Consider the following 57671-nt stretch of genomic DNA (forward strand, 5'->3'; position numbering starts at 1 on the left):
TCAAGGGCGGGGTGGACTTCCTGGCCGGCTTCAGTCCCGAGCGCATCGCTCCGGGGAACCCGCGGTGGTCGTTCGAGGGGACCCCGAAATTGGTGTCTGGAATCGACACCAGTTCACTCGAAGTGATCAAAGCCTTCTACGACGGCATCTTTCACACCACGGTTCCGGTGTCCGGAACCAAGGTCGCCGAGATGGCCAAGCTGATCGAGAACACCTTCCGGTTCGTCAACATCTCCCTGGTCAACGAGCTGGCGATGCTGGCCAAGCCGCTCGGCGTGCATATCTGGGAGGCGATCGACGCCGCCGCGACTAAGCCGTTCGGCTTCACACGGTTCACCCCGGGGCCGGGAGTCGGCGGGCACTGCCTGCCCGTCGACCCCCTCTTCCTCTCCTGGAAGGTCCAGCAGGATCTCGGCATCCCTTCCCGGTTCGTGGAACTCGCCGCCGACGTGAACCGCCACATGCCCAGCTACGTCGTCCAGCGGCTCGTCGAAGCACTCCAAGAGCGCGGCATGCCCGTCCACGGCTCCCGGATCCTGCTGCTCGGCATGACCTACAAGATCAACGCCACCGACCTCCGCGAGTCACCCTCGGCACGTGTCGCCGAACTCCTCATGAACCTCGGCGCCGACGTCCGCGGCGCAGAACCCAACCTTCCGGACGGCGACGCCACCAAGCTGAATGTGCCCTTGGCGGACGCGACCGCGGAGGAAGTTGCTGCGTCCGATGCGGTGGTGCTCCTCATGGACCACGCACGATTCGACCTCGCGATGATCCAGGAGAACGCGCCCTACGTTCTCGACTGCCGCAACCGCCTGTCTGGACCGAACGTAGAAACCCTCTAGTTTCCCGCTATCCTCCGACCCGCTTTCAACCCTCCGGGAGTTCTCCTTGCGCGACGAATGGGAACAGGCTCACACGGACTACACCAGGCCCGCGCAGCGTCGGACTCCTGCCTCACTGGCCGAGAGCGAGAGCGACTGGCGCCAGTACCTGGAATCCTCGACCCCCAACGGCTCGCTGTTGCGGCGAAACGCGATGACCGCAGCACTCGTCAGCGGAAAGCCGATCCACCTGCTGCACGTCACCAGGGACATCGACGCCATCCGCACCAGCCGGCAGCTGCACGTCTCCACCGGATGCCTGGTCGGGGCCCTGTACTGCGCGCCCCTCACCAGCCAGCGCGAGGGGCTGCGCCCCCACAACCTCGGCGCCTACCTGTTGCAGACGAAGCCCTCCACCAAGGCCATGGTCTTCGAAGTCACCCCGGATGCCCCGATCCAGCCCAAGGGAATCGACTACCTGCATCTCGGCGCCATCCACCTGCGTACTTACCAGCGTTACCAGAGTTTCCTCGCCCCTGCCGAGAACAACCAGCTCGACCGGGCCGTACTGGCCGGGCTGCGGACCGGCGCCCCGTTCCTCGATCTCGCCCTGCGCAACGCCGTCGGTCAGCACAGCCCATCATCCGAGTTCATCGACCAGTTGTCCGATGCCGTGGCCCACGTACCGTTCCTCGGCTACCTGTACTTCGAGGTTCTGTCCGAGTACCTGATGCTCCACTCCGCCACTCCGGAGACCAAGACCTGCGCCCAGGTGGGAGAGCTGAACAACTGGCTCTACAAGAGGCTGGCCTTCGCCGCTGTGGACGGCATGGAGCGGTTGTTCGACCTGGCCCGTTTCAATCCGCGCCATCACCGACTCATCCAACTCATCGACGGCATAGAGCCGGCTCTCGGCCCGGGAGTCGCGGAGTACGTCCGGCGACGGCTCTCCCACCTGTTCGCCCAGACCGCGCTGCACCCATCCCAGGACGCCGCAGCGGTCACCTTCCAGGGCACCGATCTCAACACCCTCCAGAAGGCCGCGCCCGGACTGATCGGCCAGATGCTGTTCCGAGAGATCCGGTACATGCCCCGATACCAGCACCTGTACCACTGCTTCGAGAAATCCAAGGCGTTGGAGGCCTGGGACTACTGGAACAACGAAGGAATCCCCACCCCTTTCAACGGAGTCATCCCCAAGGGGGAAATAGGGATCAACCCCGCCTACCCTCGATCGGCAGTCCGAGTATGGACGGCACGACGAGACGGCAAGGGCTACCTGCATCCGGACGAGGAGATCACCGCCGTCCTCACCCCGCACCTCGCATCTTGGTGGGCACCACCCCGCCAGCGCGAGACGCACAGCGCCACCGACGGATCACGAGTCGAGCTGGCCCCTGCAGCCCGATCACCGACTGCCACCCGACGGTCGCCCATGAAGGGGGTACCCGCATGACCAACAGGCTCCTGAACATCCTGACCGGCATCAACCGCACCTCCGAACCTTCGTCCGGGAGCATGATCCTCGTCAACGATCTCTACGGCGCAATGCCTGAAATCCACACGACCTTCCTGGGCAGGGCCCCGGTCGATGAGGCCTGGAAGACTGCGTTCGATCAGCTGGTCACCCTCTCCACGACCAAACGACCCCATGGCCCACTCTTCGACCCCTACATTGACGAGTTGACGCGTGAGGTCGGTGCGCTCATCGAGGAGACCCGGCCGGATGCCATCCACGCTCAGTACGTCGGGTTCGCTCTCAGCCTGGCCTTCGCTCGAACTGCCGGGAGCATCCCGGTCATCGCCATCGCTCACGGTCCTGACGTGATGATGGCCGAGCGCAACGCGTGGGCACGCGAGGGCTTGAACGAAGTTGCCGCCGCAAGCGCCGCGATCGTCGCTCCAACCTCCGCCCTCGCCGACCGCATCGACCGTCTCACCGGAGGTCAATTCACCGATCGGCTCGCTGTCATCCCGTGGGGTATCCCTTTGAGCGATGCCCAGGTGCGCGATCAACCGGCTACTGGCACCGGACCCCTGTCTCTGGTGCACGCCGGCCGTCTGGACGACAACAAATCCACGATCACCGCCATCGAAGCTCTTGCGCTAACCGACCACCCGCACCGCTTGACGGTGATCGGCCAAGGAGTCCTACGGGACCATCTGGAACAGCGGGCTATCGAACTCGGGCTGCGAGACCGACTTCAGTTCGTGCCGTTCCTGCCCCGCGCCGAACTGTGGACCCGGCTGCCGAACTTCGACGCATTCGTCTTCACGACCAGAGACCTGGAGGCTTTCGGTCTCGTCCTCATCGAGGCCCAAGCCCACGGACTTCCGGTCACCTACTCGGACCTTCCCGGTGCGAGGGAGATCCTCGGAAGTTCCGGCGTTCCCTACGCCCCTGGCGACCCGCGCTCGCTGGCTGAAGTCTTGGATGAGATGAGTCAGGATCCCCAGCGGCGCAAGGCCTTGAGCAAAGCAGCTTTCAACAACGCGCGCCGATACGACATCGCCACCACCGCCCAGCAGCTTCGCGAACTGACGCTGCGCGTTGGCTCCTAACCCGCTCCGAGCGCAGCGCCCATCCCTCATCGCCGCGTCGGTCGCCGCCAGAGAAAACGTCGTACGCGTCATCGAGGCGGCCATCCCATCAGCCATCGGCCGTATCGGGTGTGCGCTGGACGTAGGCGAGACCAGCGCCCTAGCGTGGTCCGTACGACGTGGGTCGACCGAGACTCTGGAAGAGGCGGGTCTCATGTTCGCCGGCGATCCGAAGCCCCTGGCCGTGCACTTCCCTCCCCCGCTCGGCGACTGGACCGTCAAACAAGATCGGGTTCGTCTTCGACCGCGGGCGCCTCCCTGATGAGCAGGGCAGCAGTATCGTCCTCGGAGCTCGGGAGCCCAGAGGGTTGAAAGTGGTTCTGTCTCTGTCGATTGGGAGCGCCTGCTTTGCCCGGGCCGGCTACCTAGAGCACGAAGTGTCGTAGCGGGTGGCTACCGGTCGATGCAAACGGGCAGAAGAGGATACGTCCAGTACCTGGACATCCCGGTCGCGAGGATGGTGGTGCTGGATACGGAAGCAGGCGCCAAGTTCCCCCGGTGCGTCACGATCCAGCAACTCACCGAAGATCTCGCTGCACAGCCGACCCTCATGCCGAGGACGCGCTGCGCGCGGAGCGGGCCCGCGCCGTGCTCGCCTCAGCCGGGGACTCCCGCTGCTCCATCTCGCCACGTCACCTGGCTCCGGGCGGCATTCTGCGGAGCTCGGCTGATCACCGGGTCGCTTGTGGTGGGAGCCGGGGTTCATCCGGGACGTGATCATGGTTGCACGGAAAGCTTCGGGTGGAGGTTCGAAAGCGATCGTTTTTTGCCTGCACGTTCGCGGGTCTCCCAACCGGTATATGAGTGGAGGCGATGACGCCTCCGGCGCTGCGACAGGCGGGGTGCGGCGCCCTTCGACGACATCCCTGGGAGGGGCACGTGCAGCGAGACGCTGCTCCGTCGTTGGTTGCCCTGGAGATCACGCTGGCGATCCGGGTCTTCGGTCCCGACGCAGTGCGCTGCTGCCGCCGGCTGCTCGCCGCAGGCGTACGGATCGGGATCACCAACATGACGGGTGCCGCCCGGCGCCCCAGTGCCGAGCCAGATGAGTGTCTCAAGGTCGAGCAGTGACCCACGGGGGGGCCGGAGACTTCCGGAGGATCTTCCCACCTGGCCATGAGCGACTGCACCGTCGACAACAAGGTGACGTTTCTGGGCCTTCCAAGAGCGCCGCACTATCCGGTAGTTGGACTACACCTACACACAGCTGGGCGCCCGCCACTTCCCGGAGCCGTCGATGTGGCCCGTCTGGACCACGTTACGAACCCCGAAGGGCGACCGCCACCAGCCGCCTCCCAGTATGTCGAGCTGTACCTCAATCAGTTGCGATCCTCGATCGTCCCGAAGGGCGACCGCGACTCGCGGTCGAGAGCGTCTGTGTCGAGCCAGCACCCGTGTTGCGATCCTCGGCCGTCCCGAAGGACGACCGCCACACGTCATGGCCAGCCCCCACGGTCCTGGTGACCGGCGACCTGATGACCGTCAAGGAGTTGCGGCCCTCGGGGCGTCCGCCACCACTCCCCCGTCCCGAGTTCAATCACGCGAGTGTCGAACCTCGATCGCCCCGAAGGGCGACCGCCACCCGACGGCACGTCGATCAGGTACTAGCCGCCCGCCTTGTTGCGATCCTCAGTCGTCCCGAAGGCGACCGCCACGTGTCCTCGAAGGCCCACTCGTAGCCGACTATCCCGTTGCGATCCTGGGCCGCCCCAAAGGACAACCGTCACGTCCAGCTCCCCGCGCTGGGTGTACCAGGCGGTGATGTTGCGATCCTCGGTCCTCCCCGAAGGCGACCGCCACGCTTGTGGACCTGGCGCCGGGGTCCCGCGTGCGGTCGTTGCGATTCTCGGTCGCCCCGAAGAGCAACCGCCACACGACTTCGGCCGCGATGTCGATGACGTGGTACTCGTTGCGATCCTGGGCCGTCCCGAAAAGCGACCGCTACAGGTTGAGCAGGGGCCAAATATCCCGGTCGCCGTCCTTGCGATCCTCGGTCGTCCCGAAGGGCGACCGCCACCTCTCCACCGAGCTCGGCGAGATGACCCGCCGAGGTGTTGCGATCCTCGACCCTTCGGAAGGACGACCGCCACCCACGCGGTCAAGCCGCACACGACGACCACACAGACGTTGCGATCCTCGGCCTTCCGGAAGGACGACCGCCACCCCGGTGGTCGCTGGCACCGAGCCGCACCCAGAGGGGGATACGGTCCTCGATCGTCCCAAACAGCGACCGCCACCCCTGCCGAGAGGCGGCGTTCTCTCTGACTCCTCACGGTTGCGATCCTCAGCCGTCCCGAAGGAGCAACCATCGGCACTTGTAGATCAGTTGGACGTGCGCCGCGCGGAACACGGTGCTGCGATCCATGGCCGTCTCGAAAGACGACCGCCCACGGTGACCACGCCGGCGACAGTACGGGTGTCGTCGTTACGATCCTCGATCAACCCGTAGGGCAACCGCCATGCTCGTGGCACTGTCGGCACGGCGCGTCCTCACGCAGCTGCGACCCTCGGCCGTCCCGAAGGGCGCCCGACACCGCCACCGTACAAGTTCACGGCACCGTAGGTCAGGCCGTTGCGATCCTCAGCCGCCCAGAAGGCCAACCGCCATATCAACGCGGATCATCGCGTTGACGCTGAAGCGGACGTTGCGATCCTCGGTCGTCCCGCAGGGCGACCGCCACTCAACGAGTAGATCCCGCTGCCACCGCAGGAGTTTGTTGCGATCCTCGGTCGTCCTGAAGGGGCAACCGCCGACACTCGTAAATCAGCTGGACCCTCCACGCGGAACACGCTACTGCGATCCGCCAGCCGTCCGACGACCACCACCCCGCGCTGAGAAGGTCAGAGCCCAGCTTCTCCGAGAAGTTGCGATCCGCAGCCATCCCGATAGACGGCTGCCACCCGCTGCGGTGGCGGGGTCTCGTTCTTCTCGTCGCTGCAATCCTCGGTCGTCCCGAAGGACCAGCGCAACGTGCATGACGTCGATGAACCCGCGGTACATGGGGACGTTGCGATCCTCGGCCGTTCAGAAGGGCGACCGCCACCCGTCTGTACTGGATCATGCGGGCGCTGGTGATCGAGTTACGACCCTCGGCCGTCCCGAAGGACGACCGCCAACCCGTACGGGCTCGATCTCGCCTCCCAGGTACTCGGCGTTGCGATCCTTAGTAGCCCCAAAGAACGACCACCACCGGCCTGGCCCTGGCGAGTGCCCCCTCGACCTCGGCATTGCAATACTCAGTCATCCCGGAGTACGACCACGGCCCGAAGCCGACGGCGAGCGCGAGGGCGGCCTGGGCGTTCCGGTCCTCGGTCGTCCAGAATCATCACCGTCATTGGGTCCTTGAGCTATTCCTAGACCTCGCGGTCCTCGTTGCGATTCTCGGCCGTCCCGAAGGACCACCGCCACGCACCGAGCGTCCCATCGCCACCGCAGTCCCCGTGGACTTGCGACCCTCGATTGACCCAAAGGACGACCGCCACGATGGCGCCGACCGTCGGCGCGCTTAACACCCCAGGTTGATCCTCGATCGTCCTGAAGGCCGACCGCCACCGAGGTTGCACCGGCGAGCATCGTTTTGGACAGGCCGTTGCGATCCTCGGTCGTCCGGAAGAACGACCGCCACCTCGTCCAACCGCGCCAACCCTTCGGCCGCTTCCTCTTTACGATCCTCGGTCGGTCCGAAAGGCGACCGCCACCGGCCCGCGCGACGACCTCAGTCGCCCGCTTCGCGGCGTTGCGATCCTCGGTCGCCCCGAGGGGAGACCGCCACTGCGCGGCCGGTGCCAGCTTGGCGATCTCCTTTTCGTTGCGATCCTCGGTCATCTCGAAGGACAACCACCACAGGCGAGGCTCTGGACCTCTGCAATGGGGGGCCTTGCGGCCCTCGGTCGTCCCAAAAGGCGACCGCCACACGCCCTAGTCACCCTGCGGCGTCTGCCCAACCTTGTTACGATCCTCAGCCACACCGAAGGGTAACCGCCATGCGCGCGGTAGGTCACGCGTCCGTGAATGTGCGATCTTCGTTCGTCCCTAGAGGCGACCGCCACGCCGAGCCCAAGCCCGGCCAGGGCTCTTCGCAGCCCTGCTGCGACCCTCGGCCGTCCTGGAGGACGACCGCCACGCTCGGCCAGGACCAGCGTGCGCGCACCATCCCGCAGTTGCGATCCTCGGTCGTTACGAAAACGACCGCCACCCCCCGGCCTGCTCAGTCGCCGACATGTCCAGGCCGTTCCGATCCTCGATCATCCCGAAGAAGGACGACCGCCACAACATCGAAGTCGACCCGGTCGACGGTCTTCGTGTCATTTGCGATTCTCGGGTGTCTCGAAGGCGACCGCCACCCCCATCGTGGGGCCGGGCGGTTTATCGTGGGCATCGAGTTGCGATCCTCGGCCATCCGGAAGGACGACCGCCACGCCGAGCGACCTTTCGTTGCCGTCCGACTCGGGGTTGTTGCGATCCTCGGCCTTCCCGAGGGGAGACCGTCACTGCGAGGTTCCGCCTTCGGCTGCGCGTGTCCACCGTTTTGCGATCCTCGGCCGCTCCGCAGGGCGACCGCAAGCTGCATCAGCCGGAGCGGCAATCAACAAGCATCAGTTCCCGATCCCTGTTGCCGCGCTCCTCGGCCGTCCCGAAGTACGACCGCCATCCCGATCTGGCGGGCGGCCATCCCCATGCCCTTGCCCTTGCGATTCTCGGCCGTCAAAAGAAAGACGACCGCCACCAGACCCGGACCGCGGTTGCGTGGGCCCTTAAGCAGTTCCGAACCTCGGCCGTCCGGAAGGACTACCGCCACCTGCGCGACGGACAGGCCCTTCGCAAGGGCTAGTCGGTTGCGATCCTCGGCCGTCCGGAAGGGCGACCGCCACTCATCCCGCGGTATCTCGTCCGGGGCGAACCACTCGTTGCGATCCTCGGCAGCCCCGAAGAGCGACCGCCACATCTCCGCCCCTACTGCGACTTCCGCCACCGCCTGATGCGATCCTCGAACGCCCCAAGGGGCAACCGCCACCAGACCTCATGGCTATGTTCCCTCGGCCGTGTGCGGGTTGCGATCCTCGGCCGTCCCAAAGGACAACCGCCACCGGGACCGGTAGACCGACTTCGCGGAGTGGTGCAGGCCGTTGCGATCCTCGGTCGTCCCGAAGGACAACCGCCACCACCGCCGGGGCCGGCACGGTCATCAACGCCGCGGTGCAGTGGCCGTCGCGAAGGACGACCGCCACTGCAACTCGCCGTTGTTGGACGGCTTCAGCCCGTCGTTGCGATCCTCGGCCGCCCCGAAGGGTGACGGCCCCCAGCAGCCGAGCAATATGTCGAGCTGTACCTCAACCAGCTGCGATCCTCGGTCGTCCCGAAGGGCGACCGCCGCACCTGCACCAGTGCACCGGACGCGTGGTGCGGCAGAAGTTGCGATCCTCGGTTGTCCCGAAGGGCGACCGCCACACCCGGCGAGCACCCGCGCCGCGTTCGTCGAGCTGTGGTTGCGATCCTCGGTCGCCTCAACAGGCGACCGCCACGATGCGGGGTTCTGGCATCGGGATGCCGATCCGGGTGTTGCGATCCTCGATCGTCCAAAGGACGACCGCCACCATAGGAAGTGTCCTCGTGGCGCGGCTGTCCGCGCCGTTGCGATCCTCGGCCGTCCCTAAGAACCACCGCCACCCGACAGTAGCCCCGTCCACGCCGCTCGCTACACCGTTGCGATCCTCGGCCGTCCCTTAAGGACGACCGCCACCAGACCGACGTGGTTCAGGTTCGGCTGCGAGATCAGGTTGCGATCCTCGGTCACCCCGAAAGGCGACCGCCACCACCGGCCTGACCGGGCAGTACAGCGACACCCCTATATTGCGCTCCTCGGCCCCGAAGGGCTACCGCGGCTCGGTCAGGTTGCCGGCCATGGTGACGCAGCCCCGGCGGTTTCGATCCTCGATCGTCCCGAAGGGCGACCACCACGCTGCTCCCGGAGCCCCTCATACCGCCGGTCGACCTGGTTGCGATCCTCGGTCGTCCCGAAGGACGACCGCCACGTTGGCGCCTTTCTGGAAGCCCTTCGTGAGGATGTCGTTGCGATCCTCGGCCGTCCGGAAGGACGACCGCCACCCCCAGCCGCATTCCCGTGTAGGCCTTGGTCATCATGTTGCGAGCCTCGGTCATCCCAAAAGGCGACCGCCGCTGCCGTACTGCTGCCGCACCGTCGGTCTCGCCTCGGTTGCGATCCTCGATCGTCCCGAAGGGCAGCCGCCAGATGACAACCACCACTCGTGACGCGCTGCTGAACCAGTTGCGATCCTCGGCCGTCCCGAAGCACGACCGCCATACTCCCCCGACTCGCGCTCACCGGCTTGCTGCTCGCCGTTGCCATTCTCGGCCGTCCGGAAGGACGACCGCCACCGCCCGACACCTGCTCGGCGGGCATCTGGACGACATGTTGCGATCCTCGGCCGTCCGGAAGGACGACCGCCACTCTGACTCACGTGCGGGATTCAGCCTAGCCGGACCGGCCAAGGGGCTGACTTCACACCGCAAATGGCACCAAATTAGATGTTCTTGCTTCGGTGCGGACCGCGTGTCGCGTGTGTGCATGAGGTTCCGAAGCTCCCTCCTCAGGCTCACGAAGAGGATTGTCAGTGGCCCCTCGTAGGCTGCTCGACCATGTCGAGATTACTGGTTGAGTCCCGCGACAACAGCGACCGTCCTGGCGAGGCACTGTGGGCTCATAGTCGCAGTACGGTGACTGGCCTACGACATACCTTGCAGGATCATCTGCGGGGGTCGGCTTCGCTCGCGCGTGTCTTTGGAGACGCGTTCGGGATGGGGCGCTCTGCTGAGTATCTCGCCCTCGTGCACGACGTGGGGAAGGGGAGCTGTGCATGGCAGGTGGCGCTGGTCGAGCGGGCTGAGCGCCTCGGGGGCAGAGTCGGCGTTCCCCACAAGGGTGCCGGTGCCCACTTGGCCGCGCAGGTGTTGGGCCGACCTTTCGCTTCACCGGTGCTTGGACATCATGGCGGGATGCCCTCCTTGCAGGAGGTAGGGGTTGTGCTGGCTGAGCTTGCCGGCAAGGGCCCGGAGGCGGAGACGGCCAGGGAAGCAACCGCGCGGGTTGCTCAGTTCGTTCCTGAGATTCTCCGTGAGGGAAGGATCGCGCCTCCGTCCTGGCTGTCCGACCCGAAGCTCTCGGCGTCTGAGCTGCGGCTACGGATGGATCTGCTGGTCAGGATGCTGTTCAGTTGCCTGGTCGACGCCGATTTCCTGGACACGGAGGCGCACTTCGCCAGCGAGTCCGTGCGCCTGGGGCCGCCGGTCGATATGGATGGGCTTGCCACACGGTTTGAGGTGCGTCGGGGCGAGATGCTTGCCAGGCGTGAGAAGTCGCCTGTGGACGAGGTGCGTGGCGCCGTGTATGAGCAGGCTCTCGCTGCGGCTTCAGGGCCGCCTGGGATGTACGTGCTGCATGTGCCTACTGGTGGTGCGAAGACACTGGCCTCCGCGGGGTTTGCTCTTCGGCATGCTGCCGCTCATGGTCGGCGCAGGGTAGTGGTGGCGGTGCCTTTCATCAGCATCACGGAGCAGAACGCCCAGGTGTACCGGGACATGCTGGATCCGCGTTCGGAGGCGGAGGGTGGACCGGTGGTGCTGGAGCACCACAGTTCGGTCGATCTGGACGACGAAACAGCCAGTGGCAGGTGGTCACGGCTCGCGGCAGAGAATTGGGACGCCCCCTTCGTGGTCACGACGACCGTACAGCTGTTTCAGTCGCTGTTCGCCCGTAAGCCGTCGGCTATGCGCAAGCTTCACCGCCTGGCGGGGAGTGTGATCGTTTTGGATGAGGTCCAGGCGCTCCCCGACCGGCTCCTGGTGCCAATCCTGAGTGTTCTGCGTGGGCTGGTGGAGCACTTCGGGGTAACCGTCGTGCTGGCTTCGGCGACGCAGCCGGAGTTTTGGTCTTTGCCAAGGCTCGAGGGTCTCGATCGCCGCGCGGTGGTAGACGACGTGACGGACCTGTTCCGAAAGCTGCGCAGGGTCAGCTACGAGTGGCGTGTCGGCGGGGGCGTCACATGGGAGAGCGTTGCGCAGGAGATCACGGAGTCAGGCCAGCAGGCTTTGGCCATTGTGAACACCACCAAGGATGCCGCCCACCTTCACCGGCTGCTCGCGGACAGGTGCCAGGAGCATGTGCGGCATTTGTCGACGCGTATGACGGCCAGCCACCGGCGGGAAGGGATCTCGTCCATCCGACAAGACCTCAAAAAGGGGCTGCCTGTTCGGGTTGTGTCGACGCCGTTGATCGAAGCGGGCGTGGATGTTGACTTCCCTCGCGTATACCGGGCGTGGGCGCCGGCCGAGTCTTTGCAGCAGGCGGCCGGACGCTGCAACCGTGACGGGCGCCTACCGCACGACGGTGTGGTTGTGGTGTTCCGGGCTGAGGGCGCGGGCCAGCCGAAGGATCCCTCCTACACAGCTGCGCTGGAGGCGACATCCAGGTTCTTCGGCCCGGGTCTGGCCCACCCGGATGATCTCGATGCCCTGGCCGCCTACTACCCGCAGCGGTACGCCTACCAGGTGGCGGGAGGGGAGGGCATGGGTAGCCACATCGAGGTGGCCCGGCAGGCGCTGGACTTCCCGCAGGTCGCCGAGGACTTCCAGATGATCAATGACGAGTACTCGCAGGCCGTGGTGGTGATCAGGGACGAGGAGGACCGCGCCGGGATCGAGAGTGATGTTGCGGCGCTGCGGGGTCCGTATCCGTGCGGGCCTGAGGTGTTGCGCCGATTGCAGCCACACATGGCTGCGCTGCCTCGCCATGAGGTCCGGGTGGCCCTGTCGTGCGGGCTCGCTGAGCCGGTGGTCGGTGATCTCGTCTTGTGGTGCGGTCAATACGACGAGGAGAGGGGCTTGGACCCCTTCGCGCCGGAAGATCGTGCGGGATATCTGGTCTGACAGCGCGGGTCGGTGGCTACCCTGTCGCGAGGTGCCCTGGTGGGGTGCCGGACGGCAGTTCACCCGCTGGGTGAGCTGAGGGTAGAAACAGTGTGATCGACGCGAATTCGCTCGATCCTCCATCGATCAGGCGCGGCCACGCATGAGCAGTATGTGGGCGCGTCTGACGCATTTTTAGTCACCCAGACGTCTCCGCGGCATGGCGCTGCCATGTTGATTTCAAGACCTAGCAAGACGCTTCGATATCACTCAACTCTGCTTCACCGCACGGACGTTGATGTCCCGGGGCGTTGTCAGTGGCGGCTCGTAGGGTGCGGGGGCACCGCAGTCGGCGACAGGCGCCGCACGAGGCGGGTTCGTCGGCTTGACTGTCATGAAGGGGTGGAGGCGCAGTTGCGTACGTCAACTTCGAAGGAGAGCAGGGCCGCGGGGCGCGGAAACGGGGGCTGGATGTTCCCCGATCTGGTGGTCGAGACGTGGGGAGAACTTGCCTGCTACACCCGTCCGGAGCTGAAGGCTGAACGCGTCAGCTATCCGGTCATGACCCCTTCGGCGGCCCGCGGGCTTCTGGAGGCGATCTTCTGGAAGCCTGAGTTCAGCTACGTGATCACCCGGATCGAGGTGCTCGCACCGATTCAGTGGGTGCAGGTACGTCGCAACGAGGTGAAATCCACGATCAACGCCGGCACGGTGCGAGATCTGCGCGCGAACCGCACCCGGCGCTACGACGTCGAGGCCGACCGGGACCAGCGCAGCACCATGGCCCTGCGAGATGTCCGGTACCGCATCGGTGCCCAGATCGTCACGTCCGCCCGGGCCAACGCTCCCGAGGAAAAGTACCGCGAGCAGCTGCGCCGCCGGGTAGAGCGTGGTGCTAGTTTCTCCCAACCATTCTTCGGATGCCGGGAGTTCACAGCCCACTTCGGGCCGGCCACGGACTCGGCCGAGAGTGCCTGCCCCATTGCGCGTACCGAGGAGCTGGGCGTGATGCTCCACTCCATCGCCTACACGCCGCAGGGCGAACGGTACCGGTGGTTCAGGGCCAGCCTCGTCGACGGGGTGCTCCACGTTCCCCTGCAGCCGCTTCCCGACGAGGCGGTGGCCATGCCCCAGGCGCCGTGGCGTGCGACCGGAACGGAGGACTGAGGCCGTGCTGCTGAAGCGCCTGACCGAATACTCCGAGCAGCTCGGGAGCTCGTTGCCCCCGGAGTTCTACCGGCCGAAACAGATCCACTGGATCCTGCACATCGAAGAAGACGGCGGCGGCGCCCGGCTCGTATCGCGCCGCCCTCCGCCCAAGGCGCGGGACCAGGCGCTGATCACGCCAGTCCCCTACGTGCAGCGGTCCGGGACGAAGGTACCGCCCTACCTCCTGGTGGACACTGCCGAGTTCGTTCTCGGGCGGCCGAAGAACACCGGCCGGCCGGACGGCCCCTCCCCCAAGGACGAGGAAGAAGCGCGGCGCCGCCATGCCGCCTACCGGGAGCTCGCCCTGCGCTGGGCCCATGGCGATCCTGACAATCCCTCCGCCGTCGCTCTTCGCGCCTTCTTCACTGCCGGAGGGCTCCCGGCACAGGGGCTGCCGGAGGACCTGGACGCGAAGGACACCGTGGCCGTCATGGTCGGGACACGCTGGGTCCACGAAGACACCTCGGTTCAACGCGTGTGGTCCGAGGTGGCGCGGGAACGCAAGGGCGGCGACGGCCAGCGCGGGCTATGTCTGATCTGCGGCACCGTGGGAGACCTGCTGGCCACCATCCCCGAACCGGTGAAGAAGGGTGCGATCCCCACTACCGGCGGGAGCAACGAGGGCCAGCTCATCAGCATCAACACCACTGCCCAGGGTCGCGACGGCACCACCCAACTGGCCAATACCCCGGTCTGTGACCGATGCGGGCAGCAGGTGATGGCCACCCTCAACTACCTCCTGGCAAGCGACACCAACCGCCGCCGCTTTCCGGACAGCGTGATGGTGTGGTGGACCCGCTCCCCCGCCGATGACTCACTCATGGCGCTGCTGTACGAGGACCAGCCCGACCCGGCAGCCATCGGCCATCTCCTCACCGCCCTCCACAACCAGCACACCGCGGCGGCCGCCGACCGTGTGAATCCCAACGACTTCTACGCCTTGACCCTGGGCTTGAACAACGCCCGCATCGTCGTGCGCGAATGGCTCGAGGTTCCCCTCGAGGAACTGAAGGCGAACGTGGGCGCCTGGTACCTGGACCACGGCGTCCACGACGGATGGACGGGCCAGACCCGCTACGTGCCGCTGTGGCTCCTGGCTATTTCAGCGGGACGCCACGACGGCAACCGCTACGTCAAGGACAGTGCGGCTCACGGCCTCGAAGCCGACCTTGCCCGCTGCGCACTGCGGCGTACTCCGCCGCCGGCCAGGCTGCTGCCCGCGCTCCTGCAGCGCATCCGCGCAGACCACCACGTCGACGTCGCCCGTATCGCCCTGCTCCGGCTCGTCCTCAACCGCTCCACCGACCCCAGGGACCATCTGATGCCCACCTTGGACCTCTCCAGCGCCGACCCCGCCTACCTGTGCGGGCGGGCGTTCGCCGTCCTCGAAGCCGTGCAGCGCGCCGCCATGCGGAATGTGAACACCACAATCCGCGACAAGCACTTCAGCGCCGCGGTCACCGCCCCCGGAGTAGTCCTGACGCAGCTCCGCATCGGAGCAAACGCGCATCTCAAGCGCCTTCGCCGCGACCGACCTTCCGCGGGAGCAGCCCTCGAAGCCCGCCTCAGCGAGGTCTTCAGCGCCTTCAGCGACGACCTCCCCCTGCACCTGACACCCCGAGAGCAGGGCCGCTTCGTCATCGGCTACGAACAGCAGCGCGCTGCCGACCGTGCCGCGGCCAAGGCTCACAGCACCGACAGCAAGGACCCCGAGCCCGCATCGTGATCTGCTCAAGGGCAGCTACACGCCGGCATGTCACCCACAGCTGACAGCTCACCCAGAGAACGGACCGTCATGACCCAGGCGCACCTTGACCCGACCCGCAAGCACGACTTCGTGTTCCTCATCGACGCCACCGACAGCAACCCCAACGGAGACCCCGACAACGGCGGTATCCCCCGCACCGACCCGGTCACCGGACAGGGCCTGATCACCGACGTCGCCATCAAGCGCAAGATCCGTAACACGGTCGCTCTGATCAACCACGAAGAGAACAAGCCCGGTTACGAGATCTACGTCGAAGCCGGCGTCGCTCTCAACGCTCAGCACGAGCGCGCCTACACACCCGAGAACGGGGCCACGAACCAGAGCGAAGCCCGTACCTGGATGTGCCGCAACTTCTTCGACGTCCGCATGTTCGGCGCCGTGATGTCCACCGGCAAGAGGGACAAGACAGCCGGCCGTGTCCAAGGGCCTATGCAAATCTCCTTCTCCCGCTCCATCGACCCCATCACCCCCTTCGATATCGGCGTCACGCGAGTCACTCCCACCAAGCAGGAAGACATCGACGCCTGGCACAACCCCGAGGAGGGCAAGAAGGGCAAGGAGACCGAGATGGGCTCCAAACACATCGTCCCCTACGGCCTCTACCGCGGCGCCGGACACTTCAGCGCCCCCCTCGCTGCCAAGACCGGCGTCACCAGCGAGGACCTCGCAGCCTTCTGGCGCGCCTTCACCCTCATGCTCGACCACGACCGCGCAGCAGCCCGAGGGGCCCTCGCTCTGCGTGGCCTGTACGTCTTCACCCACGACGACGCCTTCGGCCGCGCCCCCGCCCACACCCTCCTCGACCGGATCCACGTCAAACCCCTCGGTGACGTCAGCGCCCGCAACTTCACCGACTACGGCACCGTCGAGATCCGGGACGCCGACCTCCCCGCCGGCATCACGCTGACCCGCCTCATCGGGTGAAAAGCCAGCCCACAACTCGCCACCCGGCGCGATCCGTCCATGCCAGGTTGCAGGCCCCCTACCCGGCAGCCACCGAATGACAACCCATGCCTGACCATCTCCAGGCGCTTCAGTCTGGCCGCAGCCGCTGCCCTCCGGGGCGCCCGAGGGCCGCAACCTTCGAGCTGGCCAAGGCCCTCAGCACCGTGCGCGGCGGCCGCGCATGAATGGCCAGGTCCCTTCCGAGGCGACCGAGGATCACAACACGACGACCACGGACCCCCTCTCCAAGATCTGGAGTGGCGGTCGCCTTCCGAGGCGACCGAGGATCGCGACTGGTAGGCGCCCCATCCGCTGGTATCCGTCTCGATGTGGCGGTCGCCTTTCGAGGCGACCGAGGATCACAACCTCGTTGCGGACCTGGTCCTCGTCAAGCGCGGGATCGTGGCGGTCGCCTTCCAGACCGAGGATCGCAACGCCGCCGCGATCCTCGCCGCGGCCTCATCGTGGGTGTGGCGGTCGCCATCCGAGACGACCGAGGATCGCAACATGCTCGCTGCCAAGGTCGCGGTGGCGGCGGAAATGTGGCGTTCACCTTCCGAGACGACCGAGGATCGCAACGGATACGCCGTCTGCGTCTGCTGGACGTTCTGCGTCGTGGCGGTCGCCTTCCGACGCGACCGAGGATCGCAACCACCACGCGGCCGTCCTCCAAGCTCACGGTCCGAAGTGCCGGTCGGCCTTCCGGGGCGACTGAGGATCTCAACCACCGGTCCGACTCTCAGGTCGTGCGGCCCACCGTGGTGGCGGTCGCCGTGCGAGGCGACCGAGGATCGCAACATCGCCGCCGTCGTGAAGCTCGTCCGTTACCAGCTCGTGGCGGTCACCTTCCGAGGCGACCGAGGATCGCAACGACTACTACCGAATGGACGCATACCGCCGAGTCGGGTGGCGGTCGCCTTCCGAGGGGACCGAAGGGCGCGACGGCCTTCGGCGCCACAGCTCCTGACATGCCTACGTCTACGCACGGAACCTGTTGAACCACCCAAGAATGGGCAGAGAAGGAAACGTTCAGGGGCATCTCCTGAAGGTGCAGCCGTGCCGCCCTCAGATACTGCGAAACCCCCGAGCATCGGCCGATGGGCGGGGGGTCGCGTACACCTCTTGGAAAGTGTGGTCTCAGTCTAACGGGGTGCCGGGCACGCTTGCGGTGCCCACGTGCGACAACCCCACCCCTTTACCCGTATTCTGCTATGGCAGATTCGGGAGAGAGGTGGGGTTGTCGTGGCGAAGCCGCTGGTACTGGGCCGCAAGGAGATCGCCAAGGTGTACGGCATCGCACCCACGGCCGTGAGTGACCGGTGGGTTCCTGGCGGGGTGCTCTCGTACGAGGACGCGGTGATCGTCTCGGGCAAGCCCTACTGGCCGGGCGGCCTGGTGATCGACCTGGCGCTTCCACCGGGGAGCCGTGGCCGGCAGCTGGATCAGGGCCTGCTGCAGAAGCTCATCGAGGAGCAGGGTGCGACGTCGAAGCCGATGAAGGCTGCGGAGTTGCCGCCTCTGGTCGGCGCGCAGGAGTACGCGGAGCTGTTCGGCGTGAGCCAGGTGAAGGTGAGTCAGGCGGCGCGGACGAGTGCGCGCGGCCAGCTGCCGGCGGCGGACTACTCGCTGTCGGGGTCGTCGCTGTGGCTGCTGGATACGGTGCTCGCCGGCGCGGAGCACACGGTGAGGGTTTCAGCGGAGGCCCGCCGTAGCCCTGGGGAGTGGAAGTTGAACGAGTCGGTTGCGGAGCAGCTGAGGACCGGCACGTACGAGGGTCCGGGGTCGTCGTTCAAGGCGCGCGGAAAGAAGGCCGTGGCGGAGGACTCCGAGGCCTAGGCTCCGCGCCTTCGTTGCAGCCGGCCGCCCTCGCGGGTCCTTCGGGACCGGCGAGGGCGGATCTCGTGCTCTTACGCCTGCGGCGGGCGGCCTTCGGGCTTGTCCGTGCCGAGCTGCTCGTTGAGTTTCTGCTGAACCATGTCGGTCTGGCCCTGGTACTTGTTCTGGGTCTTCGCGTCGAAGGCGTCTCCGGCCTTCTCTACGCCCTGCCGGGCTGTGTCCTCGTGGCCCTTGAGCAGGCCCTTGAGCTTGTCGAGCATCGACATGACGGCTCTCCTTACGGATATCGGCGGATCCAGCATTGCGGCATTTGTTCGGGCTCGCATCCGCAGACTGCCGCTCAACCCGCGCTGGCGGCCAGGCGTCTCGGCTCTCCGGATGCTGATTGACACCCCCCTCGCAGGTAGTAGAATTGCGATACAGGCAGGGCGGTGCGGTTGATCCATCACGCCGGAGTGACGTAGAAATAGGCCACTACTTACAAGAGGGGGAAAGTTCATGACTTCCATGCAGCTCGAATTGCCGATGGCGCCGCTGCGCCACCCGGACCGGGCCGGCGAACCGCTGAGCATCCAGGACCGCTTCGAGGCGTTCCACCAGCTCAACCCCTGGATCCTCGGGAAGCTGGAAGCCATGACCGCCGACTGCGTCGACCGAGGCCTGAGGCGGGTCGGTATCGGGATGCTCTTCGAGGTCCTGCGCTACGAGTACGGCAGGGCCACCAGGGGTGACGTCTGGAAGCTGAACAACGACTACCGGTCCCGCTACGCCCGCCTGCTGCTTGAGCGGCACCCTGAATGGTCCTCGGTCTTCGAGACCCGAGGCCTGCGCAGCGCCTGAAATAGGCCACTACACATCACACCTCTTGGAGTAGTTCATGCCCACCCAGCCCGTCCCCAAGCTCCGCACCCGAAAGCCGACCGGTGTCATCCCCTGGCCGGTGATCCTCCTCGAAGGCGAGGAGAAGGCAGGCAAGAGCCACACGGCCGCCACGTTCACCGGATCCAAGAAGACCGGACAGGCGTACTGGCTGGAGCTCGGCGAGGACACCGCCGACGAGTACGTGAACGTGCCCGGCGCGGACTACCTGCTCATCGACCACAACGGCAGCTACCGCGACATCCTCGGCCAGATCGAGGCCGTGCACGCCGAAGCGAAGCGGGCGGCCGCCGCGAAGGAGAAGCCGGTGGTCCTCGTCATCGACTCGGTGTCGATGCTGTGGCGGATGCTCGTGAACTGGACCAACGAGCGGGCCAGGCGCTCGATCTCGGGCCAGAACAAGCTGCGGAAGGACCCGGACGCCGAGGTCAAGCCGTCCATGAACCTGTGGAACGACGCCGCCGAGCGGTGGAACAAGGTGATGTACCTCGTCCGCACCATGCCGGGCATCGTGATCCTCCTCGCACGCGGCAAGGAGGTCACCGCCGTCGACGGCAACGGCGACCCGATCCCCCGCACCAAGGACTGGCGCGTCGAGGGCCACAAGTCCCTCGCCTTCGACTCGACGGTCTGGGTTCGACTGCGCCGCAACGAGGACCCCCAGATCATCGGCGCCCGCTCCCTAAAGTTCGAGGTGCCGCGCGGCGGGGAGCCGAAGAACGCGCCGGACCTGACCATCGAGCAGCTGGTGTTCGGGTGGATGGGCTGCGCGATCCACAACCAGCCGAGGGCGACACCCGAACTGACGGGTGACCTCGCGCAGGCGTGGCTGCCGAAGGTCAACGAGGCGGCCGCTGCCGGTGTGGGCGAGCTGAAGAAGCTGTGGAAGCAGATCGAGGGGAACGAAAACCTCAGCCGCGAGGAGGTCTTGGTGATCCGGGCCTCCATCGAGCAGAAGGCCGTCGCGTTGCAGAACCCGAAGCCCCTCGTGGACCCGACGAGCGATGCCGCGCGCCTGCGGGCTGCCGCAGCCGAGGACGGCGAGGAGCCACCGCCGGGAACGGCCTTCGACGAACACGAAGCCGCCTGATCCCCTCCCCACCTCGCTTCGCCGGGCCCGCCTCGATGGGCGGGCCCGGCGCACCTCTTGGAGCTCTTTCATGACCACAACGGCCATAAGGCCCCGCGCCCGCTCGCAGGTCTCCATCTGGGAGGCCGCGCACGCCGCCGATGCACGCCGGCCCCGGTCGGTACAGACCCAGCTGGGGGCGTCGGACACGATCTGCATGCGCCGGGCCGGGTACATCCTGGCGGGCACTGCCCGGACCAACACCCCCGACAAGAAGACCGCGATCCTCGGCACGTACATCCACACGGGCCTGCTGGAGGACGCGCGGCGTGAGTACGGGTGGCTGGTGGAGCGGACGGTCCAGGACGACACGATCCGCGGGCACATCGACATCGTGCAGCTGGACGCGGCGACCGCCGGGCGCCTCCCGAAGCGGCACCGGCCGAAGGTTGCCGCCGCAGAACTGACGGTCGAGGACGTGAAGACGAAGTCGGGCCGGATCTGGGACCGGGTCGTGCGCTTCGGGCCCACGGCCGCCGAGATGCGGCAGGTCCTGCTGTACGCGAGCCTGCTGTGCACGGTGGGCTTCGCGGACATCCCCGGTCAGCGGTACCTGCACCGGCTCGGGCCGGTACAGGTCGAGCGGATCCGGTTCCGGTTCGTCAACCGGGACACGGGCGAGGAGCACGTCGAGGAGTTCCCGTTCGACCAGTGGCTGGCGGCGGAGGCGCGCTGGTGGGTGGACCGGGTGATCGAGGCCCCGGCTCCGGAGGAGCTGCGCCGCGACCATGACGGGCCGCAGCTGTCCGCGATCTGTGACAACTGCGCCTTCCTGTCCGCGTGCTGGCCCGACGCGGCCCCGGGCACTCCAGCACAGACCCTGCTCATTCACGACGACGAGGACCGGGCGAAGGCCCTGGACCGCTACGTCCGTGCCCGCGAGCGCGGCAGGGAGGCGGAGAAGGTGAAGAAGCTCGTCCGCGCCATGGTCGATGACTCGCCGGAGGGCAACTACGGCCCCAACCATCTCGGGTGGGAGGGCGGCAAGGACAAGGAAGAGGCCGACGTCGAGGCGATGGCCGGCGCGTTCGAGGATGCCGACCTTGCCGTGCCGATGGTTCCCGACCAGGAGGCGATGGTCCGGATCATGCGCCGCGCCGGCATGACGGTGCCGATGCGCAAGGCGCCGGGCAAGAAGTCGCCCCGGTCGATCAAGGTCTCGAAGGCCCGTCCGGCCGCCTGATGGCACCCCTGGCCGCCTCGCGTGTGCGGGGCGGCCGGATGGACCCCAACGCACCCAGCTACACCGCTCATATGCCCTTGGAGGCTCCCCGTGACCATTCTTCGCCGCCACCTCAGCACCGGGTACACCGTGCTGCCGACGGCCACGCTCGAGGATGCGCGGTTGAGTTTCCGGGCGCGGGGCATCTTGGCATACCTGCTGGCCAAGCCGGACTCGTGGAAGGTCGCCGCCGATCGGATCTCGAAGGCGGGCAAGGAGGGCATCGAGGCGGTCAGGACGGCGCTGCGGGAGTTGCGGGATGCCGGGTACTACCGGGTGGTGACCGAGCGCCTGGCGGACGGCACGTTCCATCGGGTCACCGAGGTCTACGACCAGGCGCAGGAGTGGGCCGCGGAGGAGTTCCGGGAGGCGGAGCAGCGGCGGGCGGCACGCCGGCGGAAGGCCGGGGGCCCGGCTCCGGCGGGGCCGAGTCCGGCCGGGCCGAACCTTGAGGGCGAGGTCGGCACCGAAACCGGGTTTTCGGGGTTCGGTTCCCCGGGGTCTGGTTCTCCGGCCGCCGGTTCGCCCGGGGTTATAGGTAGTAACCAGAGCAAGTACTCAAAGAAGAACCCCCCAACCCCCGCAGCTGGCGCTGCTGGGGAGCCCGCTGCCGCAGCAGAAGAGACCCCGGCAGCGCCGCAGGAGCCGGGGCGGTGCTCGGCGCATCCGGAGGGCGGTGGGCGGTCCTGCCGTGGCTGCGGGACGAGTCCTCGTCAGCAGCGGGCGGATGAGGAGCGGGTGAAGAAGGAGGCGGCTCGTGCGCGGGAGCGGGCCCGGGACGAGAAGGTGCTGAACGAAGTCCGTTCCGACGGGGCGCCGTTGTCGTCGGTGGCCAGGGATGCGATCGCGGAGATCCGTGTGCGGTCGCGGGCGGCGAAGGAGGCCTCGGCTTCGGTGAACCCCCGAAACAAGAAATAGGCCACGATCTTTCTGTATCCTGACGCCGTCGCTTGATTGACACCCCTACCCCGCGTAGTAGAATTTAGATAACGCGGGAGAGGCCCGCGATACCTCTTGGAGAGAACGCATGAACCAGCCTCAGATCAGCCAGGGCCGCGCCACCGTGGCGCCGGAGTACCTGATGGACGCACCGACCCGCACCTGGGAGATCCACGTCAAGAGCTCCACCCCGCGACCTACGGTCCACCTCTACGTTGACCATTTCCAGGTCACGGCACAGAAGGAGCAGGGAGCGCAGGACTGGACACTGGTCTCCGTACGGGAGTTCACCGACCGCCGGCCCCGCCTCGGGCTGTCGATGACCGCGATGCCCTGGCAGGTCAGCTTCGCGCTGACGGCCGTGCTTGAGCAGGTGCAGGAGCAGGAGTCCACGGACTCCCGCCTGCTCCAGTACACCTGACCCTTCAACCGCGTGCAGTGGCCTAGAAATAGGCCACTGCACATTCTTGGAGTAGCCTCATGAAGCCTCCTGCCGCCCCGGCCCTCACCGGTGACGACATCCAGATGGCAGTCCGGGACTTCTTCACTCCGGCGCAGCTCGCCGCGTTCGTGGACCTGCCGTACAACTACCAGCGCGCCCGATGGGGCGAGCAGCAGCTCCTGGACCCAGGCCGGCGGCTACAGATGCGCCGTGTGCCCGGCGAGCCGGAGGCGGGAGCTCTGTGCACCTAGACCCGGGCGCCGCGCGGCTTCACCTACGAGGTCGAGGCACCCGCGGGGATCAGGTCGGGTCTCGTGGCCTGGGTCGACGCCTCCGAGCTGATCGACCAGCGCCTGACTCCCGTGCGCTACGGAGCACTCCGCAAGGCCGTGGACGACGAGGCGGCGCACGAGCAGGCCTACCACCGCGGGCCGGCCCCCTTCCGCGACCCGGAGACATGGCGGGCCCTCGCCTACCAGCCGTGGTCGCGCACCGCCGCGCGCCTGGCCTTGAGGGCGGCGGCGGCCAAGGAGGCCATCACGCCCGCGCCGCACCCCCAGCCCGCCCTGTTCTGACCCACCCGCCCGCCCGCCGAGAAGGTGCCAGCCGTGATCAATTCGACCGCCACGACGTCCTGGATGGAGCTGGCGCCGTGCGTCGGCGTCGAGGAGTTCGTCTTCGACCCTCCCGTCACCCGCAAGTCCACCAAGGAGCTGGGCGAGCTCACCGAGCCCCTGCTGCGCACCTGCCTGGGCTGCCCGGTGGTGGCCGAGTGCTACGACCGCGTCCGTCCGCAGGGTTCTCAGTTCGATGGCGTGTGCTCGGCGCGGGTGTGGGTCAACGGAAGGGTCGTCGCCTCGGCGGCCTCGGCGCCGGCACTCCCGAAGGGACTGCCCTCGCGGGCGGGGGTGTGCGGGGAGAGCAGTGGCGTGAAGGGACACCGGCGCAACGGTGAGCCGCTCTGCGGGCAGTGCCGCGTCACGGCGCAGCGCGCGCAGTCCCGCGCGGCGGGGGCCGCCACGATCCGCAAGCGGGGTGCGCTCAGCGCCCGCAAGGCCGCGCCGGCCGCAGCCTGAGTATCGACCTACCGAGCCTGTGACCTGCGGGTTTACATTGACACCCCCTCTAGAGGTAGTAGAATTCAGATATAAGGAAGGGGGAAACCCCCGTCCGAAGACCAGCCGGAAGGAATCCCATGAACAGCATCCCGATCCCCGACCCGCTCACCGTTCTGCACGTCGCCCGCAACTACGCCATCACCGAGCAGCAGGCGGAGGTCGCCCTCACCTGGGCCTCGGTCAACATGGCGGTCCAGTGGGCAGAGTTCGCCGTAGCCGCCGGGCTGGACGAAGCCGACGGCGAGGCGATGAGCCGCTGGAGTCAGCAGTTCCCGACCATCCACATCGAGGCACTGGACGAGGCGATCGCAAGCGTCGCGGCGGCCCCGGTGCCCGTCCTGAATCCGGTCGAGCAGCTGCTGGCCGAGGTCCGCCGCGCTCCCGCCCCGGCCCTGTACCGCCCGGCGAGCCCGATGCGCACCAACCGCAGCCGCGTCCGCATCCGCTGAGCGCACCTCTCCCCGGCCCGCCCCGCCATCGGGGCGGGCCGCGCCATGCCGCCACCCGACACACCGCCTGGAGGGCCTGATGGGCGCCATCACCTTTTACGACATCGCCGCCGGAGACGCGCCGGACAAGGCCTTCGAAGCGATCCGCAGCGAAGCCCTGTACGAGCACGGGCACCGGGAGGGCACCGGCAGCATCGCGGAGAAGGACACCTTCATCGTCTTCGACGAACCCCGCCGATCCAAGGCCGCCGCATATCGCCGGGCGTCCGAGCTGATCGACGCCAACGACCCCCGCATCGAGAACAAGTGGGGCCCGGCTGGCGCTCTGCCGGTCACCACGTCCAGCGCCGAGAACGGCTGGCTGTTCTTCGGCTGGGCCAACGACTGAACCCCTCGGCGCGCCCGCATGGGCGCGCCGCCCACACCTCTTGGACTCGGAAGAACCACATGTCCTTCAAGCACCTGCCGCTCCTCGGAACGGCGGAGATCATCGCAACGCTGAACCTGAGCAACGCGCAGACCCAGAGCGCCGCCTCCCTGGCGCACGCCGTCGCCCGCCGCGCCTGGTCGCGTCGGCCGGGCCACAAGCACGGCCAGGGATATGAGGAGTTCGCCGCCGCGATACCGGCCTGCAGCTGGCTGACGATGTTCGAGGTCGGTGCGCTCCTCCAGCTCGGCCGTCGGTGCGAGGCCGACAACCTGATGGCCGCGGCCCGCCTCGTGCACCAGTCCCGCGCGCACGGCGGAGCCCGCCGGTGAGCCACACCCCTCGCGTCACCGCCTCCCCCGGCCCCGACCAGTGACCGTCGCGACGCCTGACTGCACCCACAACCCCGGATGGAGCCAGAGGTGTTCGACCTCTACATGACCCGCACCGCCTTGATCACGACCGCCGCGCTCCTGCGCGTACCCGCCGAACGTCGTACGCCTCTTGAGCTCGCGAAGGACGGCGGGCTGCTGGAGCTGTGGCAGCACACCGGGCCGGAGACGCGCCGGACGCTGCTCCTCCAGGCAGCGTGGGAGGCCCGCGGTGCGTTCCTCGGTGAGGCCGAGGACGATGCCCTGCGCTACGCCTCATACCTGTCGGAGGCCGCGGACGCCGCAGCTCGGGCCGGCATGACCGAGCGGGCCGACTTCGCGCACCTCAACAGCCCGCACTTCCTGGTCGCCCAGTCACTCGCCTTCGACCGGGACGACTTGGAGATATCCCTCGTCGCGACGCTGACCCTCGCGGTCCACATGCCTTCCGGGTGGCCGGAGTGAACGCCGGAGCCCGCGTGTGGCTGCGCCAGGAGGACGGAGAGAACGTCCGCGACCAGGCCGGGGGCACCGTGGCCTTCTTCGTGACCGAGGTCCAGACCCACCACTGGGGAACGCTGTGCGAGCTCGCCACAGACGACCCCGTCATCCACATCCTCTACGCAGGCTGGCACCCCGTCGGCCGACTCACCCAGGTCTGACCGCAAGGGCCATCACTGTGACCATCACGATCATCCATACCCGCCTAAAAGCGCCCTGACCCGGGGCACGGTCTGCGTGGAGGCGGCCCACCGCAGCGGGTCCCTGGTCACTGCCCGGCGGGCCCAGGCGCTGGGGAGGATCACCATGGGCATCCCCGCACCCATTCCCTGTGGTGCCGCTCTGGCTCCCATCCGGTTCCGGCTGGATCATGTCGCCAGACGGCAGCACCGAGGCCACCCACCGGCGCTACCCTGATTGGTGCTCAGGTCAGTGCCTGTGCGGTCAGACGGGGGGCAGGGCAAGTGGAGCATTTAGATCTTGAAGGTGAGTCGTCCGAGGAGCAGGAACCCACGGATACTCCGCAGACGGTCAACGTCAGCATCAAGGGGCGTCTTCGCAATAGCACGGTCCACGTCCACTCTGGAGTATCAGTCGACTCTCCTATGGGGATTGGCTCGGCGGGGACTGGGGGAAGCCTCGCTGCGCAGCGGCAGAGGTTTCATTTCGATTTCCTGAACCACACGCTCAAGCAGGCCGAGTGGACGTTCCGCTTGAGCGTGTGGTTCATGACGGGCGGAGCGGTAGTAATCCTCGCCGGGGCTGTCTTGGCACTGGTGCACGCCGGGAACCCTGACCTTAGCTACCTTCCGCTCGTGACGAGCCTGACGGGTGCACTGATCACCGTCGGCGGGGGCGCGCTGGCGCTCCACTCGAAGCGGACCATGGCCACCCTCACCAAGGCCGCCGAGGATAACGAAAGCAAGATCGACGTTGATCACAAGCTGGAAGTGGCGACGACCTTCATCGACCGTGTCGGAGACTCCGAGACAAAGGATCGCCTGAACTCAGCAGCCGCCATGAAAGCTTTGGGTATGGAGGCGGCACCGGACGTGATGGTCAATCGGTTGCTTCCTGAGCAGGCCAAGGAGATCGAGCCGCCCGGCTCATCCCGTTGAAGCACCGAGGCCCGGGGCGGTATCGTCCCGGTCCTCCCGTGCGCCCACCAAGCCAGGGGGCTGGGCGGGTCCTATGCGCTCCGTGAGCTACTTCTCGGCCTTCTTGAACTCGGCTTCACGCTTGATCGCGTCAGCCAGTTTCGTGTCGGCCCTCGCGGCCACCCCAGCCTGTCGCTCGACCTCCGCCCATTTGGCATCTGCCTCGGCCTCGCCGTTAGGAACCACCGACGCGATCTGGGTCTGACGGTGCCAGTCGATCAACGCGAGCGTCCAGGCCTTGATGGTCGCGAACGACTCCTCACTCAGCTTCTTGATCTCGGCCGAGCCGAACATCTCCAACTTGGCCTCGGTGAGGCCCCACACCTTCATGTCGTGGTTGGGGTCGAGCGTTTCCTCGAAGACCTTCTTGTCACGCAGCACGTCCCGCCGGGTTCGGGCTATCGCCTCGCGGGACCTGAGCACCTCGGCGTAGGTGTCCATGCGTCGGTCCCACAGGCGGTGGCGTCGCTCGCGCCGTTGAGCAAGGACGTGGGTGCCCAGGACAGCGGCGGTGGACACGACAGCAGTGACAGACCCGACGATCAGAGTCGCGTCTACGGGTTGGAGTGGCATGGGCTCATGTTGCCAACCTGACGGTTCCGCCGGCTGTGACTTCCGGTGATCGGCAATCACGACTCGTGAGCTTGCTCCGCAAGATTGTGCGCGGCTGAACCTGTGCGCTCAACTTGGATCAGACAGGCTCATAGCCGTCCGGCCTCCGCATTGCGGGTGATTGATACCGGGTAGCGGGGGGACAGCCGAGAGGGACCGCGTGGAACGCGGGACCGACCGCCGGGCGCAACACCCGACCCGACAAGGTGGGTGGCACGCCACTCGGAGACCTCCAATGTCAGCACGCACGTTCACCCCTGACGCGCTCCGCCACATCCGGGCGGAACACGGTCTGAGCCAGCGGGCCCTTGTGGACGAGATCGACCGCGTTCACAACACCGTCTCCCTGATGCGGATCTCGATTTTCCCCAGAGCCGCTCTTCGTTCTCCAGCCAGTAGTTGCTGGCAAGGGGAATCTGGGCGCCCGATCGTGGAGCGTGCGGGTGCTACCTGGGGAGGGCTCCGTCGGGAGTCCACGTGGGGCGTACCCCGAAGCGGCCCACGGCCCCGGCGGCGCCTACTCCAGGAGCTCGTGCAAGCTATCCACGTTCGACTGCCGGACGGATAGGCTTCCAGGTTCGACTGCTGCCGCGAGCATGGAGGAACCCCCGTGCGGTTCATCGTCCAATCCGATCGGAGCGGGCCCAATACCACGGGCCCTCGAACCGCCATCCTTGTCCCCGACAGTTGGGACGACCGCGGATACAGAACCAGCTACGACCTGTGGTTCCGTCGACTCGACTACGTCGAGCCGATCCAAATCGGCCGCGTCAAGCTCGCGCTGGTTGATCAAGAACCGGGTCCGAGTCCCCTGGCACCCGGCGACTTTCCCAACGGGCTGCCGGGCGACTTGGGCGAATGGATTTCGCTCGGCCAAGAGGACCGGTACTACGAAACAATCACCGAGCTCGGTGACCAGGTGGCACACGAGATCCTCAGCGGCCTAGGCGACATCGTCTACGGGGCGGTTGACCCCACCCAGCGGGAGGACCGCCTGCATGAGCTGTCAAGGTCGAGTCCGGTCGTCGCGATCTCCCTCATGCGGAGCGTCTCTGCGCAAACGACCGCCCATCAGTTCTGGCGGATCGCTACTGGCGGACCGAGGCTCGCCCGCTACAAATTCGAATACCACCCACCGGAACCGGTCCTCTCGAGCACGGCCCGCCCCCCGCTGGAGTTCGAGGTCCAACCCTATTCCGTCCCACCCAGCAACATCCACGTCCTCATCGGACGCAACGGGGTCGGAAAGACCACCCTCCTGCGCTCTCTGGCCACAGCCGCCGTTCGCCCCTTCGACCTGCCCGAAAATGTCGGCAAGATCGTGTACATCACGAAGGTCGGCTTCGCCAACGTCCTACTCGTCACCTTCAGCGCGTTCGACCCCTTCGCCGGCATCAGCCCCTCGCACACCACGACCAGATACACGCACGTCGGCCTGACCACGCACGTACCCGGCGGCGAAACGGAAGACAGCCAAGCGGCCCGCCTGAAAGAGCGGGAGGATCTGGCAGACGAATTCTGTGACAGCCTCGGCTCGCTCACGACCTCCGGACGCTTCGATCGTTGGATCGAGGCCGTGGACACCCTGGCCAGCGATCCCCAATTCGACGCCGCAGTCATCGGTGCTACCGGCGGGCTGCTCCCCGAAACCCCTGGCAAGAGAGCGATCGAGGTCCTCCTGGAACCTGTAATCGACGAAAAGGGCGACGTCCTCCGCGAACTGGCGACAGGCGCAGGACGTCCGTGGCGTGACATCTTCATGAGTCTCAGCTCCGGACACGCCATCGTCCTGCTGACCCTTACCAGGCTCGTGGACCTGGTCGCAGAGCAGACGCTCGTGCTGCTCGACGAGCCCGAGGCGCATCTCCATCCCCCACTGCTTTCTTCATTCGTCCGCGCGCTGTCTGACCTTCTGACGGAGCGCAACGGTGTCGCCATCACTGCGACGCACTCGCCCGTCGTGCTTCAAGAGGTACCCAAGTCCTGCGTTTACAAGATCAGCCGCAACAGCTCACGCGGGCGGGCGCGGCGCCCCAGGATCGAAACCTATGGGGAAAACGTCGGGGTGTTGACTCACGAAATCTTCGGCCTTGAAGTGATGAAGTCCGGCTTCTACGCCGAGATCGGGAAGGCTGTCGACGTGTTCGACACCTACGAGGAGGTCCTCGATTACTTCACGGGGCAGCTGGGTGACGAGGCAAAGGGTCTTGTCCGCATCCTGCTTGCGGACAAGAGGGCGGGAGACCGCTGATGTGGGCTGCTAACCCGCTGACACTCAGCGCCAGAGACAGCTGGGTGACCTGCACCAGCCGGTCCCGTGATACGCAGAAGAATGGCGACCGCGGAACCAAGCTACGCGGGGCCGTGGACAGCGTGGAGAAGGCGGCTCAGACCTTCCGGGCTGCCGCGCTGTCGTGCACCCTGCACGACCTCAGGTCGGAAGACTTCCAGGTCGCCGGCATACCTGGGGCAGAGGTCTCCGACACTGTCTATGGCACAGGCATGACAGATGGCCCCGGGCGCGAAATCTACGACGAGATCATGGACGGCCGCGACGAAGACCTCTGCCCGATGTGCCGGCACACCGAGGTGACTGAGCTCGATCACGTCCTGCCGAAGAAGGCCTTCCCGGCGCTGTGTGTCACACCTGACAACCTCGTGGGGGTCTGCGAGTTCTGCAACGGTAAGAAGGGTGACATCACCGCGACAGATGACAGAAAGGTACTGCTGCACCCACTTTTCGAGAGCGCCGCCAGAGAACCCTGGCTGAAGGCCGAGGCCGTCCCCGGCGGAGCGGGGGTGCTCAGGTACTTCGTGACTGCACCGCCCCGCTGGGAGGCGGTGTTCGCCGACCGAGTCCGCTACCAGTTCGACTTCCTGAAACTGGGCATGCGCTACAGCAGCAAGGCTAACCACACCCTGGCGGGAATGCGGCAGCATTTCGCAGATCAGCTCGAAGCCAGTCATGCCCCGGGACTCCGACTGCACTTGGAAAGCCTCGCCTTCAGCCACCGCGCCGACGACCCCAACGGATGGGCAGGCGTGGCGTACAGCGCGTGGGCGGCCGACGACGCCTTCTGCCAAGGAGCCTTCATCCGCCCGTAGTGCGCCAGCATCGCGCGACCGTCCCACGCGCGCGGAGTGGGGTCTCACCGGATGCCAGCTCGCGCAGATCCCACTCAGCGTGAACCCCATCTGGGCTCGTCCGCGAATACGCGACACCTGAACCTGCGAGCTAACCAGTCCCAAGGCTGGTGCCGAGCAGTCAAAGGCGCCCGCGGTGGCGCTACGCGCTGGGCTGCGCCCATCCGGGATCTGGCTGGCTGTCGCGCGGCCCTCTGGCTGTGGCTTCTGACCACAGGGCGGCGCCCAGGAGGTGGGGAACTTGGGTGAGCAGGTCTGTCCCACCCCCGAGCACCGACTGGGGAGATTTCTCGAGCCCCATCATCCCTATACGAGTCCGGCCGCAACGTGCCGACCGTGGGAGTGCCGGCCACTATCGCCGACACCTCGAAGGCCCGGACGCCGCCGTCAAGGCGGCGATGTCGATGCTGCGGCAGACCTGTCCGAGCCCATCTCGGGGAGGTTGACCCTCCCCTCATTCATAGTAGAATAGAGATACGAGTTGGAGGGGACCCCTTCCGGCTCCCGACCCGCCCCGCCTCCCCGGCGGGGCGGGTCGCCCCGTTTCAGCACCCCCTCACCAAGGAGAAGCCGTGTCCCTGCAACTGGATCTCTTCGCGAACGCCGACCCCGAGCCCTCGCCGGCGCCTCAGACCTTCGCGGCCAAGCCGACCCCGGCCCCGCGGCCCGCTCGCACCGCAACCGCTTCCGCGACTCCGCCACTTCGGTCCGAACCCAAGCCGAAGCCCGCAGGGACGCACGATCTCCACGCCAAGGCCTTCGCTCTCGGTGAGACCGTCACCGGGGCATGGAACCGGGCACATGGCGGCCCGGACATCGCCATTCCGATCGGGCTCATGGCCGCTCTCGCCCTTGTGCGGCAAAAGGACTCCACCGGACCGGACCTCAAGGCGCAGATCCTCGCCCTGAACGGCGGAGAGCTGATCGAGATGTACCGCCAGATCTGGGCGCAGCACTGGATGCACCGGCCCGACCTCATCGATCGGGCCCGCATCCTCCACGAGTGGCTCAACGACGGAAGGACGGTCGACAAGGACCGGGTCTACGCCGTCCAGGCCGTGACACAAGCCGCTCTGAAGGGCGGCATCCTCGACCTGACCGGGCACGCCGACCCTTACGAGCGGACCCACACCGACACCCTGTCGCACGTGATGATGCTGCTGCGCAGCAACAGCGCCCAGCAGGGCCTCGGCGAGTACCACACCCCACCGGCGGTGGCCGACGGACTGGCCGAGGTGATGGTGACGGTGTCGATGGAGTCGAAGAAGCCGGAGGCAGGCCAGCACATCCACGACCCGGCCGGCGGGAGCGGCGGCCTGCTGCGCGCGGCCGCCCAGCGGCTTCGCCGTCTCGGCTTCGACCCGGCCGACTTCCAGTGGTCGATGGTCGACATCGACAAGATCGCCGCCGCCTGCGCGGCCGTCAACATGATCGTCTGGGGCATGGGCATGCGGGTGACCGTGGCCTGCGACAACGCACTGTCGAACCCGCGCGCCGTCGAAGACGCCCAGGCCCAGGCACGCGCCGTGATAGCCCACCGCGACGAGATGCTGGGCAAGGCGCGCATCATCGCCGAGATCCGGCGCACGCAGCAGCTGTTCGAGGAGGTCGTAGCAGCATGAAGGCCATCAGCTTCGGCGGAGGCGCCCAGAGCATGGGGCTGATGGTCCTGGCGGCCCGCCGCCAGATCCCGCACCGCACCTTCCTCTTCGCCAACGTCGGCGAGGACAGCGAGGATCCACGCACGCTCGACTACGTGGAGAGGGTCGCCGCCCCCTACGCCCGCGCGCACGGCCTCGACCTGCATATCCTGGATCGGGTCACACGTTCGGGGCGGCGCGAAACGTTGTGGGGGCGGCTGATGCGGCCGGGGTCGCGGTCCTTGCCGATCCCCGTACGGATGTCGAACGGGGCCCCGGGGACCCGCTCGTGCACCAAGGATTTCAAGATCTCGGTGACAGGCAGGTGGCTGCGCGAGCGCGGAGCCGGCCCGGGCACGCCCGCGGAGGTGGGTATCGGGATCTCCCTGGACGAGATCAGCCGGGTTTCGAACCGGCACGTCGAGAGGTACGAGCAGATCACCTATCCCCTGCTGGACTTGCGGATGCGCCGGGCGGACTGCCTGTCCGTCATCGCCGACGAGGGCCTCGAGCTTCCATCGAAGTCGGCGTGCTGGTTCTGTCCACTGAAGTCCCTGGCGGGCTGGTCGGAGCTGCTTCGGGACCGGCCGGTGCTGTTCGAGCGCGCCTGCGAGCTGGAAGAGACGCTGATCGCCCGGCGGGCCGGCCTGGATCGCGACCCGGTGTTCCTGACGCGGACCGGCCGCCCTCTGGCGGAGGCGGTGGCGGCGGCGCAGGATGAGCTGCCGATGGATGTCGGCTGCGATTCCGGCTGGTGCATGACCTGACCTCCCTACCTCTGACCTGCAGTGATGTGGTTGACACCCCCCTCATGCGTAGTAGAATTTAGATATGAGCTGAGGGGGAAGCCACCAGCCACAACCAGGAGGAGCACACCGTGACCGGACCGGAGATCGCACTGCGGATCGACCTCAACGGCAACATCCGCGAGCTGGACATCGGCACCGTCCGCGACCAGCAGATCCGGATCATCGGCCGCGCCCTCCTCGACAGCATCCAGGCCGTCGACTTCATCCGGCAGCCCACCGACCCCGACATCGTGATCCTGGCCCGCGCCCACCGCGACTGGCAGGAACCCAACCTCCACGCCGCCCGCGCCGTGGACGAACTCGCCGCGCCACTTCCGCACTTGATCCAGGGCGAGGTCGTCTTCGCCGGATATACGGCCGCCGGAGCCCTCACCGGTCTGCCCCACGACGCCGCCCAGACCATCCGCGCAGCCTGCCAGCCCCGCTAGACCAACCGCCCTCCGGAGAAGCCCACATGAGCACCGACACCGCACCCCGCCTATCCCTCGTCGACCTCTACATCCTGGGCGACCTGATCGCCGCCCGGCTCGGCGACACCTGGACGAAGTCCGACGACACCACCGACACCGAAGCCATCAGCTTCGACCACACCGCAGGCCACACCATCAGCGTCCGACGGCTGTGGGACGGCGTCGGCGCCCAGACCTCCCTACACATGGAAGGCCAGCCCACCTACAACGCGGGGGCCGTCTTCAGCGACTCCGAAGCCACCAGCGACACCCTCCTCAAGGCCATCGAGAGCCGCCTTCTCCCCGCCCTCGGCGGCCACCGCCCCAAGCTCCAGCAGAGCGGAACCCCCCACCCGCCGCCGGACGCGGACACCGCGAAGCTCACCGACCAGGCCCCGGCCGGCAGCGAGCCCGCGCAGGACACCCCGACCGTCAGCGAGACCGCCGAGCCGAGCGACCCGCCCACTCACATCACGCCCACGGCCCCGGCCGCCACGAAGCCCCCGGCGAAGGCCAAGAAGGCCCCTGCGGCCAGGCCGAAGAAGGCAACCACAGCGGCGAAGACCACCACGGTGGGCCGCACCGCCAAGGCCACCGGTGCCACCAAGCGCGCCACAACCCGTACGACCACGACGACCAGCGCCTGACGAGACCCCACCGGTGCGGGCGGCGACCCCGCCCGCACCCCAACCCGCAAGGACGAAAACCATGACCGCTACCGCGATCGAGCCCACCCCGACCACCATCGCCGCCTACGAAGGCCACTTCGGCTGGTACGACCCCCGCGAGCTGGTGATCGACCCGTTCAACCACCGCAAGACCCGAGGTGAAGACGACAACGGCACCGAGCCCGACCAGGCACTCATCGACTCCATCGTGGAGTTCGGCGTCAACGCCCCCCTGCTCCTGCGCCCGCAGACCGGCGCACAGGACGGCGCCCTCGGCGTCGTCTTCGGCCAGCGCCGCATGAAGGCTGCGATCATCGCCGCCGAACGAGCCATAGAAGCCGGACAGCCGATCCGCCTCGTGCCGGCCATCGTCCGCGAGGACCTGCGCGACGTGGACGACGAGGCCCTGGCCCTGTCCGTCATCGAGAACGTCCACCGCCGCCAGGCAACCACCCTCGATGTCCTCGACGCCGCAGAACAGCTGTCCCTCATGCCGGTCGGCAAGCTGCGCAAGAAGCGCGCCGCCCGCGCCCTGGGCATCAAGCCCGAGGAGGTCGCCGCCGCCCCGCAGGCGGCCAAGCTCAGCGAACGCGCACTGCGCGAAGCCAACGCCGCCGCCTTCGACCTGGTGGAGATGGCCGACTACCACTCCGTCGAGACCCTCGGCGGATCCCTGACCACCCTCAAGCACGCCAAGAGGAAGGACACGGAGGCAGGCGACTCCTCACGCGGCCACTGGGCACACGCCCTCGCCGAGCTCCGCCAAAAGCAGAAGGACGAAGAGAAGCGGGCCCGCCTCATCCAGGACTTCAAGGCCAAGGGCATCCCGGTCGTCGCCTGGAACGCGAACCGCGAGCACGGCACCTCGCGCCGCCTCAGCGACCTCGTCAGCGACATCGGGAACACCATGACGGCCGAGCTGCACAAGGAGTGCCCCGGCCACGCGGTCGCCATGATCCCCGGCGACACCGAAGTGGAGTGGCTGTGCGCGGACTGGAAGCGGTACGACCACGAACTCACCGACTCCGCGTCCGCAGCGGCCAAGGCCCCCAAGTCGACGCCGGAGATGCTGGAGGCCGTCCGCAAGGTGCGGCGCTACAACAAGGCCTGGAGGACAGCCCGCGACGTGCGCCGCGAGTACATCAGCCAGCTCTGCGCGGCCGGCGGCGAGGCCAATGACGCGACGTGGACGCTGATCCTGTCCACGATCACGGGAACCTCCATCAGCTACGGCCGGGCAGCTTCCCGCCCGAAGACCGACCTGATCAGCTCCTTCCTCAACATGGCGGACCCCAACGAAGGGCGCAGCCACTGGGACCGTGTGACCAACCCGTACGAGCCGGTGATCGCCACCACGGCGAAGACGCGGCGCTGGCGCCTGCTGCTGGCCCAGGTCGCAGCGATGTTCGAGAGCGAGGTCATGCACGACGGCGCGTGGCGCCACATCGATGAGGAAACGGTGACCTGGCTGTCGTTCCTCAAGGAGCAGGGCTACAAGCTGAGCGAGGTCGAGACCGAGGTCCTGGCGGAGGGAATCAAGAAGCACAAGCCCCGCCCGAAGAAGTCCAAGTAGAACCCCACCCCCACCTCTCCGGCGGCGGCCTCATCGAGGCCGCCGCCGGGCGCACACCTGAAGGCAGACCATGCACGAGAACCCGAACACCACGGACAGCACCATGCCCGCGACCTGGCACCGGCCTGAGTTCCAGGGCAGGGAGAAGGAACTCATCCACCTCGCGGCCGGCGCCAAGCTCGCCGGAGTGACCCGGTCGGCAGTCAGCAACTGGGCCGCCCGGCACGCCGACTTCCCCAAGCTCGTCCTGGAGACAGGCCCAAGGACCCGCCGAACCAAGTACGTGGTGAAGGACGAGTTCATAGCCTTCGCCGAGCGGAGGGGTTCGATGGTCACCCTGCGGAAGACCCCTTCGCCACACAGGCCTGGCGCCGTCATCGACGCGGCGCACCTGGAGCACTGCGAGAGGCAGGTGGCCAGACTCCGGGACCTCGAGATACGGCGTGCGGCCGAGCTCGCGAAGACCCGGCGGGCACTGAAGACAGCGCGTGCGCGCCTCGCCGAAGCCCAGGCGACAGCGAGGGCCAGGTAGGAGAAGTCGTTCTTCAAGCCCAGTTGACCCCCCTCCCATTCATAGTAGAATTTAGATATGAGCGGGAGGGGCCCCACCTCAAACCCTCACCAAAACCCACCCCAACCGAAGGATGTGCGATGACCTATTTGAAGGAACGCACCATCAACATCAACGGCGTCTCCGTCACCATCCGCACCAGCAACCGAACCACCCTCGAACTCGACGTAGCCAGCACCGGCAACATCATCGTCCGAGGCCCCGACACCACCACCGACGACGAAGCCCACGACCTCGTCAACCGCCGACGCCGCTGGATATACCGCCAGCTCACCCACCTCTGCGAAACCGCACCCGACAACCCGACCAAAGCCATCAAGAACGGCGAAACCTTCCCCTTCTTCGGCCGCCCCCACACCCTCCGCATCACCCGACAGGAGCCCGGCGCCAGCGCCGCCACCGCCTACACCCACCCCGACCTCGGCCCCACCCTCGACCTCCGCCACCACGCCGCGACAAACGAGGACGATGCCCGCCGAACCCTCATCAACCTCTACGCCAACGAGACCCGAAGTTGGCTGAAAAACCACGGCCACCGCATCACACAACTCACCACGAAGCCGGACACCGAACTCAAGGTGTCCTGGCGCGCCCGCACCCGATGGATCACCCGCCACAAGGACGGAAGCCTCACCCTCCACTGGGCCCTCAGCCAACTCCCCGCCATCCACCTCCGCGAACTCCTCCACCGCGCCCTCGATATCCACTCCGTCGCCGACGGACACGAACTCGACCAGCACCTCCAAGCACTCTGGCTCGGCCGGCTCCACCTCGACCTCGAACCCGAGCCGCCCACCAACCCCCAAGGCGACACCTGCCCGAAGTGCCACGCACACCCCGGCCACCTCCACACCGACAGGTGCACGATCGCGCGATGCGCCCTCACCGGACACCAGCGCAGCGGCTGCAACCACCTCGGAACCGGCTGCCTCACGCTCTGGTCTGGACGCTGGCCCGGCGACGAGGAGTGCGAGGAGTACGGCTTCTACTACCGCAACGGATCCAACGGCACCGAGCCCTGCAACGCCGACGATGAAGACGCGGCGTACGACCTGAACCGGCTCTACCGCGAGTGCACGTGGGACATATGCCTCCAGCGCATGGTCCTCCCCGGCTGAGACGTAGATCGCGTCAAAGTCTCCGAGGGGTCGGGAACTGAGTGAGGTGGTCAATCGATTGAATATCTCGCCCCGAGCTGCCCCTTCCCCACCTCTGCACCCCGCGCGTCCCCCACCAGCAGGCTTTCCGGGGGACGCGGGGGACACCGGGGGGACAGAAGTCTAAGGAAAGCCAGGGAAAGGCGAGGAAAGCTAAGCCTCCACGTGCCGAGCCGAAGACAGAACCTGCCGAGCATCCAGCAGGATGGGCGGCGGCCACGGGGTCGCGAAAGCTCGTTGGATCCTCGCGAAGCACCCGCCGGCCTGGGACGAAACTTCCGTCCCAGGCAGCACGACAGGGGCCTCAAAACCCAGTAATCTCCCCTAAATGACGGCACTTTCACACCACAGCAATGGTCACGTCGAGCAGCCCGGTCGTGACGGGGTCACCGCGACCGCCGAGGCCGATCCGCATGCCATCGGGCCGGTGCGGACCTCGTACGCCCCCGATCGCGACGGGGATCCGGATCCCGGTGAAATCGTGTGGACCTGGGTTCCGTTCGAGGAGAACGACGGGCGCGGAAAGGACCGGCCGGTGCTGGTCGTGGCCCGCGAGGAGAGCGGGACGCTCCTGGCCGTGCAGCTGTCCAGCAAGCGGCACGACCACGACCGGGAGTGGGTCCCCATCGGGACCGGACCGTGGGACAGCGCGGGCCGGGAGTCCTGGGTGGACGTGGACCGGGTACTGCGCGTACACGAGGACGGCATGCGGCGCGAGGCGTGCGCGCTGGACCTGGGGCGGTTCCGGCTCGTCGTGGACCGGCTGCGCGAGCTGTACGGCTGGCGCTAGCCGGCCGTCGGGGGCGGCGGCCGGTACCGGCCGCCGGCCATCGGGGCCCGGGCGTGGCCGCCCGGGCCCCTCGCCGTCATCCGTTGCGCGAGGACTCCCAGACCGCGCTGGTGCCGAAGTAGGAGTCGTACAGCTCCTGTACCTCCAGAAGGCTCTCGGGCGGGACCTTTCCGTACCGGATCCGCTCCAGGTGGCGGAAGTACTCGAAGCGCTCGACGCCCGGCGTGATGATGACGAGCATCTCGGCGATCTCGCCCGGAGCCGCGGCGAAGGCGTGCTGCTGACCGGGCGGCACCACGACGACGTCGCCGCGCTCGGCCGTCACGACCTGGTCGCCGGCGAGCAGTTGCGCGGTGCCGTCGAGGACGTAGAACATTTCCGCGGACTTGCCGTGATGGTGCGGACGAGCACCGTTCGCGCCCTTGGCCAGGGTCACGCGCATGGTCGAGAGCGCGCCACCCACCTGGGAGCTGTCCACCAACAGGTGGTTCTGGACCGGCGCGCCGCCTCCGATGAGCTCGGCGTCGGCTGCGCGTACGACGACGGAATCATCGAAGTCGGGGATGAAGAAGGACATTCTCGGGGACCTGTTCTGTCGTCGTTTCGCTTTCGCTTTCGCCTGTCATTGGTTGGCGTCGCGGATCTTCCTCAGGATCGGGATCATCGCGGAGATCTCCTCGGCCGTCAGCACGTCGTGCAGGTGACGTTGGGTCGACGCCAGCCCCAACCTCCCCCGCTCGCGCGCCTCCTTGAGGCCTTCCTCGGTCGGCGCGACGAGAGTGACGCGCCGGTCCGTCGGGTGGGCCCCCCGCGTCACCAGTCCGCGCTTCTCCGCCGCGTCCAGCAGCCGCGTGGTGCGCGTCGTGCTGGTCGCGAGTGCCCGCGTGATGTCAACGGTGCGCAGAGCGTGCCCGGGGGTGCGCGCGAGGCGGAACAGCAGGTCCGAGATCGAGGCTTCGACGTCGCCGCCCGGGCTGACCTCCGCGTCGATGCGTCCGGTCACGGCCAGGTACGCCTCGCGCAGCATCCCGTAGGTCTCCCAGCGGGGGTCGCCGAAGAGGTCGTCCATCGCGTCAGCGGTCGAACCCTTCCCCGTTTCGTCCATCGCCTTCACCACCTTGCCGTTGACGTGCCGTTGCCGTTGCCGTCCACACACATCCCTTGTGGAACCGTCCCGATCGGTAGTAAATTCGGGACTGTCCCGACCGGGACGATGTTGCCACAGTCGCGAGGAGATTCCCATGACCGCGTACGCACTGTTCGACAACATAGAGGTCACCGACCCGGCCAAGCTCGCCGAGTACGCCCAGCGCGTGCGCGCGGTGGTGGAGCGCCACGGCGGCCGCTACCTCGCCGTCGGGGGCCGGCTCGACCCGGTGGAGGGAGAGCCGATGCTGACCTACCCCGTCCTCATCGAGTTCCCCGACCTGGCCGCCGCCCGCGGCTGGTACGACGCCCCCGACTACCAGGAACTCAAGGCCCTCCGGCAGTCGGGCTCCAAGGCGAACGCCACCCTCTTCGAGACCGGCCCTTCCGACCTCCTGGACGCCTGAACAACCGCCCCGCGGCGTCCGGGCCGTCCGCGCGGAACCCGGACGGCCCGGACGGCCCGGACGCCGAACCCGAACGACAGGAGCGCGCGATGTCGCACCCGAACCACCCGCGGTACCCCGAGCCCCGCTACCAGGGAGACAGGGGTGAGGTGAACGCGTCCTTCCGGACCGCCGACACCCCGCCGGACCTGGTCTCGCCCGGCGGTGACGCCTACCGCTACCTCGCCACCCACGGATCGACCGGCGGCGAGTACGGCCTGTACCAGGTGGACCTGGCGGCGGGGGCGGCCGGCGCCAAGACCCACTTCCACAAGGCGATGTCGGAGTCCTTCTACGTCCTCTCCGGGGAGCTGGAGCTCTTCAACGGAGAGAAGTGGGTGACGGGCCGCGCCGGTGACTTCCTGTACGTGCCGGTCGGCGGCCTGCACGGCTTCAAGAACGTGACGGACGAGCCCATGTCGATGCTCATGCTCTTCTCCCCGGGCGCCCCGCGCGAGGAGTTCTTCGAAGGGGTCGCGGAGGTGGCGCGGCGCGGCAGTGCCGAACTCAAGGAGTTCCGCGTGCGGCACGACAGCTACTTCGAGGAAGACTTCCCGGCCGGGCCCTGACCGACCACCGGCTGCCGGCCACCTGCTGCCCGCTGCCCGCTACCGGGTGGACGGCTCCGCCAGTACCCGCTCGAACGCCTCCCGGGTCTCCGGCTTGCGGTCGAGTATGCCGAACACCACCCGCTCGAAGACTCCCGCGAACCGTCCGGCCAGCAGTGCGCGGAAGGCCTCCGCCACCTGCGCGGGGTCGTTCCGGAAGACTCCGCACCCCCAGGCGCCCAGCACCAGCCCCCGGTACCCGTGCAGTGCGGCCACCTCCAGCACCAGCTGCGCGCGGCGGGCCAGGGCGGCGGGGATTTCGGGCTCCCGGTCCGGTTCCTGGCGGCGGATGGTGCCCGCGTTCGGGGCCGGCGAGGTGAGGAACCCGACCCGGAAGGGGATGTCCAGGAGGGTGCCCCGGTCGTCGCGGAAGACGGGGACCCCGGGCGAGTGAATCACCCGGTCGGTGTAGAAGGTGCTGACCTCGGCGCGGTGGATCTCGTAGTACTCCGGGGCCTCCAGGAGGGTCTCGTACAGCGCCGAGGCGCGGCAGAGCGCCTCCTCCTGGGCCTTGGCCCCGCGGACGTAGCCGCCCCCGGGATTCCGGGCCGAAGCGAAGTTCAGGACGGCTACGGAACCGGGTCCCGGGAGGTCCCCGGCGAGCCTTCGGGCGGCGACCGTGCTGCTCTCCCCGGTGACCTCGACGATGGTCCGGCGGGTGTCCCGCACGTCCGGCTCGCCTGGAATGACCTGGTTTGGGCCATATATCCTGGTTCCTGCCTTGGCCTCCGCCACGGCGGCGGCGAGAGACACCTGCCGTCCCGACCGCGTCCGGTAACCGCCGGCCGCCACGATGTCCGCGTTCTCCCGCGCGATCTCGCGCAATCTGCCGCTCATGCTGTGATCTTCGGCGCTCCGGCAGGGCGCCCGCAATGGATTTGTGCCCCAAGAGACGGGTAGGCACGGGTGATGTCAGAGCCGACGACAGGAGACGAGGGCCCCGTCATGCCCCAGGACTCGCTCACCCGACTGACCGAAGCCACCGCCGAGGAGCTGATCCACGGCATCTGTTTCAAGACCGGCCCGCCCCGCCTGCTGGGCGCGGAGCTCGAATGGCTGGTGTTCGACGCCGAAGACCCCGGCCGGCCCGTTTCCCACGAACGCCTCGCCGACGCGCACGAAGCGGCCCGAGCCCTCCCGCTCGGTTCCGAGGTCACCGTCGAGCCCGGGGGCCAGCTGGAGCTCAGCTCGCCCCCCGCCACCTCCCTGACCGGCTGCGTCGACGGCCTCCAGGCCGATCTGACCGCCGTACGGGGCGCCCTGCGCGACCGGGGACTGGTGCTGCGCGGACTGGGCCAGGACCCGCGCCGCCCGCTGCGGCGGATGCTGACCAGCCCGCGGTACGAGGCCATGGAGACCTACTTCGACCGCACCGGCCCGGCCGGGCGCGCCATGATGCGCGCCTCGGCCTCCGTGCAGGTCAACGTGGACGCCGGTCACGAGGAGCCCGGCCCGCTGGGCCACGGCAGGCGCTGGCGCCTCTCCCACCTGCTCGGTGCGGTGCTGGTCGCCGCCTTCGCCAACTCCCCCGGGCGCGAAGGCCCGTACGCCGGATGGCGGTGTGCCCGCCAGGGCAACTGGAGCGACATCGACGCCCGTCGCTCCCTCGCCCCGCCGCTGGAGGCGGAGCCGCGCGGCGCGTGGACCCGGCAGGCGCTGGACACCGAGGTGATGTGCGTGCGGACGCACGAGGAGGGCGTGCCCTGGGCGGTCCCGCGCGGGCTGACCTTCCGCGACTGGCTGCGCTCCGACGGTGGCCACCGGCCGCCGACCGCCGCCGATCTGGACTACCACCTGACCACCCTCTTCCCGCCCGTACGGCCCCGGGGTCATCTGGAGCTGCGGATGATCGACGCGCAGCCCGGCGAGGACGGCTGGCTGGTTCCGGTGGCGGTCGTGCACGCGCTGTTCGACGACCCGGAGGCCGCGGAGACCGCGTACCGGGTGGCGAAGGGGCTGGCCGATTCCTACGGCGCCGGGCCCGCGCCGCGCAATCCGCTGTGGCGCTCCGCCGCCCGTGACGCGCTGTCCGATCCGGAGCTGCGGTCCGCGGCCCGCGCCTGCTTCCGGGCCGCCGTCGCGGCGCTGCCCCGGATGGGAGCCGACGGGCATGTCCTGGACACGGTCGGCGAGTTCACCGAGCGGTACGTGTCCCGCGGCCGCTGCCCGGCCGACGACCGGACCGAACCGCAGCACCGGCAGAGCCGCCCGCGCCCACATCCGCAGCAGGCGCAGCAGGCGCAGCAGCCCGCGCGTCCGCACCCGCGAACCCGACCGCAGCCGACGGGCGAGGAGGCACGCTCATGACCGCCGAACCGGAGCTCCTGCGCGAGCGGGCCGCCGCCGCCCTGACCGCTGCGCGCGTCCGCACGGCCGGACTCACCGACGCCGTCACCGAGTCGGAACTGACCGCGCAGCACTCCCCCTTGATGTCGCCGCTGGTCTGGGACCTCGCGCACATCGGGAACATGGAGGAGCTCTGGCTGCTGCGCAACGTGGCGGGCCGCGAGTCCATGCACCCCGAGATAGACCCGCTCTACGACGCGTTCGAGCATCCCCGCGCGGAGCGCCCGAAGTTGCCGCTGCTGAGCCCCGGCGAGGCCCGCCGGTACGCCGCCGAGGTCCGCGGCCGGGTCTTCGACCTGCTGGAGCGCACCCCCCTGGAGGGCACGGCCCTGCTGGACGGCGGCTACGTCTTCGGAATGATCGCCCAGCACGAACAGCAGCACGACGAAACGATGCTGATCACCCATCAGCTGCGGCAGGGCGCGCCGGTGCTGACGGCGCCCGACCCGGAGCCCCCACAGGGACCTGCGCCGGCGGCGGCCGAAGTGCTCGTACCGGCGGGCCCGTTCACGATGGGCACCTCGGCGGAGCCCTGGTCCCTCGACAATGAGCGGCCCGCGCACCAGCGCGAGGTCGAGGCGTTCTGGATCGACACCGTTCCGGTGACCAATGCCGCGTACCAGGAGTTCATGGCGGACGGCGGATACCACGAGGAGCGGTGGTGGGAGCCGGCCGGCTGGGCGGAGATCCGGCGGCACGGGATCGAGGCACCGCTGTTCTGGCACCGTGAGGGCGGTACCTGGCTGCGCCGCCGTTTCGGGGTCACCGAGCCGGTGCCCGGGGACGAGCCGGTGCTGCACGTGAGCTGGTACGAGGCCGACGCGTACGCCCGCTGGGCGGGGCGGCGGCTGCCCACCGAGGCGGAGTGGGAGAAGGCCGCCCGCCACGATCCGCGGGCCGGGCGCTCCACCCGCTATCCGTGGGGCGACGCGGACCCCACGCCCGCGCACGCCAATCTCGGCCAGCGCCACCTGCGGCCCGCCCCGGCGGGCGCCTATCCGGCGGGGGCCTCCCCGCTCGGGGTGCGCCAGCTCATCGGCGACGTGTGGGAGTGGACGGCTTCGGACTTCCTGCCCTACCCCGGTTTCCGGGCGTTCCCCTACCGCGAGTACTCCGAGGTGTTCTTCGGCCCGGAGCACAAGGTGCTGCGCGGCGGCTCCTTCGCCGTGGACGCGGTGGCCTGCCGGGGCACCTTCCGCAACTGGGACCTGCCGGTGCGCCGGCAGATCTTCTCCGGGTTCCGCACCGCGCGCGGCGCCGCCCCCGCAGGCTCCGCCGGGCAGGCCTGATGTGCCGTCACCTCGCTTATCTCGGGGCGCCCGTGAGCCTCGGACGGGTGCTGAGCGAGCCCGAGCATTCACTGGTGCGGCAGTCGTGGGAGCCGCGCCACCAGCGTTCCGGCACGGTCAACGCCGACGGCTTCGGCGTCGGCTGGTACGCGGAGGGGGACCCGGTGCCGGCCCGCTACCGCCGGGCCGGGCCGATCTGGGGCGACCTGACCTTCAGCGACCTCGCCCGGGTGGTCCGCAGCGGGGCCGTACTGGCCGCCGTACGGGATTCCACCCGGCCCGGGGCCGACGGGGAGGCGGCGGCGGCCCCGTTCGCGGAGGGGCAGTGGCTGTTCAGCCACAACGGCTCCCTGCGGGACTGGCCGGACGCCGTGGCACCGGTCGCGGCCGGGCTGGCGCCCCAGGAGCTGCTGTCGCTGGCCGCGCGTACGGACTCGGCGCTGATCTGGGCCCTGGTCCTGCACCGGCTGCGGGCGGACCCGGACCTCGGTGCGGCGCTGGCCGGGACGGTACGGGAGCTGGCCGAGGCCGCACCCGGATCCCGGATGAACCTGCTGCTGACCGACGGCCGGACCATAGCCGCGACGGCCTGGGGGGATTCCCTGTGGTACCTGGCCGACCCGTCGGCGCAGCGGACGGTGGTCGCCTCGGAACCCTACGACGACGACCCGCGCTGGTGCGAGGTGCCCGACCGGACCCTGCTGACCGCCACCCGCACCCGGATCGGCCTCGCCTCCCTGAAGGAGGCCTCCGCCGGCGCACCGCACGGACCGCACGCATCGGACGCGCCGCACACATCGGACGGAACCCACGCACCGCACGCACCGCACGCATCGCACCAAGGAGACGACGGCCAGTGAACGACTTCGAGCTGACCCGCACCCTCGACGAGCACGCCGCCGAGACGGCACTGCGCGCGGATGTGCACGACGGTCTGACCCGGTCCCCCAAGTCGCTGCCGCCCAAGTGGTTCTACGACGCCCGGGGCAGTGAACTCTTCGAGGAGATCACCCGGTTGCCCGAGTACTACCCGACGCGCGCCGAGCGGGAGATCCTGCTCGAACGGGCCCGGGAGATCGCCTCGGTGAGCGGGGCCCGCACCCTGGTGGAGCTGGGTTCCGGTTCCTCGGAGAAGACCCAACACCTGATCGAGGCGCTGCCCGCGCTGGACACGTACGTACCGGTCGACGTGAGCGAGAGCGCGCTCGCCGGGGCGGCGAAGACCCTGCTGGACGAGCATCCGGGGCTGCGCGTGCACGCGTTGCTGGCCGACTTCACCCGCGCGCTGCGGCTGCCGGACTCCCCGGGGCCCCGGCTGGTGGTGTTCCTGGGCGGCACGATCGGGAACCTGCTGCCGCCGGAGCGGGCCGTGTTCCTGGCGGACGTACGGGCGATGCTGTCGCCCGGGGACGCGCTGCTGATGGGGACGGACCTGGTGAAGGACCCGGCCGTCCTGGTGTCGGCGTACGACGACGCGCAGGGCGTGACGGCGGAGTTCAACGCCAACGTACTGTCCGTGGTGAACCGGGAGTTGGGCGCGGACTTCCACACCGCCGACTTCGCTCACGTGGCGGTGTGGAACCGGGAGCACGAGTGGATCGAGATGCGGCTGCGGGCGCGGCGGCCGTTGGTGGTGAAGGTCCGGGCGCTGGATCTGGAAGTGCCCTTCGAGGAGGGTGAGGAAATCCTGACGGAGATCTCGGCGAAGTTCCGTCAGGAGGGAGTCCGCAGGGAACTCGCTGCCGCCGGACTGGAGTTGACCCACTGGTGGACGGACGCGGGAGGCCGTTTCGCCCTGTCGCTGTCGGTGGCCGACGGGATCGGCACCGACGGCTGGGAGGGCACGCCGGCCAGCAGCGGCCCCGCCGGCCGTGACACGGGTGACGCGGGCGACGCGGGTACCGGTTCGGCGAGCACGGCCGCCTGAGCCGCGGCCGCGAGGTCCCGCCGGTGCGCGTACCGCCCCGGCGGGATCCGCGGCAGCAGCCGCACCTCGGCGCGCACCCCGCGGGCCCGCGCGATCCGCCACAGCGAGGCGGTCAGCGGATCGTCCCCGACGAACGCGGGCGCCCCGGCGGGCCCCCCGTCATCGAGCAGGTAGCTGATCCGTACGGGTTGTACGGGCACCCGCGCGTCCAGCGCGGCCTGGAACGCGGCGCGGCGGAAGGGCCCTTGGGCGCGCCCGCACCAGGTGGAGCCCTCGGGGTAGACGGTGACGCGGTCGCCGGCGGCCAGGGCCCGGGCGAGGACGCCGACGGTGGCGGGCAGGCTGCGGATCCGGTCGCGTTCGATGTAGACGGTGCCGGCCTGCCGGGACAGCGGTCCGAGGACCGGCCAGCCGCGGATGTCGCTCTTGGCCAGCATCCGGGACGGCAGGACCGCGGCGACGAGCGGGATGTCCAGCCAGGAGATGTGGTTGGCGACGATCAGCCGGCCACCCCCGGGGCCGGGGACCCCGTGCACGGTGATCCGCAGCCCGAGGGCGCCCAGCAGGGCGGCGGCCCAGGCCCGTACGAGGAGGTGCCGGGGGCGCTCCGGGAGCAGCCGCAGCGGCGGGGCGCCCAGGATGCCGAGCAGCACCAGGGCGATGGCGGCGGCGAGCCGCAGTACGGCGCGCGGCACGCTCGCCGTGCTCCCCTCGTGGCCTGCGCAGTCCACGGGGGTGCAGGGCGAGGTCGGGAGCCAGGCGCTCATGCGGCCGGGGCGAGCGAGAGGAAGTGCTTGAGGTAGCGGGGGTTGGTGCGCCGCAGGGAGAGCAGGACGTACAGGTCGGCGCAGCCGAACTCGGCGTCCAGGGCGGGCTCGCCGCAGACCCAGGCGCCCAGGCGCAGGTAGCCGCGCAGCAGCGGGGGCAGTTCCATCCGGCCGGGGAAGTCGATGCCTTCGGGGTTCCACGGGAGGTGCGGGGTGACCCGGTACTCGACGGGCGCGAGGCTGCGGGTGAGGACGTTCTCCCGGGCGGCGGCGGCCAGCACCCCGCCGTCGGAGAGCGGTATGGAGCAGCAGCCGGCGAGCCAGTTGTGTCCGGAGCGGTCCATGTACCGGGCGAGGCCCGCCCAGATGAGGGCGATGACGGCGCCGTTGCGGTGGTCGGGGTGGACGCAGGAGCGGCCCACCTCGACCAGGTCGGGGCGGATGGGATCGAGGGAGGAGAGGTCGAACTCGCCCTCGGAGTAGAGGCGTCCGGCGACGGCCGCCCGTTCGGGGGGCAGCAGCCGGTAGGTGCCGACGACCTGCTCGGTCTCCTCGTCCACGACCAGGAGGTGGTCGCAGTAGGCGTCGAAGGCGTCGGAGTCCAGGCCCGGCTCGGGGCCGTCGAGTCGGGCGCCGAGCTCTCCGGCGAAGACCAGGTGGCGCAGCCGCTGGGCGGCGCGCACCTCGGCCTCGTCGCGGGCGAGGCGGACGGCGTAGCGGGGTGCGGGGGCGTCCTCCGCCCGCGGGGCGGGCGCGGCGGGGGTGAAGAGGGAGGCGGGGGGCACGGTGGAGGTGCGGGGCACGGTGGAGACGGGGGGCACGGTGGAGGTGGGGGCGACGACCGACGGGGACAGCGGGGCGATGGTCATGACGGCTCCTGGTCCGGCACGGGAAGCCAGGCCGGCAGGTGTGTGGCCTGGCTTCTTTACTTCTTCCGTGACCGGCTGGATTCGACATGGCCGCTTCGCGGCCCTTGGATGTGCGGACGCTGAACTTGGCGGGCGGCCGGTCAGCGGTCGGAGCTCAGAACCTTGCTGATGGTGTCGGAGGCCGCCTTCGCCGCCCTCGCGGGGTCCCCACCGGTGAGGACGGCCGTCATGAACGGCTTGATCGGGTTCTTGGCCTCCACCTCGGCCCAGTGGGGGGACTGCGGGGTGGCGCGGCCCTGGGCGGCGCCGGGGGCCATCGCGGTGGCGCCCTCGTTGCCCGCGACCACGTGCGCGAGGGTGCTCTTGTTCGGTACGTAGCTCATCGTGCTCGCCAGCTCGGTCTGCCACTTCTCGCTGACCAGGGCCGTGATCACGTCTACGGCATGTCTACGCTGCTTCGTCTTCTCGGGGATGATCAGGTCCGAGCCGCCGGTGAAGACCGAGCCGACCTTGTCGGCGGTCTTGCCGGGTATCGGGAAGAAGCCGAGCTTGCCCTTGAGGGCCGGGTTCGCGGCCTCGATGGCGGCGGCCTGGCCGGGCGGGGCGATGATCTGGGCGATCCCGCCGCGGGCGAAGACGTCGGACTGCGGGGGCGTCTCCTCGTCGGCGTCCTTGGGGCCGTCACCGAGGGCCTGGAGCTTCTTGTAGAACTCCATTCCGGCCAGGGCCTTCTCGTCCTCGAGCGTGCCGATCCACTGGCCGCCGCTCTCGACGGCGAGCTCGCCGCCCTCGTCCCAGACGAACCCGGCGAGGACGTACCAGTTCTGTCCGGCGAGGTAGATGCCCTGCTGGCTGCCCTTGTCGAGCTTGGTCGTGGCCTGGATCCATTCCTGGCGGGTTTTGATCGGCAACTTGACCCCGGCGCTCGCGAAGAGGTCCTTGTCGTAGATCACCACGCGGTTGGCGGCGTACCACGGGACGCCGAACTGGGCGCCGTTGACCTTTCCGGGTTCGGAGAGACCCTTCAGCCAGTCCTTGCCGTCCCATTCGCGCAGGGCTTCCAGGGTGAGTTCGGAGACTCCGCCGCTCTCCACGTACTGGGCGACCTGGGTGTTGCCGACCTCGATGACGTCGGCGCTCTCCTCGCTCGTGCCGGCCAGGACGGCATTGACCTTGTCGCCGATGCCCTTCCACTCCTGGATCTTCACCTCCAGGTCCACATTGGGGTGTTCCTTCTCGAAGGTGGTGGTGAACTGGCTGATGAAGTCTTCGGAGGCGCTGCCCTTCATCAACCAGAGCGTCACCTTCTGCGCACCTCCGCCCGACCCGGTGAGACCGCAGCCGGTGAGGGCGGTCGCGGCCGCGAGAGCGGTGGACACGGCAAGCAAGCGCATCTTCACGAGGGGTCACCTTCTGGGGGATTGATCTCAGATGGCTTGAAATTGGCATAGACCAATGGGTGGGTCAAGGGGGTATCGCTATGGATTGTTCACGCAAAGTTCGCGGACCGGGACTTACTGGGGCACCGTAGAACAAGGCAACAGCCACCCAGTGTCGGGAGACCCCCATGTCCAATCACACGTACCGGGTGACCGAGATCGTGGGCACGTCCCACGAGGGCATCGATCAGGCCATCCGCAACGGCATCGCCCGCGCGGGCGAGACGCTCCACCATCTCGACTGGCTCGAAGTCGTTCAGATCAGGGGGCACATCGAGAACGGCGAGATCGCGCACTACCAGGTGGGGATCAAGGTCGGTTTCCGTCTCGACGGCGAGGGCGAGGCCTGAGACCCGGGCCCGCTGCGAGCCGGCTGCCCTGAGGCGCTGCTCCCCGAGCCCCGGCTGCCCGGGGAGCGCCCGCACGGCACAGCACGCCCGATGGGGCCCCGGGCCCGTCAGGTGCGCCCCTCGCCCTCCTGCGCGTCCTTGAGCTCCGGCGCGTCCGCCGCCCAGTTCGCCAGCACCACCCGGAAGCCCGCCGCGCGCACCGCCTGGCACACCAGCTCGTCGTCGTCCACCAGCATCCGCACCTCGCGGCCCCGCGCGATCCGCCGCAGGACCTCCAGCTTGGTCGTCCGGGCGGGCCGCCGGTCCTGGTTCCCGCGCATCCACACCCGCCCCTCGGGCAGCCCGTTCCGGGCGAGCCAGTCCTCCGTGTCCGCGCGGCACCGCTCCGGGCGGCCGGTGAGGTACGTGACCTCGCAGTCGGCCGCGCTCTCCACCGCGAGCGCGATCCCCCGGGCCAGGGGCGGATCGGCCGGGGCGGCACCGAAGAACCCGCTCCAGTCGCGCGGCCGGCGCTCCAGGAAGTGCTGGCGGTCGGCGGTGTCGGCCAGGGTGTTGTCGATGTCGAAGACGGCCAGGGGCCTTCGGTTCTGAGTCTCGGTCACTCCGCCAGCCTAAGCACCGACCGCTTCCGGACGCCCCGGGGTTCCCGGTGGCGATGCCCAGGTCCGGCCGGGCTCCGGCCGGGCGGCCGGTAGGGTCATGGCCTGGTGGTCCCGGGGGGGCCTGCTGACACACGGGGGTCACGACACATGCCTACGCCGGAGCACATCTGGGAGGCCGCCGACCTGCCCGCGCGTCGGCTCGCCGGGGTGGCCCTCAATCCGTCCTCTCCGCAGGACGTCCTGCTGCGCCTGCTCGCCGACGGTCCGCCGGCCGTACGGATGGTGCTGTGCCGGGACCGGATCCTGCCCGACGCCGTCGTCGAGGCCGTGCTCCGGCACCCTGACACCCGTACCCGTAGCTTCTTCGCCCGCAACCCCCACGTCGATCCGGCCCAACGGGCACGACTGGTCGACGATCCGGAGTGGTTCGTCCGCGCCCACCTCGCCGATGGTCCCAAGCTGCCTTTCGGTCGTGTGTGCAGGCCGCTGCCCGACGAGGTCGTGGTCCGCATGATCGACACGTATGACAACGACAGCCTGATGGGCACCATCTACCGGCAGATCTCCACCGCGCTGCGGCTGTCCATGCCCACGCATCCGGTCGCGAAGGTCCGCCGCTGGGGGATCGGCAAGTGGGACCGACTGCCCGCCGAGATCCAGGCCGCGCTGCTGGCGGATCCCGACGAGGACGTCCGGGAGAGCGCGCGGGACAGCGCACGGCGATACGCGCAGTCCCGAGATCCTGCCTGGGTGGAGCGCGAACTGCCCGACTGGGGCCACGCACGGTGGGAGATGCTGATGTACCACGCCCTGAGCAGGACCGTCGTGGACACCATCCTGACGGCCCCGGACGCCGGGCAGGAACGGGAGGCCATCGCCCGCAACCCCAGCCTGCCCGCCGACGTGGTGGTCCTCCTGGCAGGCGATCCGGACCCCGCCGTACGCGAGTGGATCGCGTACCGCGCCGACCTCGGACCCGCCGAACGCCGCGCACTCGCCGTGGACCCCGATCCGGCGGTGCGCCTCGCCGTGTCCGTGCACCCCGAGCTGAGCGAGCGGGAACGGGCCGCGATCGACTACGAGGTCCCCCTGGACTACTCCTTCCAAGCCTGGCCCGGACCCCTCGTGCCCCGAGACCCGGCGCACGTGCGCCGGGACGCGGACTCCGGTCACCCGCTGATCCGCCGGAGAGCGGCCGAGGACCGCACGCTGCCGCCCGACCTGCTGGAGCGCCTGGCCGCCGACGAGGATCTCGGCGTACGCGTCCTGCTGGCCCAGTACCATCCCGACGCCCCGGCCCCGCTCCTGCTGCGCAGCTTCCTCGAATACACCGGCCACGAGCGCGCGCACCTCACCACCCGGCCGAACTTCCCCACGGCCGGCCTGGCGGCCTTCGCCGACCACGAGGACCCCGAGGTCCGCGCCCTGGCCGCCCGCGACCCCCACACCGCGCCGGCGACCGTAGAGCGCCTCACCCGGGACCCGGACCCCGCCGTGCGCGCCGCGCTGGCACGCCACCCGAATCTTCCGCGGGCCCGGCTGACGGAACTCCTCGACGACGAGGAACTGGCCCACGCGGCCGCGGCGAATCCCGCTCTGGATCCCGAGCTGATCCAGCGGCTCGTGGCGACGTTGGCGCCGTCGGTCGACCGCGGAGCCAAGGCGGGCCGGTGAGCTCGCCGGGGTCTTCGGTATCTTGGGCCTGACCTGGGCGTTCCTCGTCGGCCCGCCCGGTCGAGAGAACGGCTGATCCGCATGACACGAACCCCGAATCCCGTGACCCGCCGCCGGCTGATCGGCGCGGCCGCGGCGGCCCTCCTCGCCGCGACGGGCTGCGCCGGCCGAGACCGGGCGGAGGGCGCGGCCATGTCGGCGGGAGCACGTGGATACCTCACCACCGCGCTGGAGGTCATGGAGGCCAAGTCGCTCCTCGCGGCGGACACCGACTGGCCGACGGTACGCCGCGAGGCCTTCGCCCGCGCGGGAAGCGCGCAGGTCCCCGCCGACACCTACGGCGCCGTCAGGCAGGCCCTGAGGGCACTCGGCGACCGGCACAGCCAGTTCATGACCCCCCAGGAAGCCGCGCGGGCGCTGAGACCCGCACCCGGTGCCACCCCGGTACCGGAGGCCAGGGTGCTCGCCGGTTCCATCGGCTACCTGTCCCTGCCGGCGGTGTCCTCCGACCGTGCCGCGGCGGCCTACGTGCGGCAGGCCCGCAAGGCCGTCGCGGAGGCCGACGGACAAGGGGCCGGAGGGTGGATCGTGGACCTGCGCGGCAACACGGGCGGGGACATGTGGGGTCCGCTGGCCGCGGTGGGGGCCGTCCTGGGCGACGGGGACGTCGGAGCGTTCGTGGAGGCCGACGGCAAGCGGACTCCGTGGACGATCGAGAACGGTACGCCGCGCCAGTACCTCGCCACCTGGGGCCCCGCCACCCCGCTGTCCCGTGCCGCTCCCCCCGTGGCGGTGCTCACGAGCAGCCGGACCGCGAGCGCGGCCGAGGCCGTGACCATCGCCTTCCGCGGCCGCCCCGGCACCCGCAGCTTCGGCCAGGCCACCCGCGGCGTCCCCACGGGCAACGACTCCCACGCCCTCCCCGACGGCGCGCTCATCCTCCTCACGCAGGCCCGGGAGGCCGATCGCACGGGCCTGGTCCACAACGGCCCCCTCCCGCCCGACGAAGAGGTCCCGGACGACACCCGCGACCTCGGCAGCGGCCAGGACCGCACACTCGAAGCCGCGGCCCGCTGGCTACGCGGCCGGACCACCGCCGCCCCCACCCCGACGCCAACCCCGACCCCGACGCCGACACCGACGCCCGGCGAATCCTGAGGCCCGGGGAATCCTCACGCCCTCCGTGCGTTGATCCCTGTGTGATCCGCTCCCTCTCGATACTCGACCGGTCCCGCACCCGCACGGGACACCCCGCGGCCCAGGCCCTGCGCGACACCGTGGAGCTCGCGCGCACCGCCGAGCGGCTCGGCTACCGCAGATTCTGGGTCTCGGAGCACCACAGCGTGCCCGGGGTCGCCGGATCCGCGCCCACGGTGCTCGCCGCGGCCGTGGCGGGGGCGACCGACCGGATCCGGGTCGGCACCGGCGGCGTGATGCTGCCCAATCACCAGCCGCTGGTCGTCGCGGAGCAGTTCGGGGTCCTGGAGTCGCTGTTCCCCGGCCGGATCGACATGGGGCTCGGCCGCTCGGTCGGCTTCACCGGCGGGATCCGCCGCGCGCTCGGGCGGGACACCGCCGACGCCGACCGGTTCGAGGAGCAGCTCGCGGAGCTGCTGGGCTGGTTCGACGGCTCCCAGCGGGCGCATCCCGAGGTGCACGCCCGCCCGGCGGAGGGGACGCGGATCCCGGCGTTCGTACTGGCCACCGGTGAGGGGGCGGGGATCGCCGCCCGCGCCGGACTGCCCCTGGTCGTCGGGGACCTGCGGAGCCGGACCCGGATCACGGAGATCATCGCGGCGTACCGCGAGGAGTTCCGGCCCTCCCCCTGGGGTGCGCGGCCGTACGTCGTGGCCTCCGGGACGGTCGCGGTCGCCGCCACCGCGGAGGCCGCCCGGCGGCTCCTGGTGCCCGAGGCCTGGGCGGTCGCGCACTCCCGCACCCGGGGGAGCTTCCCGCCGCTGCGCCCGGCCGAGGAGATCGAGGCCCTCCCCATGAGCGCCAAGGAGCGGGAGCTGTACGAGGGCGCCCTCGCCGGGCACATCCACGGCACGGAGGAGCAGGTCGCGGCGGAGCTGTCCGAGGTCGCGGAGCTGACCGGGGCGGACGAGCTGCTGGTCACCACGTCCACGTACGACCGGACGGCGCTGCTGGACTCCTTCGGACGGCTCGCCCGGCTCGCGGGCCTCACGGAGCACCCGGACGGCCGTGCGGACGCCCGCGCGGACAGTCACCCGGACCTCGTCGGCCGCTCCTCGGGCGCCGGACACTAAACTAGGACGAATGCACCAGCCCGTCGCCCCCGCCCCGCACGCCCACGATCCCTACGTCCGCGTCCGCGGTGCCCGGGAGCACAATCTGCGCGGGGTCGACGTGGACGTTCCACGGGACGCGCTGACGGTGTTCACCGGGGTCTCCGGCTCCGGGAAGAGCTCGCTGGCCTTCGGCACGCTCTTCGCCGAGGCCCAGCGCCGGTACTTCGAGTCCGTGGCCCCGTACGCCCGGCGGCTGATCCACCAGATCGGCGCGCCGAAGGTCGATTCCGTCACCGGGCTCCCGCCGGCCGTCTCGCTGGAGCAGCGGCGCTCCTCCCCCGGGTCCCGGTCCTCGGTCGGCACGGTGACCATGCTGTCCAACTCCCTGCGGATGCTGTACTCGCGGGCGGGCTCCTACCCGCCGGGCGCCGAGCGCCTGGACTCCGACGCGTTCTCCCCCAACACCGCCGCCGGGGCCTGCCCCTCCTGTCACGGCCTGGGCCGGGTACACGGCACCAGCGAGGAACTGCTGGTTCCCGACGCGGGCCTGTCGATCCGTCAGGGGGCCATCGCCGCCTGGCCGGGCGCCTGGCAGGGCAAGAACCTGCGCGACATCCTGGAGGCCCTCGGCCACGACGTGGACGCGCCCTGGCGGGAGCTCCCGGCGGCGGACCGCGAATGGATCCTGTTCACCGAGGAACAGCCGGTGGTGACGGTGCACCCGGTGCGGGAGGCCGACCGGATCCAACGGCCGTACCAGGGCACGTACATGAGCGCCCACCGGTACGTGATGCGGACCTTCTCCGACAGCAAGAGCGCCACCTTGCGGGCCCGGGCCGAGCGGTTCCTCAACCATGCGCCGTGCCCGGTGTGCGAGGGCAGGCGACTGCGCCCGGAGGCCCTGGCCGTGACCTTCGCGGGCCGCACCATCGCGGAGCTGGCGGCGCTGGCGCTGACGGATCTGGACGGGGTACTGGCCGCCGCTCGCGGCGGCGGCGAGGCCTCCCGGGTACTCACGGAGGACCTGCGCTCCCGGATCGGCCCGGTCACCGAGCTGGGGCTGGGCTACCTGAGCCTGGACCGCGGCGCCCCGACCCTGTCGGCGGGAGAGCTGCAACGACTGCGACTGGCGACGCAGTTGCGTTCGGGGCTGTTCGGCGTGGTGTACGTACTGGACGAGCCGTCGGCGGGGCTGCACCCGGCCGACACGGAGGCGCTGCTCGGCGTCCTGGACCGGCTCAAGGCGGCCGGGAACACGCTGTTCGTGGTGGAGCACGATCTGGCCGTCGTGCGGCACGCGGACTGGCTGGTGGACGTCGGCCCGCTGGCCGGGGAGCACGGCGGACGGGTGCTGCACAGCGGGCCGCCGGACGCTCTGGCCGCGGTGGCGGAATCGGCGACGGCCCGGTACCTGTTCGGAGCCCGGCGGCCGGACGAACGGCCCTCGGGGGCGCCGCGGCAGGCCACCGGGTCGGTCCGGCTCAGCGGAGTCGAGCGGCACAACCTTCGGGACGTGGCGGCGGAGTTCCCGCTCGGGGTGTTCACGGCGGTGACCGGGGTGTCGGGGTCCGGGAAGTCCACGCTCGTGGGCCAGGTGCTCGCGGGGGAGGTCCACGAGCGGCTGGCGGAGCCGGAGTTCCCGGTACGCCGGCTGGTGGAGGTGGACCAGAAGCCGATCGGCCGGACGCCGCGCTCCAACCTGGCCACGTACACGGGGCTGTTCGACGTGGTCCGCCGGCTCTTCACGGCGGCGCCGGAATCCAAGGCACGGGGCTGGAAGGCGGGCCGCTTCTCCTTCAACGTCCCGGGCGGGCGCTGCGAGTCCTGCCAGGGCGAGGGCTTCGTCTCGGTGGAGCTGCTGTTCCTGCCCAGTACGTACGCCCCGTGCCCCCAGTGCGCCGGGGCCCGGTACAACTCCGAGACCCTGGAGGTCCGTTACTCGGGCCTGAACATCGCCGAGGTGCTCGCCCTGACCGTGGAGTCGGCGGCCTCCTTCTTCGCCGGGGTCCCGGCGGCGGCCCGCAGCCTCGGCGCGCTGTCGGACATCGGCCTGGGGTACCTGCGGCTCGGGCAGCCCGCCACGGAACTCTCGGGCGGCGAGGCTCAGCGCATCAAGCTGGCGACGGAACTCCAGCGCGTGCGCCGCGACCACACCCTGTACCTGCTGGACGAGCCGACGACCGGTCTCCATCCGGCCGATGTCACGGTGCTGCTGCGGCAGTTGCACGGCCTGGTGGACGCGGGACATTCGGTGGTGGTCGTGGAGCACGACATGACGGTCGTGGCGGGCGCCGACTGGGTCATCGACCTGGGCCCCGGCGGCGGTGCGGACGGCGGCCGGGTGGTGGCCGCGGGCACGCCCGCCGAGGTGGCCGGCGCCACGGGCAGCCGTACGGCGCCCTACCTGGCACGGGCCCTCGCCGGACAGCCGTAGCGCGCAGGGGACCACGGGACCCGGCCTGCCCGGCGCACGATCACGTGGCCGGCGGCTTCAGGCGCGCTTGGCGTAGTCCCCGTATCCCTGCCAGTCGAGAACGACGCACGGCTCGTCACCGAGCACCCACGCGTCGTGGCCGGGGGCGATCTGGATGAAGTCCCCTGGCTGCGTCTCGGTGCTCTCCCCGTCGTCCATGACGATCTTCATCCGGCCGCTGACGATGTAGCCCACGTGGGGCGCCTCGCAACTGTCGGTTCCGGCAATGGGCTTGACGTGCTTCGACCACTGCCATCCGGGCTCGAACACGGCTCGGCCTACGGGTCCCTGGTCGGTGTTGAGCAGGTCGAGCCTGCCCATGCCGTCCTCGAACGGACGTGTCTCATCGGCAGAATCGAAACCCCGCCGCACGATTCCTGACATGATCGTCCACCCTCCGGCGCACGACTGCCCCGAGTCCACTTCTCAGCGTACGCCCGTAGCGCGCCGAGCTCCCGGTGTACGAGGCCGCTACGCGTCCCCGTGGAGCAGGTGCTGCGGAAGCTCGCGGAAGCTCCAGACGCCCTGGCTCCGGCCGAGCATCCACACCAGGTCGTAGCGGTCGGGCCAGGTCGCCGGGAGCCCCAGTACGTCCTGCGCTCCCAGGCCCCGGATCAGGCGGGGCATCCCCTGGTGTTCCCAGCAGATCAGGACCGGCGTCCGCGCCGCCAGGACCGCCTCGGCCAGGGCGGGCTCGGCTCCGACCGGGAACTCCGCGCGGACCGGCGTACCCAGCGCGGTGGCGAGCGGCTCGACGGTCTGGCGGCACCGCGCGGGCGCCCCTCTCTTGCCCCCGGCCGCGAAGACGGCGCCGGGGCGGGGCAGGGCGGCGCCCCTGGTCGGCGGGAAGAGGGCGGGCAGCTCCTGGGCGCGGCGCAGGCCCCGGACCGCGAGGGAGCCGGGGGTCTCGTTGCCCTCGTCGTCCTCGCCGGTGTCTCCGGCGTACGGCTTCTCCGCGTGCCGGATGATCATGACCAGCGCGTCCTTGGCGGCCTCGGGGCCGGGGCGCGGTGTGGGGGGCCGTTCCTCCCCGGCGCAGCCGGCCGCCGCCAGCGGGGCGAGCGCGGCGGCCAGCAGGGTACGGCGGCGCGGGCCGGATCCGGCAGGGGCTTGAGGCATGCGCCCACTGTCACCCATGCCCGCGAGGGCGTCCGGTCACGGCGCGACGGGAGCCGCTCCGATCATCCGATCGGCGGACGCCCCGTCCTGCGCGGCCCAGGTCAGCGGGGACCTCGGCGGACGGCCCGCAGCCACTCCTTGTTCATGGCGGCGATCGAGGGCAACGGGATCCCCTTGGGGCAGGCGGTGGCGCACTCGCCGGTCAGGGTGC

Annotated in this window: 56 protein-coding genes and 2 pseudogenes (2 of these 58 running past the window's edge); 46 read left to right on the forward strand and 12 right to left on the reverse strand. The window is 69.1% G+C overall.

Features of this window, described 5'->3' with window-relative positions; translation table 11 throughout:
- The 10 genes from OG730_RS04935 to OG730_RS04980 all read left to right on the forward strand — a co-directional run.
- On the forward strand, positions 1–845 hold the 3' portion of the coding sequence (locus OG730_RS04935) for a nucleotide sugar dehydrogenase (RefSeq protein WP_327303010.1). Its footprint begins 412 nt before the window's first position; 845 of the gene's 1257 nt are visible here — the last part of the coding sequence; the start codon falls outside the window, past its left edge; the stop codon is at positions 843–845.
- A 46-nt stretch (positions 846–891) separates the two neighbouring features.
- The gene (locus OG730_RS04940) at positions 892–2280 is read left to right on the forward strand and encodes a hypothetical protein (RefSeq protein ID WP_327303011.1); all 1389 of its coding nucleotides are present in this window, start codon (positions 892–894) and stop codon (positions 2278–2280) included.
- Positions 2277–3386, forward strand: a complete 1110-nt coding sequence (locus OG730_RS04945; RefSeq protein WP_327303012.1) for a glycosyltransferase family 4 protein — start codon at positions 2277–2279, stop codon at positions 3384–3386. The genes OG730_RS04940 and OG730_RS04945 overlap by 4 nt, the downstream gene beginning before the upstream one ends.
- Positions 3387–4304: 918 nt before the next feature.
- Positions 4305–4496, forward strand: coding sequence for a hypothetical protein (locus tag OG730_RS04950; protein WP_327303013.1), 192 nt, complete (start codon positions 4305–4307; stop codon positions 4494–4496).
- 3446 nt (positions 4497–7942) lie between these two features.
- Positions 7943–8257 carry a hypothetical protein gene (locus OG730_RS04955; protein WP_327303014.1) on the forward strand — a complete coding sequence of 105 codons (315 nt, stop codon included), beginning with the start codon at positions 7943–7945 and terminating at the stop codon, positions 8255–8257.
- Between the two features lie 1826 nt (positions 8258–10083).
- On the forward strand, positions 10084–12369 hold the full coding sequence (locus OG730_RS04960; protein WP_327303015.1) for a CRISPR-associated endonuclease Cas3'': 2286 nt from the start codon (positions 10084–10086) through the stop codon (positions 12367–12369).
- A 450-nt stretch (positions 12370–12819) separates the two neighbouring features.
- The gene (gene cas5c / locus OG730_RS04965; protein WP_327303016.1) at positions 12820–13515 is read left to right on the forward strand and encodes a type I-C CRISPR-associated protein Cas5c; all 696 of its coding nucleotides are present in this window, start codon (positions 12820–12822) and stop codon (positions 13513–13515) included.
- A gap of 4 nt (positions 13516–13519) precedes the next feature.
- Positions 13520–15283 carry a type I-C CRISPR-associated protein Cas8c/Csd1 gene (gene cas8c / locus OG730_RS04970; protein ID WP_327303017.1) on the forward strand — a complete coding sequence of 588 codons (1764 nt, stop codon included), beginning with the start codon at positions 13520–13522 and terminating at the stop codon, positions 15281–15283.
- Positions 15284–15352: 69 nt separating this feature from the next.
- Entirely contained in the window at positions 15353–16249 is an 897-nt protein-coding gene (gene cas7c / locus OG730_RS04975) for a type I-C CRISPR-associated protein Cas7/Csd2 (protein WP_327303018.1), read from the forward strand.
- A gap of 1263 nt (positions 16250–17512) precedes the next feature.
- Complete coding sequence (locus OG730_RS04980; RefSeq protein ID WP_327303019.1) at positions 17513–18106, forward strand: hypothetical protein; 594 nt, start codon at positions 17513–17515, stop codon at positions 18104–18106.
- Between the two features lie 71 nt (positions 18107–18177).
- Here OG730_RS04980 and OG730_RS04985 read toward each other — a convergent pair whose 3' ends face one another.
- The gene (locus OG730_RS04985; RefSeq protein WP_327303020.1) at positions 18178–18372 is read right to left on the reverse strand and encodes an antitoxin; all 195 of its coding nucleotides are present in this window, start codon (positions 18370–18372) and stop codon (positions 18178–18180) included.
- Between the two features lie 232 nt (positions 18373–18604).
- Here OG730_RS04985 and OG730_RS04990 point away from each other — a divergent pair, with 232 nt between their 5' ends.
- The 15 genes and pseudogenes from OG730_RS04990 (at position 18605) to OG730_RS05060 (ending at position 26701) form a co-directional block, all read left to right on the forward strand.
- Positions 18605–18946, forward strand: coding sequence for a hypothetical protein (locus tag OG730_RS04990; protein ID WP_327303021.1), 342 nt, complete (start codon positions 18605–18607; stop codon positions 18944–18946).
- Positions 18947–18983: 37 nt separating this feature from the next.
- The gene (locus OG730_RS04995) at positions 18984–20075 is read left to right on the forward strand and encodes an AAA family ATPase (protein WP_327303022.1); all 1092 of its coding nucleotides are present in this window, start codon (positions 18984–18986) and stop codon (positions 20073–20075) included.
- Between the two features lie 70 nt (positions 20076–20145).
- Positions 20146–21297 carry a hypothetical protein gene (locus OG730_RS05000; protein ID WP_327303023.1) on the forward strand — a complete coding sequence of 384 codons (1152 nt, stop codon included), beginning with the start codon at positions 20146–20148 and terminating at the stop codon, positions 21295–21297.
- 90 nt (positions 21298–21387) lie between these two features.
- Complete coding sequence (locus OG730_RS05005) at positions 21388–22254, forward strand: hypothetical protein (RefSeq protein ID WP_327303024.1); 867 nt, start codon at positions 21388–21390, stop codon at positions 22252–22254.
- A gap of 109 nt (positions 22255–22363) precedes the next feature.
- Positions 22364–22696: a hypothetical protein gene (locus tag OG730_RS05010; protein WP_327303025.1), complete on the forward strand. Its 333-nt coding sequence runs from the start codon at positions 22364–22366 to the stop codon at positions 22694–22696.
- A gap of 59 nt (positions 22697–22755) precedes the next feature.
- Positions 22756–22968 (forward strand): hypothetical protein, encoded by a 213-nt coding sequence (locus OG730_RS05015; RefSeq protein ID WP_327303026.1) that lies wholly within the window; start codon positions 22756–22758, stop codon positions 22966–22968.
- Between the two features lie 63 nt (positions 22969–23031).
- Positions 23032–23292: a hypothetical protein gene (locus tag OG730_RS05020; protein ID WP_327303027.1), complete on the forward strand. Its 261-nt coding sequence runs from the start codon at positions 23032–23034 to the stop codon at positions 23290–23292.
- A 33-nt stretch (positions 23293–23325) separates the two neighbouring features.
- Positions 23326–23793: a hypothetical protein gene (locus OG730_RS05025; protein WP_327303028.1), complete on the forward strand. Its 468-nt coding sequence runs from the start codon at positions 23326–23328 to the stop codon at positions 23791–23793.
- 119 nt (positions 23794–23912) lie between these two features.
- Positions 23913–24284, forward strand: a complete 372-nt coding sequence (locus OG730_RS05030) for a hypothetical protein (RefSeq protein ID WP_327303029.1) — start codon at positions 23913–23915, stop codon at positions 24282–24284.
- A 79-nt stretch (positions 24285–24363) separates the two neighbouring features.
- The gene (locus OG730_RS05035) at positions 24364–24672 is read left to right on the forward strand and encodes a hypothetical protein (RefSeq protein ID WP_327303030.1); all 309 of its coding nucleotides are present in this window, start codon (positions 24364–24366) and stop codon (positions 24670–24672) included.
- A 59-nt stretch (positions 24673–24731) separates the two neighbouring features.
- Positions 24732–25043, forward strand: coding sequence for a hypothetical protein (locus OG730_RS05040; protein ID WP_327303031.1), 312 nt, complete (start codon positions 24732–24734; stop codon positions 25041–25043).
- A 90-nt stretch (positions 25044–25133) separates the two neighbouring features.
- Positions 25134–25547: a hypothetical protein gene (locus tag OG730_RS05045; RefSeq protein WP_327303032.1), complete on the forward strand. Its 414-nt coding sequence runs from the start codon at positions 25134–25136 to the stop codon at positions 25545–25547.
- Entirely contained in the window at positions 25544–25744 is a 201-nt protein-coding gene (locus OG730_RS05050; protein ID WP_327303033.1) for a hypothetical protein, read from the forward strand. Before OG730_RS05045 ends, OG730_RS05050 begins: the two co-directional genes overlap by 4 nt.
- 28 nt (positions 25745–25772) lie before the next feature.
- A pseudogene (locus OG730_RS05055) lies at positions 25773–26000 on the forward strand (hypothetical protein); the annotation flags it as partial.
- A gap of 188 nt (positions 26001–26188) precedes the next feature.
- Positions 26189–26701 (forward strand): TRADD-N-associated membrane domain-containing protein, encoded by a 513-nt coding sequence (locus OG730_RS05060; RefSeq protein ID WP_327309152.1) that lies wholly within the window; start codon positions 26189–26191, stop codon positions 26699–26701.
- A gap of 87 nt (positions 26702–26788) precedes the next feature.
- Here OG730_RS05060 and OG730_RS05065 read toward each other — a convergent pair whose 3' ends face one another.
- Positions 26789–27259: a hypothetical protein gene (locus OG730_RS05065; RefSeq protein ID WP_327303034.1), complete on the reverse strand. Its 471-nt coding sequence runs from the start codon at positions 27257–27259 to the stop codon at positions 26789–26791.
- Positions 27260–27962: 703 nt separating this feature from the next.
- On the opposite strand from OG730_RS05065, the gene OG730_RS05070 reads away from it, so the two are divergent.
- The 10 genes from OG730_RS05070 (at position 27963) to OG730_RS05115 (ending at position 38153) form a co-directional block, all read left to right on the forward strand.
- The gene (locus tag OG730_RS05070; RefSeq protein WP_327303035.1) at positions 27963–29603 is read left to right on the forward strand and encodes an AAA family ATPase; all 1641 of its coding nucleotides are present in this window, start codon (positions 27963–27965) and stop codon (positions 29601–29603) included.
- A gap of 113 nt (positions 29604–29716) precedes the next feature.
- Positions 29717–30457, forward strand: a complete 741-nt coding sequence (locus OG730_RS05075; protein WP_327303036.1) for an HNH endonuclease — start codon at positions 29717–29719, stop codon at positions 30455–30457.
- A 611-nt stretch (positions 30458–31068) separates the two neighbouring features.
- Positions 31069–32118: an N-6 DNA methylase gene (locus OG730_RS05080; RefSeq protein ID WP_327303037.1), complete on the forward strand. Its 1050-nt coding sequence runs from the start codon at positions 31069–31071 to the stop codon at positions 32116–32118.
- Positions 32115–32903, forward strand: a complete 789-nt coding sequence (locus OG730_RS05085; protein WP_327303038.1) for an adenine nucleotide alpha hydrolase family protein — start codon at positions 32115–32117, stop codon at positions 32901–32903. Before OG730_RS05080 ends, OG730_RS05085 begins: the two co-directional genes overlap by 4 nt.
- Positions 32904–33013: 110 nt before the next feature.
- Positions 33014–33373, forward strand: a complete 360-nt coding sequence (locus tag OG730_RS05090) for a hypothetical protein (RefSeq protein ID WP_327303039.1) — start codon at positions 33014–33016, stop codon at positions 33371–33373.
- A 26-nt stretch (positions 33374–33399) separates the two neighbouring features.
- Positions 33400–34041 carry a hypothetical protein gene (locus OG730_RS05095; protein WP_327303040.1) on the forward strand — a complete coding sequence of 214 codons (642 nt, stop codon included), beginning with the start codon at positions 33400–33402 and terminating at the stop codon, positions 34039–34041.
- Between the two features lie 61 nt (positions 34042–34102).
- Positions 34103–35635, forward strand: coding sequence for a ParB/RepB/Spo0J family partition protein (locus tag OG730_RS05100; protein ID WP_327303041.1), 1533 nt, complete (start codon positions 34103–34105; stop codon positions 35633–35635).
- Positions 35636–35705: 70 nt separating this feature from the next.
- Entirely contained in the window at positions 35706–36167 is a 462-nt protein-coding gene (locus OG730_RS05105; protein WP_327303042.1) for a hypothetical protein, read from the forward strand.
- Positions 36168–36286: 119 nt separating this feature from the next.
- The gene (locus OG730_RS05110; protein WP_327303043.1) at positions 36287–37324 is read left to right on the forward strand and encodes a YgjP-like metallopeptidase domain-containing protein; all 1038 of its coding nucleotides are present in this window, start codon (positions 36287–36289) and stop codon (positions 37322–37324) included.
- Positions 37325–37691: 367 nt separating this feature from the next.
- The gene (locus OG730_RS05115; protein WP_327303044.1) at positions 37692–38153 is read left to right on the forward strand and encodes a type II toxin-antitoxin system PemK/MazF family toxin; all 462 of its coding nucleotides are present in this window, start codon (positions 37692–37694) and stop codon (positions 38151–38153) included.
- 76 nt (positions 38154–38229) lie between these two features.
- On the opposite strand, the gene OG730_RS05120 is transcribed toward OG730_RS05115, so the two are convergent.
- Both OG730_RS05120 and OG730_RS05125 read right to left on the reverse strand, forming a co-directional pair.
- Positions 38230–38730 carry a cupin domain-containing protein gene (locus OG730_RS05120; RefSeq protein ID WP_327303045.1) on the reverse strand — a complete coding sequence of 167 codons (501 nt, stop codon included), beginning with the start codon at positions 38728–38730 and terminating at the stop codon, positions 38230–38232.
- A gap of 45 nt (positions 38731–38775) precedes the next feature.
- On the reverse strand, positions 38776–39258 hold the full coding sequence (locus tag OG730_RS05125; protein ID WP_327303046.1) for a MarR family winged helix-turn-helix transcriptional regulator: 483 nt from the start codon (positions 39256–39258) through the stop codon (positions 38776–38778).
- Between the two features lie 136 nt (positions 39259–39394).
- Between OG730_RS05125 and OG730_RS05130 the strand changes: the two genes are divergently transcribed.
- Positions 39395–39706: a DUF1330 domain-containing protein gene (locus tag OG730_RS05130; RefSeq protein ID WP_327303047.1), complete on the forward strand. Its 312-nt coding sequence runs from the start codon at positions 39395–39397 to the stop codon at positions 39704–39706.
- An 89-nt stretch (positions 39707–39795) separates the two neighbouring features.
- Complete coding sequence (locus OG730_RS05135) at positions 39796–40314, forward strand: cupin domain-containing protein (RefSeq protein ID WP_327303048.1); 519 nt, start codon at positions 39796–39798, stop codon at positions 40312–40314.
- A 39-nt stretch (positions 40315–40353) separates the two neighbouring features.
- Here the strand turns inward: OG730_RS05135 and OG730_RS05140 are convergent, their stop codons facing one another.
- Entirely contained in the window at positions 40354–41190 is an 837-nt protein-coding gene (locus OG730_RS05140) for a TIGR02452 family protein (protein WP_327303049.1), read from the reverse strand.
- A 72-nt stretch (positions 41191–41262) separates the two neighbouring features.
- Between OG730_RS05140 and egtA the strand changes: the two genes are divergently transcribed.
- The 4 genes from egtA to egtD are packed head-to-tail and all read left to right on the forward strand — an operon-like array spanning position 41263 to position 45915.
- Entirely contained in the window at positions 41263–42660 is a 1398-nt protein-coding gene (gene egtA, locus OG730_RS05145; protein WP_442814828.1) for an ergothioneine biosynthesis glutamate--cysteine ligase EgtA, read from the forward strand.
- On the forward strand, positions 42657–43988 hold the full coding sequence (egtB, locus tag OG730_RS05150; protein WP_327303050.1) for an ergothioneine biosynthesis protein EgtB: 1332 nt from the start codon (positions 42657–42659) through the stop codon (positions 43986–43988). The genes egtA and egtB overlap by 4 nt, the downstream gene beginning before the upstream one ends.
- Entirely contained in the window at positions 43988–44848 is an 861-nt protein-coding gene (gene egtC / locus OG730_RS05155) for an ergothioneine biosynthesis protein EgtC (RefSeq protein WP_327303051.1), read from the forward strand. Before egtB ends, egtC begins: the two co-directional genes overlap by 1 nt.
- Positions 44845–45915, forward strand: a complete 1071-nt coding sequence (egtD, locus tag OG730_RS05160; RefSeq protein WP_327303052.1) for an L-histidine N(alpha)-methyltransferase — start codon at positions 44845–44847, stop codon at positions 45913–45915. Before egtC ends, egtD begins: the two co-directional genes overlap by 4 nt.
- 233 nt (positions 45916–46148) lie before the next feature.
- On the opposite strand, the pseudogene OG730_RS05165 reads toward egtD, so the two are convergent.
- The 3 genes and pseudogenes from OG730_RS05165 to OG730_RS05175 all read right to left on the reverse strand — a co-directional run.
- Positions 46149–46682: pseudogene (locus OG730_RS05165) on the reverse strand (lysophospholipid acyltransferase family protein); the annotation flags it as partial.
- Positions 46679–47551, reverse strand: a complete 873-nt coding sequence (locus OG730_RS05170) for a GNAT family N-acetyltransferase (RefSeq protein ID WP_327303053.1) — start codon at positions 47549–47551, stop codon at positions 46679–46681. The gene OG730_RS05170 and the pseudogene OG730_RS05165, both read right to left, overlap by 4 nt.
- 140 nt (positions 47552–47691) lie before the next feature.
- Complete coding sequence (locus OG730_RS05175) at positions 47692–48951, reverse strand: extracellular solute-binding protein (protein ID WP_327303054.1); 1260 nt, start codon at positions 48949–48951, stop codon at positions 47692–47694.
- 167 nt (positions 48952–49118) lie between these two features.
- Here OG730_RS05175 and OG730_RS05180 point away from each other — a divergent pair, with 167 nt between their 5' ends.
- Positions 49119–49340, forward strand: coding sequence for a dodecin (locus OG730_RS05180; protein WP_327303055.1), 222 nt, complete (start codon positions 49119–49121; stop codon positions 49338–49340).
- 107 nt (positions 49341–49447) lie between these two features.
- On the opposite strand, the gene OG730_RS05185 is transcribed toward OG730_RS05180, so the two are convergent.
- Positions 49448–49942 carry a phosphatase domain-containing protein gene (locus tag OG730_RS05185; RefSeq protein ID WP_327303056.1) on the reverse strand — a complete coding sequence of 165 codons (495 nt, stop codon included), beginning with the start codon at positions 49940–49942 and terminating at the stop codon, positions 49448–49450.
- 147 nt (positions 49943–50089) lie between these two features.
- Here OG730_RS05185 and OG730_RS05190 point away from each other — a divergent pair, with 147 nt between their 5' ends.
- From OG730_RS05190 to OG730_RS05205, 4 genes are all read left to right on the forward strand, one after another.
- A complete protein-coding gene (locus tag OG730_RS05190; protein WP_327303057.1) occupies positions 50090–51616 on the forward strand; it encodes a hypothetical protein in 1527 nt (508 codons plus the stop codon).
- A gap of 75 nt (positions 51617–51691) precedes the next feature.
- Positions 51692–52774 carry a S41 family peptidase gene (locus tag OG730_RS05195; protein ID WP_442815173.1) on the forward strand — a complete coding sequence of 361 codons (1083 nt, stop codon included), beginning with the start codon at positions 51692–51694 and terminating at the stop codon, positions 52772–52774.
- A gap of 41 nt (positions 52775–52815) precedes the next feature.
- On the forward strand, positions 52816–53886 hold the full coding sequence (locus OG730_RS05200) for an LLM class flavin-dependent oxidoreductase (RefSeq protein WP_327303059.1): 1071 nt from the start codon (positions 52816–52818) through the stop codon (positions 53884–53886).
- Between the two features lie 10 nt (positions 53887–53896).
- Positions 53897–56302 carry an excinuclease ABC subunit UvrA gene (locus OG730_RS05205; RefSeq protein ID WP_327303060.1) on the forward strand — a complete coding sequence of 802 codons (2406 nt, stop codon included), beginning with the start codon at positions 53897–53899 and terminating at the stop codon, positions 56300–56302.
- Positions 56303–56359: 57 nt separating this feature from the next.
- Here the strand turns inward: OG730_RS05205 and OG730_RS05210 are convergent, their stop codons facing one another.
- The 3 genes from OG730_RS05210 to OG730_RS05220 form a co-directional block, all read right to left on the reverse strand.
- Positions 56360–56725, reverse strand: coding sequence for a cupin domain-containing protein (locus tag OG730_RS05210; protein ID WP_327303061.1), 366 nt, complete (start codon positions 56723–56725; stop codon positions 56360–56362).
- An 87-nt stretch (positions 56726–56812) separates the two neighbouring features.
- A complete protein-coding gene (locus tag OG730_RS05215) occupies positions 56813–57460 on the reverse strand; it encodes a hypothetical protein (RefSeq protein ID WP_327303062.1) in 648 nt (215 codons plus the stop codon).
- A gap of 101 nt (positions 57461–57561) precedes the next feature.
- Positions 57562–57671, reverse strand: partial view of a succinate dehydrogenase/fumarate reductase iron-sulfur subunit gene (locus OG730_RS05220; RefSeq protein WP_327303063.1) — the 3' portion only. 637 nt of this gene lie beyond the right edge of the window; 110 of the gene's 747 nt are visible here — the last part of the coding sequence; its start codon lies beyond the right edge, outside the window; its stop codon occupies positions 57562–57564.

It is taken from the genome of Streptomyces sp. NBC_01298 (assembly GCF_035978755.1).
In the GTDB taxonomy this organism is placed as follows: domain Bacteria; phylum Actinomycetota; class Actinomycetes; order Streptomycetales; family Streptomycetaceae; genus Streptomyces.

Bases quoted from the DNA above. Each gene is read 5' to 3' on its own strand.
- OG730_RS05205 (WP_327303060.1), top strand. From the start codon at position 53,897: ATGCACCAGCCCGTCGCCCCCGCCCCGCACGCCCACGATCCCTACGTC.
- OG730_RS05130 (WP_327303047.1), top strand. From the start codon at position 39,395: ATGACCGCGTACGCACTGTTCGACAACATAGAGGTCACCGACCCGGCC.
- OG730_RS05120 (WP_327303045.1), bottom strand. From the start codon at position 38,730: ATGTCCTTCTTCATCCCCGACTTCGATGATTCCGTCGTCGTACGCGCA.
- OG730_RS05180 (WP_327303055.1), top strand. From the start codon at position 49,119: ATGTCCAATCACACGTACCGGGTGACCGAGATCGTGGGCACGTCCCAC.
- OG730_RS05015 (WP_327303026.1), top strand. From the start codon at position 22,756: ATGAAGCCTCCTGCCGCCCCGGCCCTCACCGGTGACGACATCCAGATG.
- OG730_RS05035 (WP_327303030.1), top strand. From the start codon at position 24,364: ATGGGCGCCATCACCTTTTACGACATCGCCGCCGGAGACGCGCCGGAC.
- OG730_RS05085 (WP_327303038.1), top strand. From the start codon at position 32,115: ATGAAGGCCATCAGCTTCGGCGGAGGCGCCCAGAGCATGGGGCTGATG.
- OG730_RS04960 (WP_327303015.1), top strand. From the start codon at position 10,084: ATGTCGAGATTACTGGTTGAGTCCCGCGACAACAGCGACCGTCCTGGC.
- OG730_RS04945 (WP_327303012.1), top strand. From the start codon at position 2,277: ATGACCAACAGGCTCCTGAACATCCTGACCGGCATCAACCGCACCTCC.
- OG730_RS05125 (WP_327303046.1), bottom strand. From the start codon at position 39,258: ATGGACGAAACGGGGAAGGGTTCGACCGCTGACGCGATGGACGACCTC.
- egtA (WP_442814828.1), top strand. From the start codon at position 41,263: ATGTCAGAGCCGACGACAGGAGACGAGGGCCCCGTCATGCCCCAGGAC.
- OG730_RS05170 (WP_327303053.1), bottom strand. From the start codon at position 47,551: ATGACCATCGCCCCGCTGTCCCCGTCGGTCGTCGCCCCCACCTCCACC.
- OG730_RS05040 (WP_327303031.1), top strand. From the start codon at position 24,732: ATGTCCTTCAAGCACCTGCCGCTCCTCGGAACGGCGGAGATCATCGCA.
- cas5c (WP_327303016.1), top strand. From the start codon at position 12,820: ATGTTCCCCGATCTGGTGGTCGAGACGTGGGGAGAACTTGCCTGCTAC.
- OG730_RS05010 (WP_327303025.1), top strand. From the start codon at position 22,364: ATGAACCAGCCTCAGATCAGCCAGGGCCGCGCCACCGTGGCGCCGGAG.
- cas7c (WP_327303018.1), top strand. From the start codon at position 15,353: ATGACCCAGGCGCACCTTGACCCGACCCGCAAGCACGACTTCGTGTTC.
- OG730_RS05190 (WP_327303057.1), top strand. From the start codon at position 50,090: ATGCCTACGCCGGAGCACATCTGGGAGGCCGCCGACCTGCCCGCGCGT.
- OG730_RS05115 (WP_327303044.1), top strand. From the start codon at position 37,692: ATGACGGCACTTTCACACCACAGCAATGGTCACGTCGAGCAGCCCGGT.
- OG730_RS05000 (WP_327303023.1), top strand. From the start codon at position 20,146: ATGACCACAACGGCCATAAGGCCCCGCGCCCGCTCGCAGGTCTCCATC.
- OG730_RS05030 (WP_327303029.1), top strand. From the start codon at position 23,913: ATGAACAGCATCCCGATCCCCGACCCGCTCACCGTTCTGCACGTCGCC.
- OG730_RS04990 (WP_327303021.1), top strand. From the start codon at position 18,605: ATGACTTCCATGCAGCTCGAATTGCCGATGGCGCCGCTGCGCCACCCG.
- OG730_RS05095 (WP_327303040.1), top strand. From the start codon at position 33,400: ATGAGCACCGACACCGCACCCCGCCTATCCCTCGTCGACCTCTACATC.
- OG730_RS05210 (WP_327303061.1), bottom strand. From the start codon at position 56,725: ATGTCAGGAATCGTGCGGCGGGGTTTCGATTCTGCCGATGAGACACGT.
- OG730_RS05110 (WP_327303043.1), top strand. From the start codon at position 36,287: ATGACCTATTTGAAGGAACGCACCATCAACATCAACGGCGTCTCCGTC.
- OG730_RS05140 (WP_327303049.1), bottom strand. From the start codon at position 41,190: ATGAGCGGCAGATTGCGCGAGATCGCGCGGGAGAACGCGGACATCGTG.
- OG730_RS04995 (WP_327303022.1), top strand. From the start codon at position 18,984: ATGCCCACCCAGCCCGTCCCCAAGCTCCGCACCCGAAAGCCGACCGGT.
- OG730_RS05135 (WP_327303048.1), top strand. From the start codon at position 39,796: ATGTCGCACCCGAACCACCCGCGGTACCCCGAGCCCCGCTACCAGGGA.
- egtC (WP_327303051.1), top strand. From the start codon at position 43,988: ATGTGCCGTCACCTCGCTTATCTCGGGGCGCCCGTGAGCCTCGGACGG.
- OG730_RS04985 (WP_327303020.1), bottom strand. From the start codon at position 18,372: ATGTCGATGCTCGACAAGCTCAAGGGCCTGCTCAAGGGCCACGAGGAC.
- OG730_RS05215 (WP_327303062.1), bottom strand. From the start codon at position 57,460: ATGCCTCAAGCCCCTGCCGGATCCGGCCCGCGCCGCCGTACCCTGCTG.
- OG730_RS05100 (WP_327303041.1), top strand. From the start codon at position 34,103: ATGACCGCTACCGCGATCGAGCCCACCCCGACCACCATCGCCGCCTAC.
- OG730_RS05060 (WP_327309152.1), top strand. From the start codon at position 26,189: ATGGGGATTGGCTCGGCGGGGACTGGGGGAAGCCTCGCTGCGCAGCGG.
- OG730_RS05105 (WP_327303042.1), top strand. From the start codon at position 35,706: ATGCACGAGAACCCGAACACCACGGACAGCACCATGCCCGCGACCTGG.
- egtB (WP_327303050.1), top strand. From the start codon at position 42,657: ATGACCGCCGAACCGGAGCTCCTGCGCGAGCGGGCCGCCGCCGCCCTG.